We start from the raw sequence: 50,746 nt of genomic DNA on the forward strand, positions 1-50,746 counted from the left end.
AGACCGCCTTCAGCTCAGGCTCATCTCACTGTGGAATCACGCCCCCCGCTCAGGCTCATGTGTCGTTGGACAAGGCTAAGTGTTGACGCCGCAGTCGTTGCCGTTACAATACGCGTCTCACGACAACGTGATTCCCCGGTAGCTCAGCGGTAGAGCAAGTGGCTGTTAACCACTGGGTCGGCGGTTCGAATCCGTCCCGGGGAGCCAACAAGACAGGTCATGAACCGCTCCCCGTGAGCGGTTCATTACTTTCTGGGGGTCGTACTCCGCGACCACCTCGGCATCCTCCACCAGGATGCGATCCACGAAGCTGGCGAAGAACGCCCGCGTCTTCTTCGGATTCTCCGATTCCTTGATCGCGCCGATGAGCGCTCAGGCATTGGCAACCGGAGCGATAACGCTCCGATCGTCATTCGAGGGCGAGTTGGCACGGGTACTGACCGGCCACCACTGCCAGTTCCTGGTCGGATCTACCCGCTCCAGGGCGGCGATGTCCACTTCCCCGACGGAATCCAGCCAAAACGCAACCCAGTCGTCGGGCAACTCCAATGGTATTCGGTCGTGAATCGCCTCGAGACCACCGCAGGGATCCCGGGTAACCACCACGACCGTAGGCTCCTTCTCACCGTCTGCCCTGATCGGTGCGCGGCCGTAGAGCGCGGCCAGCGCCATTGGTCGACCATCGGTCCGGCAGACGTAGTACGGCTGCTTGCTGCCCGGCGCCCGCCGCTGCCATTCGTAATAGCCGTTGGCGGCCACGACGCCGCGGTGGCCGCGCATCATGGCCGGTTTCCACATGGCGCTCTCCATGAGGCGATCGAGCTTGGCGTTGATGACCTGCTTCCATCGCCCCTGGATACGGACGCCCGGTCCCCAGATGCGTTCCGAGACCTGGCGTTCGCCGCTGCGCTCGATGACAACCGGGATAGAGACGCCCGGCGGGGTGTTATAGCCACGGTCATTCGGCCAGGCGCGCGAAGGTCTCCATCCGTCGAGCTCCGGAAAACGGAGCACGACCGCGGCTGCGGGCTGGTTGAGGTCGAGGCGTCCGCACATGCACGAAGTATAGCGGTGCGACGACCACCTTGGCCGGCCGGTCACAACGGCCCCGGCTACCAGGTGGTGGCATTCGGGCCGTTTCGCGGCCATTTCTTGCACATGCCTCTCGTCGGATCGGGGTGGACTTCCGCCGAAGCGGATGAAAAGGTGACGCGAATTGCCTGTTGCTCTGGAGCAACAGATGTCATTCGATAACGCAGAACTAATCCTATGTTTTTGCGATCACTCTACATAGTCGCCCTCACCGCCTTGGGCACACTCCCGGCGATAGCTGGCGGCCCCACGGTCTCCGTGGCCATGGTCGACAAGGGGCTGTCCACGTTCTATGTGCCGGTCACCATCGAAGGCGCGGGAACCACGGAGTACCTGCTGGACACGGGTGCCAGCTACATGACGATCAATCAGCACATGCTGGGCAAGCTCCGCGATACAGGAAGCGTCGAGCATGTACGCGACCTCATCGGCACAATGGCCGATGGGCGGGAGCGTCGCGTCCCCATCTACCGAATTGGCCGAGTGGAGATCGGCGCGGGCTGCGTCCTTGAAGATGTGGAAGCGGCCGTACTCCCCGGGGGAACCCGAAACCTCCTCGGCCTGAGCGCGCTCCGTGACGCCGCCCCGCTTCGCATCCACATGGACCCGCCTCGCCTGGAGCTCGCGGGCTGCTCAGTAGACGCCAGCCCGACCCGCACCGCTCAGCTGCAATGACGCTTGCGGCGGCCGGACGCGCCGTATGGCACGTCCGGCAGTGCGCACACGATCACCGTGAGGCGCCGAACTCGTCAGCAACACGGCCGAGATATTCGCGGAAAGCCGCCCCCAGCTCCGCGTGCTTGAGCCCATAGTCGACGGTCGCCTGCAGATAGCCCAGCTTGTCCCCGCAATCGTAGCGCGTCCCCTGGAACTCGTAGGCGAAAACAGGCTCGTCGCGCATCAGGGCGGCGATGGCGTCGGTTAGCTGAATCTCACCCCCGGCACCGGGCCGGGTCTGCCGCAGCTTGTTGAAGATCGAAGGATTGAGGATATAACGCCCCACGACACCCAGCGTTGAGGGGGCTTCCTCGGGGCTCGGCTTCTCGACGATGCCATTGACCCGGCTTAGCCGGTCACGAACAGCCTCCGAGGCGACGATGCCGTAGCGGTCCGTATGCTCGCGCGGCACCCGCTGCACACCCAGCATGCTTGCCACCTCGCTGTCGTACTGCGCCACCATCTGCGCCAGGCATCCCTTGCCTTCGGGGTCGTCGATGAGGTCGTCCGCCAGAATCACCGCGAATGGTTCATCACCAACGATGGGTTCCGCGCACAGCACCGCGTGACCAAGGCCAAGGGCCTCGGACTGGCGCATGTACACCGCCGTAACGCCGTTGGGCAAAATCTCGCGCACCTGCTTGAGCTGCTCGTGCTTGCCTTTGGCCTTCAGCTCCGTCTCGAGCTCGTAGGCCTTGTCGAAATGATCCGGGATACTGCGCTTGTTCCGCCCGGTGACGAAAATCAGCGTCTCGATCCCCGCTTTCACAGCCTCTTCCGCCGCGTACTGGATCAAGGGTTTGTCCACCACCGGCAGCATCTCCTTGGGATTCGCTTTGGTCGCCGGCAGAAAACGCGTACCCAGGCCCGCTACGGGGAACACTGCCTTGCGAATGCGTCGCGTCATAGTCAGATCACCGTTCATCAAGGATTGGGAGCGTACTCGGTACCTGTCGACCGCCCTCGGCTTGGCGTGCACCCAGGCGTCGGCAGGGCCATAACCCGGTCATCAATATTGGCTTTAGCGCGTCACAGGGAAACTCGCAAATCCGGCGAACACTGTGAGCGTGGCAATACCGACGAAACGGATCGCATTCTGCGCGAGCGGGCCGTTACGAGAAAGGCCGCGCAGTGCGCGGCCCATATTCACCTCGGCTGACGGCCGCAGGTAGGCGTCATTCGAGGGTGATGTCGTCGCGCAGCGACTCCACGGTGGTCTCGCCGATACCGTCCACCTTCGTGAGGTCGGCAAGCTGCGAGAACGGACCATTCGCCTTGCGATACTTCACGATGGCCTCCGCCTTCACGGGACCGATACCGTCGAGCTGTTCGAGCGCCGTCGCATCGGCCTTATTGACGTTAACGGCGGCCGCGAAGGCCATGGGGGCAAAAGCGAGGCAAGCGGCGATTACCGCGGCGTGGAAACGCTTCATCACGCGTCCTCCATGATACGTTGAGTGCGACAACCGGCGATCCGATCGCCGGGCGATTGCCGGGGATGCAGTCCGTTACCCCGACACTCGACAGAATACCTGTTGCAGGGCGGCAACGCCAAGCAATGTATTACCCTGCGTCAACGATCTCTTCGGCGATCACTTCAAGAGCGCGAGCGGGATCCTTCGCCCGGGTGACCGGGCGCCCGAGGACCAGATCCGTTGCGCCCGCCTGCAAGGCGGCCGCCGGTGTCATGATCCGGCTTTGATCCCCGGCCGCAGTACCGGCGGGTCGAATACCCGGGGTAACAAGCCGAAAGCCGGCGCCTTGCGCAGCCCTCAATGTGGCCGCTTCCCGGGCAGAGCAAACGACACCGTCCAGCCCCGCGGCCGCGGTCAGCGATGCCAGGCGGTGAACCGCGTCGTCCACGGGACCCGCGATTCCCACCTCGGCCAGCGTCTCCTCGTCATGGCTGGTGAGCACGGTGACCCCGATCAACAGCGGGCGTGACGACGCGCCCTCCACCGCCTCTCTCGCCGCTGCCAGCATGCGGCTGCCTCCGAGCGCGTGGACGTTGACCATCCACACCCCGAGGTCGGCGGCTGCACGACACGCACCGGCCACCGTGTTGGGGATATCGTGGAACTTGAGGTCGAGAAAGACGTCCCAGCCGGCATCGACCCATCGACCGACCATGGACGGGCCTCCGCGGAGAAAGAGCTCCTTGCCGACTTTCAGCCGACACCCACCCGTGGGCAGGGTGGCGACCAGCGCCTCGGCCGCTGCAACGTCATCGAAATCCAGCGCCACCACGATCCGGCGGGCGGCGTCCGTGAACTCATCGGTCATGGTCATTCTCCCTGCAGCCCCTTGATGGGCTTGATACCCCCCCAGGTTCGGCAGCTCGGACACTGCCAGTGCAGCTGTCGGCCGGTGAAACCGCAGCGCTGGCAACGGTAGGCATTGCGGTCACCTATAAGCGCCTGGAAGAGGTGATGCAGTACGCGCAGATCCCGCTGCCGGCGCCGATCCGGATCCTGGTCATCGATGTTGAGCTCGATGAGCCGATTGAGACCGCGTACGGAGGGACGCCGGCGCAGCTGCGAGGCCATGAATTCGATCGCCGCCTGCCGCCCTTCAGACGCCGCGATAAGCTCGGAGAGCTTCATCGCCACAGAAGCCCCCTCGTATTCGTGCATCACGCGATAGAGAAAGCGCCGGAAGCGCGATAGCTGGTCGAGCTCCTGGTAGCAGCTCTCCAGAGGCGGCAACACTTCGGGCAGATAATCCAGGTCCTGGGTCCGCACGCGCCGATAAGCGCGAATGGCCGCCTTCGTGTTGCCCTGCTGACGCTCCCACGCGCCCCGCAGCATATTCGCGCGCACACAGGTGCTGTCATACGCCAGTGCCCGCTTGAGCAACTGCCGCACTTTCGCGTCGTCGCCGTCCCGGCGCATGGCCTCCTCTGCCATCTCGCAAACGAACTGGGCACACTGCGTGCCGAGATTCTCGCCGGTTAGCCGGGAGAGCCGCTCGGCCACGGCCACGGCGTACTCCCATTCGCGTTCCTGCTGGTAGATATCGAGGAGATGGCGTAACGCGGTCGCCGCATGGTCCTCCTGTTCGGCGACTTCGCCGAAAATCGCTTCGGCACGATCGAGCAGGCCGGCACTCATGTAATCCTTGGCCAGTTCGAGCATGGCATAGGCGTGCTGCCCCCGCTCGAGTGACGGACGGGCGATAAGGTTCTGATGGATGCGGATGGCGCGATCCACCTCGCCGCGACGGCGAAAGAGGTTGCCCAAGGCGAGGTGTGTCTCCACGGTGTCGGAGTCCACCTCGACCATCTGGGTGAAAACCTCGATGGCCTTGTCCGGCTGTTCGTTCAGCAGGTAGTTGAGCCCCCGGAAGTACTCCGGGGAGAACGCGGCCTGCGTTCCCGGAGCCACACCGCGACGCTCACGCCGGCCGATGAACCAGCCGGACAAGGCCGCCACCGGCAGTAGCAGCCAAAGCAGCTCGGGCATCGTCAGGGATTGTCGCGCAGAGGCAGCTTGCGAAGCTCGTCGAGCTCCTCGCGGGTCTGCCGGCGTTCGCGTCGCAGTCGCCTAAGCTCGCGGCGCTGGCGCAGAATCAGCGCTGTGGTGGAAAGAGCGCCGAGCACGGCGCCGCAGAGCAGCGTGATCGCGAGCCATAGCGACAGCGGCAGGGATGCGGTGGCGAAATAGTAGTTCAGGCTTACCGCATTCGCGTTGAGCATGGCGAAACTGAGGCCGAGGGCGATCACAGCGATGGCGAGCAGCAGGAATACAAGACGTCGCATGTGTCTGGAGATCCTTCCGTACAGATGAGACCCGCTCGGGCGCACTCATTCTGACGCATGGGATTCAACGAGTCACGGCCTGTAGCACCTGTCGTGGTGCACAGGCCCCCGCGGGAGGGGCTGGAAGGCGGGATGCCCGGTCGCGCGGACATCCCGAAAAACGTCGTGACTCGCCGACGTCAGTCGCCGATCGGCTGATGGCTGCCGTTGTTCACGCGCTCGCGCATCTGCTTGCCGGGCTTGAAGTGAGGGACGTACTTGCCCGGCAACGCCACCGGATCGCCCGTTTTCGGGTTACGACCGATCCGCGGCGGCCGATGATGAAGCGAGAAGCTGCCGAAGCCCCGGATTTCGATGCGCTCCCCGGAGGACAGCGCCTCGCTCATGTGCTCCAGCAATGTCTTTACCGCCAGCTCCACGTCCTTGTAAGGGAGGTGTTGCTGGTGGGAGGAGATCAGTTCGATCAATTCTGATTTGGTCATCGTACTACCAGCAAGATCATCCGCCGTGATTTGGCGAGGGCAACCCCGAATCAAAAAGGCCGGGGAGCGCCCGCGCAAACGGGCGCCTCCCCGGCCACACGGGCCGGATTACTCCTGGTCCTTGTTCTGCTGCATCTGCTCCTTGAGCAGATCGCCGAGCGCAGTCGTACCCGCGTTCGATGGGCGACCGAAGTCCTCCACCGCCTCGCGGTCCTCCTGCTGGTCCTTGGCGCGCACCGAGAGGTTGATCATCCGGTTGCGGCGATCGACGGCGGTAAACTTCGCCTCGACCTCGTCGCCCTCCTTGACCACCTGACGCGCATCCTCGACGCGGTCGCGGGAGATATCGGAGGCACGCAGGTAACCCTCGACCTCGTCCGCAAGCGTGATGGTCGCGCCCTTGGCGTCCACCTCGCGCACGGTGCCGCGCACGACGCTGCCCTTCGGGTGCTCGGCGACCCAGCTGGAGAGCGGATCCTGTTCGAGCTGCTTGATGCCCAGCGAGATGCGCTCGCGCTCCGGGTCCACCGACAGCACCACCGCCTCGACCTCTTCGCCCTTCTTGAAGTCGCGCACGGCTTCCTCGCCGGCGTCGTTCCAGGAGAGGTCGGAGAGGTGGACGAGGCCGTCGATGCCGCCTTCCAAGCCCACGAAGATGCCGAAATCGGTGATCGACTTGATGGCACCGGAGACGCGGTCACCCTTGTTGAAGTTGGCCGCGAACTCGTCCCACGGGTTGGGCTGGCACTGCTTCATGCCCAGCGAGATACGACGACGCTCCTCGTCGATGTCGAGGATCATCACCTCGACCTCGTCGCCGATCGCCACGACCTTCGCCGGGTTCACGTTCTTGTTGGTCCAGTCCATCTCGGAGACGTGGACCAGACCTTCGACACCTTCCTCGATCTCGACGAACGCACCGTAGTCCGTGATGTTGGTCACGCGGCCGTTGACGCGGGCACCCTCGGGGTAACGCCCCGCGATGTTCTCCCACGGATCCTCGCCGAGCTGCTTGAGGCCCAGGGAGACGCGGTTGCGCTCGCGATCGAACTTGAGAACCTTGACCTGGATCTCGTCGCCGACGTTGACCACCTCGGAGGGGTGCTTGACGCGGCGCCAGGCCATGTCGGTAATGTGCAGCAGGCCGTCGATGCCGCCGAGATCGACGAACGCACCGTAATCGGTGAGGTTCTTGACGATACCCGGCAGGGTCTGACCTTCCTGGAGCTTCTCCAGCAGGGCCTCGCGCTCGGCGCTGTACTCTTCCTCGACCACCGCGCGGCGGGAGACCACCACGTTGTTACGGCGCGGATCAAGCTTGATCACCTTGAACTCGAGGTCCTTGCCCTCGAGGTAGGTGGTGTCGCGCACGGGGCGAATGTCCACCAGCGAACCGGGCAGGAAGGCGCGCACGTGGCCCAAGTCCACAGTAAAGCCACCCTTGACCTTGCCGCTGATCTGACCGGTCACGGTCTCGTTGGCCTCGTAGGCCGCCTCGAGCTTCGTCCAGACACGGGCGCGCTTGGCCTTCTCACGGGAGAGACGGGTCTCACCAAAACCGTCCTCCACGGCGTCGAGTGCCACCTCGACCTCGCTGCCCACCTCGATCTCGACGTTTCCCTCGTCGTCGACGAATTGGGTCAGCGGAATAAGGGCCTCCGACTTCAGGCCCGCATTGACGATGACATCGTCACCGTCGATTGCGACCACGGTGCCATTGACGATGGCGCCAGGACGCATGTCGGTGTTCGACAAGCTCTGTTCGAACAGTTCTGCAAAGCTTTCGCTCATGGGTGAGTTGATCCCAGACCGTAACCAGTCAAGTTGTTGCCACTACATAACGAAAACGACCGCCGGCCCGCGGGCCGGAGGTCGTCTCACCTTGTCGAGCCTCCAGGGCCGTCGATATTCAAACGGCGGCACACCTGGCTCATGACAGCCTCGGTTACTTCATCCACCGAGAGCTCGGTGGTGTCGAGCTCCACGGCGTCGGCAGCCGGGGCGAGTGGAGCGACCGAGCGGGACGCGTCACGGCGGTCCCGGGCGGTAATCTCCTCTAAAAGATCGCTCAGGTTAGCACCGACCCCTTGCCTCATCAACTGTTTATAGCGCCTGCGGGCCCGCTCCTCAACCGAAGCGGTCAGGAATATCTTGACCGATGCGTCGGCGAACACAACCGTTCCCATATCGCGCCCGTCCGCCACGAGACCGGGCGACTGGCGGAAGTCGCGCTGTCGCTGCAATAGCGCCTCGCGCACTGCCGGATGAGCGGCGACACGCGAGGCCAGATCTCCGCAGGCCTCCGAGCGAATGGCCTTCGTCACGTCGGCCCCGTCGAGCTCGACCGCGCTCGCCTCGGCACCATCGGTGGTGAACCGCAAATGCATGCGGGCGGCGATTTCCAGCAGCCCCTCGACGTCGTCACTGTCCACACCAGCCTGCACCGCCGCGTGTGCCAGCACGCGGTAGATCGCACCGCTGTCGAGCAGATGCCAGCCGAGATGCCCGGCCACCCGAGCGGCCACGGTCCCCTTTCCGGTCCCGCCCGGCCCGTCGATGGTGACCACCGGTACGGTCTCACTCATGAACGCCTCCGCAAACCTGGAAATCGATGGGCGCGCACCGCCGCGGCTCTCATGCCTGCTGGACGTCGATCGCCAGGCCCACCCGGCGTGCCTCGTCGACAAAGCTCGGGTAGGAGGTGGCGACATTGGCACAGTCGTCGACGGACACCGGGGCATCGGCGATCAGCGAGGCAACGGCAAAGGCCATGGCGGTACGATGATCCCCGTGCGCCGCTACCTTGCCCCCGCGAAGCGAGGGGCCACCCTGGATGATCATTCCATCGGGCCGCTGTTCGAGCCTCACGCCCAGTGCCTCGAGACCGTCGGCCATCACGGCTATGCGGTCGCTTTCCTTGACGCGCAACTCCTCGGCGCCCTCGACGATCGTCTCGCCTTCGGCGCCAGCGGCGGCCACGAACAGCACCGGGAATTCATCGATGGCGAGCGGTACGAGCTCACGTGGCACGCGCACCCCATGCAACGGCGCATGACGCACCCGCAGGTCGGCCACTGGTTCACCGCCGACCTCGCGCTGGCCAAGGACTTCGATATCCGCGCCCATCAGACGCAGAATCTCTATGACACCAGTGCGCGTCGGGTTCATGCCCACATGCTCCAGAATCAGATCCGAGCCGGGAGCGATGCTCGCGCCAACGAGGAAGAACGCCGCCGAGGAGATGTCCGCGGGAACCTCGACCCGACCGCCCTGCAGGCGCCCGTTGCCGGAGAGACTCACCCGGTTGCCCTCGCGAGCCACCGGGTAGCCGAAACCGGCGAGCATGCGTTCGGTGTGATCCCGGCAGGGAGCGGGCTCGGTCACACACGTCTCGCCACTCGCATACAGCCCGGCGAGCAGAAGCGCGGACTTGATCTGGGCACTGGCCACCGGGAGTGCGTAATCGACCCCCCGTAGATCGTACCCGCCGCGCACGGTGAGCGGTGCAGTGCCTTCGGCAGAGGTCTCGATGCACGCCCCCATGGCAGCAAGCGGCTCGGTGATGCGGCGCATCGGCCGGCGGGTGAGCGACTCGTCCCCCACCAGGACACTGTCGAAGGCCTGCCCGGCCAGCAGGCCGCAGAGCAGGCGCATGGCGGTGCCGGCATTACCCATGTCGAGCGGTTCGGCAGGCGCGCTCAAGCCATGAAGGCCGGCCCCCTCTATACGCAACCGACCCTGCTCCGGTCCGTCGATGGCTACCCCCATCGCCCGGAACGCGGCGACGGTTGCGAGCACGTCCTTACCCTCGAGCAGGCCGGTGACCTCCGTGCATCCCTCGGCAAGGGCGCCGAACATGACAGCACGATGAGAGATGGACTTGTCACCGGGCACCCGCAAACGGCCGTGAAGCCCATTGCCACCACATGCCCGGAAAACCACGTGCCTCTGCGCTGCTTCCACGCTCACTGTCCGCCCTATTTCTCGAATACGTAAAGGTAATCGTCCCGCGTCCGCTTCGCCCGCCGGAAGACCGCTTCCAATGCCTCGGCATCCCCGGTATCGACCATCCGGGTGAGGTCATCGAGGTCGTCGCGATAGTGGCGCAACGTCTCCAGCAGTGCCTCGCGGTTGGCCACGCAGATATCGCGCCACATCACCGGATCGCTCGAGGCGATGCGGGTAAAGTCCCGGAATCCGCCGGCGGCATACTGGAACACTTCGTGGCTGGCATCCCAGCGGCCGAGGGTATCCACCAGCCCGTAAGCGAGCAGATGGGGCAAATGCGAGGTGGCAGCGAGCATGCGGTCGTGGCGCCCGGCCTCCATATCGATCACCTCGGCACCCGTCGCCTCCCACATCCACCGCACCTGGGCGTGAGCCCGGGGGGCCGTCTGCCCTGCCGGTGTGAGAATCACCCGCCGGCCGCGAAAGAGCGTGGCGAAGCCCGCCTCGACGCCGGCGCGCTCGGTTCCGGCGACGGGGTGCGCGGGAACGAGCCAGCGCGGGATCTCGCCGAAGACTGCCTCGGCGTCGGCCAGCACACAGGCCTTGGCGCTGCCCACGTCCGTGACCACACAGCCGTCGGGAACTCTGCCGCGCATGGCCTCGAAGACACTTCGCACCGCCCCCAGCGGAACGCCGAGCACTACCATGTCCGCGTCGGCCACGGCACGGCCCGGATCGGTGCTCCAGTCATCCGCCACCCCGAGCTCGACGGCGCGCCGTGGTGTGGCCTCGCTGCGCCCGACCGCCACCACCTCGCCGACAGCACCGGCGTCGCGCAGGGCTCGCACCAGGGAGCTGCCGATCAGCCCCATGCCGATCACTACGAGCCGGCCGATCCGCATCATCGCGTACGCTCGACGAGACCTGCCTGCCGCGCTTCAGCGAGGGCGTCGAGGAAACGGTCGTTCTCGGTGTCCGTACCGAGACTCAAGCGCAGGAAACGCGGCATCCCGTACCCCGCGATGGGACGCACTATGACGCCGGCGTGCAGGAGGCGTTCATGAACCTCATGCGCCTGCTCACCCACCTCGATAGCCAGGAAGTTACCGGCACTCGGCAGCACGTTGAGCCCCTGCTCAGTCAGTATCGCAGCCACACGATCACGCTCGACGCGGTTACTTGCCACGGAGCGATCAATATGTTCGCGGTCTCCCAGCGCCGCCACCGCCGCCGCTTGCGCCGCGGCATTGACATTGAACGGGTGCCGCGCACGGTTGAGAAGATCGGCGATCTCGGGGCTGGACATCGCGTAGCCGACGCGCAGGCCGGCCAGGCCGTAGATCTTGGAGAACGTGCGGGTTATCACCAGGTTCGGGTATCGTGTCAGCCAGGGCACGCACTGGACGTAACCCTCACGATCCAGGGCATAGTCCACGTACGCCTCGTCCAGGACGACGATCACCTCGCGGGGCACACCGGCGAGGAAGTCCTCGAGCTCGTTGCCGGTCAGCCAGGAACCCGTGGGATTGTTGGGGTTGGCGATGAACACCACCCGCGTCCGGCCGCTGATGCACGCCCCCATCGCCGTGAGGTCATGGCCATAGGGCCGGGGATGATCCGCTGGATTGGCGGCCGCGACGAGAGCGTCAGCGCCCACTGTCCGCGTCGCGATGGCGTAGACCGCGAAGGCATGACGGGCTATAACCGCCTCCCGGCCCGGCCCCAGGAATGCACGCGCGACCAGATCCAACACATCGTTGGAGCCATTACCGAAGGTCAGACACTCCGGCGGCAACTCGTGATGCGCGGCGAGCGCATGACGCAGCTCGTACGCACTCCCCTCGGGGTAGCGATGCAACCCGGAAGCCGCCTCACGCACGGCCGCGGCCGCCCGTGGGCTCGGTCCCAGCGGGTTCTCGTTGGAGGCGAGCTTGACGATATCCGTCACGCCATATTCCCGGGCGAGCTCGGCCTCGGGTTTGCCCGGCTGATACGGATGCAGATCACGCACGCCGGGAACGGCGAGATCGCAGAAAGAGAGACTATCGACGGCCATGGGCGTTCCGGATTCCGGGTTTCGAGTTCCAGGTTTCACGTTGCAGGTTCCAAGTTATCACCCTCCCGGACTGAACGCGCGCCGTGCCCAAACACAAAGCGGCCTCCATCTTTCCCGGGTGCCGGCCGCTTGGGCCCGCGACCTGAAACTTGCAACTTGAAACCCGCCGCTTTCTTCCCGCTCAGTGCGCAGCCCGGGGATACGAGCCGAGCACCTTGAGCAGGCTCGCGAGCTGCTGGATTTCGTCGAGAGCGCGCTTGAGCGTGGGGTCGTCCGCATGCCCGAGGATGTCGACGAAGAACACGTACTCCCACATCCCCTGGCGCGACGGACGCGACTCGATGCGGCTCATGTTCAGGCCGTAGCGCGCAAGCGGCGCCAGCAACCCTGCCAATCCGCCCGGCTGGTTGGAACGCGAAATCACGATGGACGTCTTGTCCTCGCCGGTGGCGGGCGGCGTGTTGTGACCGAGCACCAGGAAGCGCGTGGTGTTAACGGCGCCGTCCTGGATGTTGGGGTAGAGAACGTCGAGCTCGTAGCGCTCCGCGGCGGCATCCGAGGCCACGGCAGCCGCGCCCGGTTCTCCGGCGGCGAGACGGGCAGCTTCGGCGGTGCTCGACACCGGCACCCGCTCGATGCGCGGAAGATGGCTGTCCAACCACGCCCGGCACTGCGCGAGCCCCTGCTGGTGGGAGTAAACCCGCGTGATGCTCTCGAGGCGTTCCTCGCGGCTGACGAGGTTGTGACGCACCGGCAGTTCCACCTCGCCGACGATCTTGAGATGGGAGGTGAGGAAACGGTCGAGGGTGTGGGAAACCACACCCTCGGTGGAATTCTCCACCGGCACGACACCGTAGTCGGCATTCCCCGCTTCCACCTCGCGGAAGACCGCATCGATCCCCTCCTGGGACAATGCATTCATGCCGTGGCCGAAGTGCTTGAGCGCCGCCTCCTGCGTATACGTGCCCTCGGGGCCAAGGAAAGCGACGGCGAGTGGCTGCTGCAGCGCGAGGCACGAGGACATAATCTCGCGGAACAGCCGAACGATATCGCCATCCGGCAAAGGCCCCGGATTGGCGGCACGGATACGCTTGAGCACGGCCACTTCACGGGAGGGCCGGTAGAAATCCCCCGCCTCGCCGGTATCGCGTTTGATCCGGGCGACCTCGCCCGCGGCTTCGGCGCGAGCGTTGACCAGTCGCAGGATTTCGTCATCCAGCGTATCGATGCGCTGGCGCACTTCCTCGAGGCGGTTCTTCTCGTCGCTCATGCGGCGGCGCTCCCTATTCGATCACCCGCACGGAGAGCACGCCCTCGATCGCACGAATGCGGTCGACCACTTCGCGGGGAATCCGGCCGTTGATATCGACCACCGTATAGGCGAGCTCACCACGGGACTTGTTGTACATATCGTCGATGTTCAAGTCCGCGTCCGCCAGTGCCGTGGAGACCTGGCCAAGCATGTTGGGCACATTGCTGTTCGCCACGGTCAGGCGGTCGCCGGCGCCGTTGCGTGGCAGCACCATGCCGGGGAAATTCACCGAGTTCACGATGTTGCCCGTCTCGAGATAATCCCGCAGCTGATCGGCAGCCATCACCGCACAGTTGTCCTGGGCCTCGTGGGTCGAGGCGCCCAGATGCGGCAGCGTCACCACCCTGTCGTGCCCCTTGAGCGAATTACTCGGGAAATCGCAAACGTATCGGCGCAGCGAGCCGTTGTTGAGGGCCTCGACCACGGCTGCCTCGTCGACGATACCAGCGCGGGCGAAGTTGAGCAGTACCGCGCCTTCGTGGACCTGGCGCAAACGCTCGGCGTTGATGAGCCCGCGAGTGGCCTCCACCTGCGGCACGTGCAGCGTCACGAAATCGGACTCCGACATGACCTCTTCGACGCTGTGCGCCTGTTTCACGTTGGCTTCGAGCTTCCAGGCGCTGTGCACGGTGATCTGCGGATCATAGCCGATAACCTTCATGCCCAGCGCATGGGCGGCGTTGGCCACCAGCACACCGATCGCGCCCAGACCGATGACGCCCAGCGTGCGCCCGGGCAACTCGAAACCGACGTAGCGCTTCTTGCCCGCCTCCGCTTCGCGGTTCATCTCGGCGTCGTCGCCGGCGAGGCCATTAGCGAACGACCAGGCCTCGCAGATGTTGCGCGCGGCGAGGAACATGCCGGCGATCACCAGCTCCTTGACCGCGTTGGCATTGGCCCCGGGTGTGTTGAACACCGGGATGCCGCGGCGGCTGAGCTCGTCGACGGGGACATTGTTCACGCCCGCACCGGCGCGGGCCACGGCCTTCAGGGTTTCCGGCAGCTCCATGCCGTGCATCTTGTGCGAGCGCAGCATGATGCCGTCGGGATGGACCATCTCCGAGGAAATCTCATAGGTCTCCCGCGGCAGCCGATCCAGTCCCTTGGCCGAAATGTTGTTGAGCGTGAGAACCTTATACATTCGTTTGTCGCTCCTCTCGTTCCGAATGACGCAGGCGCCGGCTCAACCGTGGCGGCGCGCGAAGTCGTTCATGAAGTCAATGAGCGCATCCACACCCGCCTCGGGCATGGCGTTGTAGATGCTCGCCCGCATACCGCCGACGCTGCGGTGCCCTTTGAGCGTGGCAAGCCCGGCGTCTTTCGCCTCGCTGAGGAACGTGTCGTTCAGCGACTCGTCGGCGAGCACGAACGGCACGTTCATCCAGGACCGGCAGGCGGGATCCACGGGATTGCGGTAGAAGTCCGACCCATCGATGGCCGCGTAGAGCTTGTCGGCCTTGCGCTTGTTGATCTCGGCCATGCCCTCGAGACCGCCCTGGCGCTTGAGCCACTTGAACACCAGCCCCGCCATGTACCAGGCGAAAGTGGGCGGCGTATTGGCCATGGAGTCCGCCTCGGCCATCTTCTGGTAGTCGAAAACTGCCGGCGTCTCCGCCATCGCGCCACCGAGCAGGTCCTCGCGCACGATCACCAGGGTCACGCCTGCCGGACCGATGTTCTTCTGCGCGCCGGCATAAATCAGGCCGAACTTGGACACGTCGACGGGGCGCGAGAGCAGGGTCGAGGACATGTCCGCGACCAGCGGCACGTCACCGGTATCCGGCGTCCAGTGAAACTCCAGGCCGCTGATGGTCTCGTTGGGGGTGTAATGAAGATACGCGGCATCGCTGGAGCGCTGCCAGCTGTCGAACGCCGGGATGGTCATCGGGTCCTCGTTGCCGCCCTCGGCGACGACGTTGACCTCGCAGAACTTGCGAGCCTCGGCGATGGCCTTCTTGGACCAGTTGCCGGTGTTGACGTAATCCGCCGAGCCGCGGCCGCGGAGGAGATTCATGGGAACAGCCGCGAACTCACCCATGGCACCGCCCTGGAGAAAGAGCACCCGGTAATTATCCGGGATAGCGAGCAGTTCACGCAGGTCCGATTCCGCCTCGGAGGCGATCGCCACGAACTCCTTGCCGCGATGGCTCATCTCCATCACGGACATGCCCGAACCCTGCCAGTCCAGCAGCTCCTCACGGGCTTCCTGCAGTACTTCCTCCGGTAGCGCGCCCGGGCCGGCGCTGAAGTTGTACACTCGCGACATCATTCGCTCCTGCAAGCTTTCGAAGTGAAAACCGGTTAACGGCGGGTCATTCCTCCTCGCCGTTTTCGCCATCCAACGCCTCGATGCGCGCCACGCCCGCGAGACTCTCGTCCTCGGCGAGGCGGATCAACTTCACGCCCTGGGTATTGCGCCCCACGCACGAGATCTCCTCGACGCGTGTGCGCACCAGCGTGCCGGCGTTGGTGATGAGCATGATCTCGTCGCCGTCAACCACCTGGGCGGCACCGACCACACGGCCGTTACGCTCGGAGGTCTGAATCGAGATCACGCCCATGCCGCCGCGGCCGCGCCGTGGATAGTCGGCGACCGCGGTGCGCTTGCCATAACCGTTCTCGGTGGCGGTGAGGACGTCACCGTCACCGAGGATGATGAGCTGGATGACCGACTGCCCGGGTTCCAGGCGAATACCCCGCACACCGGTGGCCGTGCGCCCCATCGGGCGCACCTCGTCTTCACCGAAGCGGATGGCCTTGCCCGCGTCGGTGAGCAGCATGATCTCGCGCTCACCGTCGGTCACGCCCACGTTCACCAGGTAGTCGTCATCGGCCAGGTTCACGGCGATGATGCCGGTGGAGCGCGGACGGGAGAAATGCGACAGCGGCGTCTTCTTGACCGTGCCGGTACGCGTGGCCATGAACACGAAGTGCTCGTCGTCGAACTCGCGGATCGGGAGCACCGCGCTGATGCGTTCGTCCTCCTCGAGGGGCAGCAGGTTGACCACCGGCTTGCCGCGGGCGGTACGACTGCCATGAGGCAGCTCGTAGACCTTGAGCCAGTACACCTTGCCACGGCTGGAGAAGCACAGCAGGTGGTCGTGGGTATTGGCGACGAACAGCTGATCGACGAAGTCCTCGTCCTTCATGCGCGTCGCCGCCTTGCCCTTACCGCCACGGCGCTGTGCCTGGTAGCTGTCCAGGGGCTGGCTCTTGGCGTAGCCGCCGTGGGAGAGCGTCACCACGACGTCTTCCGGCGGTATGAGGTCTTCGGTGGTGAGGTCCACGTGATCGACGAGGATCTCGGTGCGGCGCTCGTCGGCATAGCGCTCGCGCACCTCCACGAGCTCCTTGCGGATCTCCTGCATCAACCGGTCACTGCTGGCGAGGATATCGAGCAGATCCTCGATGGTAGCCAGCAGATTGCGGTATTCCTCCAGGATCTTGTCCTGCTCGAGACCGGTGAGGCGATGCAGACGAAGATCGAGAATCGCCTGGGCCTGACGCTCGGACAGCCGGTACTGGCCGTCGATCAGACCGAGCGCCGGATCCAGCCCTTCCGGGCGGGAAGCGCTGGCGCCGGCGCGTTCGAGCATGTCGGTGACCATGCCCGGCGCCCAACGGCGCTCGAGCAGCGCCTGCTTGGCCTCGGCCGGCCCCGGCGAGGCCTTGATCAGCGCGATCACTTCATCGATGTTGGCAAGCGCGACCGCCAGGCCTTCCAGCACGTGGGCACGCTCCCGGGCCTTGCGCAGATCGTAGACCGTGCGCCGGGTGACCACTTCGCGGCGGTGGCGCAGGAAGGCGTCGAGCACGTCGCGCAGGTTGTGCTGCTTGGGCTGGCCCTGGTGCAACGCCACCATGTTGATGCCGAAGACGGTCTGCATCTGGGTGTGCTGATAGAGGTTGTTCAGCACCACCTCGGGCACCTCGCCGCGACGCAGCTCGATGACCATACGAATGCCCTGCTTGTCGGACTCGTCGCGCAGCTCGGTGATGCCCTCGATGCGCTTTTCCTTGACGAGCTCGGCGATCTTCTCGAGCAACCGCGCCTTGTTGACCTGGTAAGGCAGCTCCGTGACCACGATGCGTGGCTTGCCGTTCTTGGCATCTTCCTCGAACTCGCAACGTGCGCGCATCACCATGCGTCCGCGGCCGGTGCGATAGGCCTCGCGGATACCCGAGACACCATTGATGATGCCCGCCGTGGGCAGATCCGGGCCGGGGATGTACTCGATGAGATCTTCGACGGTGAGTGATTCGTCGTCGATCAGCGCGACGCAGGCGTCGACCACTTCGGCGAGGTTGTGCGGCGGCACGTTGGTGGCCATGCCCACAGCGATGCCCGACCCCCCGTTGACCAGGAAGTTGGGGATCTTCGTCGGCAACACCGTCGGCTCGGACTCGGAGCCGTCGTAGTTGTCGATGAAGTCGACGGTCTCCTTGTCGATGTCGGCGAGCAGCTCATGGGCGATGCGCGCCATGCGCACCTCGGTATACCGCATGGCCGCGGCATTATCGCCATCGATAGAGCCGAAGTTGCCCTGTCCGTCGACGAGCATGTAGCGCATGGAGAAGTCCTGCGCCATGCGCACGATGGTGTCGTAGACCGCCGAGTCACCGTGGGGATGATACTTACCGATGACGTCACCGACCACGCGCGCGGACTTCTTGTACGCCTTGTTCCAGTCGTTACCGAGCTCGCGCATCGCGTAGAGCACGCGGCGGTGAACAGGCTTCAGACCATCACGCACATCCGGCAGGGCGCGGCCCACGATCACGCTCATGGCGTAATCGAGGTACGACTGCCGCATCTCGTCTTCGAGGTTTACCGGCAGTATCTCCTTGGCAACGCTGGACATCGGGTGGTCTCACTCGGGTTGTTCGAAACGCGGATCCCGGCGCTCCGGATGAGGGCCGGAGGCCTCATGAAGCGCCGATCGATTCATCAGCCGCCGCGCGCGAGCCGATCTCGGTCAGCGGGCGAGGCGCGGTGGCGAATGATCAATCAGCGCTGCCTGTTCGGGAACATCGCATCCTAGCACAGATTGGGCGCCCCGCGGTGGGGCGCCCCGGGAGCCGGATCAGCCGCCGACCCGCCCCGCCGACTCCACCACGACGGTCTCGCGCGGCACGTCGGCCATGCCGTGGGAGCGGCCCGTCGGCAGTGCGGCGATGGCGTCGACCACGTCCATGCCGTCGACCACGCGGGCGAAGACGGCATAGCCGAAGCCGCGCTCGCCGTGATCGAGGAAATCGTTGTCGGCAAGGTTGATAAAGAATTGCGAGGTGGCGCTGTCCACCGCCTGGGTACGTGCCATGGACAGGGTTCCGCGCTCGTTCTCGAGGCCATTGTCCGCCTCGTTCTCGATGGCCTCGCGCGTGGGCTTGCGTGCCATGTCCTCGGTGAAGCCGCCACCCTGAATCACGAACCCGGGGACGACGCGGTGGAAGATGGTGCCGTCATAGAACCCGTCGTCCACATAGCCGAGGAAGTTCTCCACGGTAACCGGCGCTTTCTCCGGATAGAGCTCGATGCGGATGTCGCCCTTGCTCGTGTGGAAAACGATTTGCGGGTTGCCTGCAGCCGCAGCGCCGCCGGTGACCATGCCCGCCAGCGCCAGAGCCATAAGTGCCTTCTTCATGCTGTCTCCTTGTTGCTCGAACTCCCGTCCACATCGCCACCGGCGGCGTGTCCCAGCCGGCGCAAGCGCTCTCGGTTCGGGGCCTCTACCGCCCCGCGCTCCGTCACCAGCACGTCCACCAGCGCAGCCGGGGTAACGTCGAACACCGGATTCCAGGCCCCGGTGCCCTTCGCCGCGATGTGTTGCCCGCCAAACCCTAGCACCTCATCAGCGGACCGGTACTCGATGGGAATATCAGCGCCACTGGCTGTCGCAAAGTCCAGGGTGGAGCTCGGAATCGCGACCATGACGCGCACGCCGTGGGCGCGCGCCGCGAGCGCCAGGGCGTACGTGCCAATCTTGTTGGCGACATCGCCGTTCGCCGTCACCCGGTCAGCGCCGACGACCAGCCACTGTACGCCACCGCTTTGCATCAACGCGGCCGCGGCGCCGTCGGCTATGACATCCACGGGAATATCATCGGCGAGGAGCTCCCATGCCGTCAGCCGCGCGCCCTGCAGCCACGGTCGGGTTTCCGTGGCGAATACCCGCGCCACGCGACCCGCCGCCCAGCCTGCCCGGATGACGCCGAGGGCCGTACCGAAACCAGCCGTCGCAAGCGAGCCGGTATTGCAGTGCGTGAGCACCCCGCAGCCGTCGCCCAGGTACGCAGCGCCCACCTCACCCATGCGGCGATTGGCGGCGAGATCCTCGGCATGAATGGTACGCGCCTCTTCGAGCAGGCCGTCCACATCGGCGCCAGCGCCGGCCCGGTCACGCATGCGCGCCACCGCCCAGCCCAGATTCACCGCAGTCGGCCGCGCGGCCGCCAGCATCTCCAGCCCCTCGGCCAGAGTGCCGGCGCGCGCGGCAAGCACCGCACCATAGGCGGCGGCGATACCGATCGCCGGCGCACCGCGCACGACCATGGCGCCAATCGCCTCCGCCACCGCTTCGGCAGTCCGGCAACGCTTGTGAACCACTTCCACGGGGAGTCGGCGCTGGTCCAGAAGCACCAGCTCGCCGGCAGCGTCGTCCCACTGCACCGCGCGTACGCGGTCATGTCGCTCCAGGGTCAATGGCGGACCTCCAGTAGTCTCCCGGGTCGCAAGTGCGTCGCATCGCTGCCCCGGGAGACTGACCAACCTTACATGCCGGGTCCGATTGTCGCACACTGTCGCGCATTTGCCGGAGGCTTGATCGGAGGGCTGCATGGACACGGTGGATCTGATCATACACGCCGGCTGGGTCGTGCCCGTGGAGCCGCGGGGCGCCTGTCTGGCGGAGCACAGCGTGGTGGTGCACAACGGTCTCATCGAGGCGGTGCTGCCCACTGCCGAGGCACGCGCGCGCTACCGCGGCAGCGTCGAGCGCGAGCGCCCGGGCGAGGTGATCATGCCCGGCCTGATCAATGCGCACACGCACGCGGCCATGAGCCTGTTACGCGGCCTCGCCGACGACCTGCCGCTGATGACCTGGCTCAACGAGCACATCTGGCCCGCCGAGGCCCACCATGTCGGCCCGGAATACGTGCGCGACGGAACCCGGCTCGCGGTCGCTGAAATGCTCCGCGGCGGCACGACCTGCTTCAGCGACATGTACTTCTTCCCCGACGTCGCCGCACGCGTCGCCCGCCAGGCTGGCATGCGCGCCATGGTGGGGATGATTTTCATCGATTTCCCCACAGCCTGGGCCGCGGACGCCGACGAGTACATCGACAAGGGCCTGGCTGTACACGACCACTGGCGCGACGATCCGTTGATCACCACCGCCTTTGCGCCCCATGCGCCGTACACGGTAAGCGAGACCAATCTCGCACGATTGCGCACACTCGCCGACGAGCTGAGCGTGCCCGTGCACATTCACCTCCACGAGACCGCAGACGAGATCCAGCAGAGCCTGTCGTCGAGCGGCGAGCGCCCAATCGCACGCCTGGACGACCTGGGACTGCTGTCGCCGAACCTGATCGCCGTGCACATGACCCAGCTGGAACCCGCGGAGATCGATCGCGTGGCGGAAACCGGGGTGCACGTCGTGCACTGCCCCGAGTCCAACCTGAAGCTCGCCAGCGGCCTGGCCCCGATCAGCACGCTCGACACCGCCGGCGTGAACATCGCCATTGGCACGGACGGAGCCGCGAGCAACAACGACCTGGACATGTTCGGGGAGTTGCGCACCGCCGCCATGCTCGCCAAGGGTGTCGCCCGCGACCCCGCGGCCCTGCCAGCGTTCCGTGCGCTGGAGGCCGCCACGCTCGGCGGCGCCCGGGCACTGGGGCTGGACGCCCGTATTGGCAGCGTGGTGCCCGGCAAAGAGGCGGATCTCATCAGCGTGCGCCTGGACGCCCTGGAGAGCGAACCCATCTATCATCCGATTTCGCAGCTCGTCTACGCCACCGGCCGCCACCAGGTCTCCGACGCCTGGATAGCAGGCCGCCCCGTGCTCCAGGACGGCACACTCACCACGCTGGATACCGCGGAGATCACCGCCCGTGTCCGGGAGTGGCGTGGTAAGATTGCCGCAACATCCGCCTGACACCCGACCCATGCCGCAAGCGAGTGACAACGTCCATCCGCACGAGCTCGAGAAGTTCGAGCGCGTGGCCGCACGCTGGTGGGACCCGGAAGGCGAGTTCCGCCCCCTCCACGAAATGAACCCGCTGCGGCTCGAGTTCATCGAGCATGCTGCCGGCGGGCTGACGGGCCGCACTGTCGTAGACGTCGGCTGTGGTGGCGGCGTGCTCGCCGAGGGCATGGCCGCGCGCGGCGCTCACGTCACCGGTATCGACCTCGCCCCGCAGAGCCTGGAAGTGGCGCGCCTGCATGCACTGGAAAGTGGTGCCAGCGTGAGCTACCGGCAGTGCGCGGCGGAGACACTGGCCTCCGAGCAACCCGGCGGCTTCGACGTCGTCACCTGCCTGGAGATGCTAGAGCACGTGCCGGACCCGGCAGCCATCGTGCGGGCGTGTGGCGAACTCGTTCGCCCGGGTGGAACCGTCGTGTTCTCCACGCTCAACCGCCACCCCAAGGCCTGGGTGCTCGCCGTCGTCGCAGCCGAGTACATCGCCGGCCTGCTGCCACGCGGCACCCATGACTACCGTCAGTTCATCCGCCCTTCGGAGCTGGCACGGTGGGCGCGGGAGCCGGGGCTGACGCTCACCGAGCTCACCGGCGTCCACTACAACCCGCTCACGCGCAGCTTCAGTCGCAGCAAAGACGTGCGGGTCAACTACCTGGCCGCGTTCCGCGCGCAACCGTCAGGGCCTGTGGACCGATACCACCAATGACCGCACTCGCCCGCGCCGTACTCCTCGACCTCGACGGCACGCTCCTCGACACCGCCCCCGATCTGGTCGGTAGCCTCAACGACCTGCGCGCCGAGCTCGGCCTCTCCCCATTGCGGCCGGAACAACTCGCCACGGTGGTCTCCCACGGCAGCGGCCCGCTCGTGCGCCGCGGCTTCGACCTCGAACCCGAGGACGCACTGTACGAGCCGCTACGCCAGCGCCTGCTTGCCATCTATCGCGACCGCGTGCACCAGGAGACCCGCGCTTTCACGGGGATGGATACGTTGCTGGCAGCACTCGACGAGCGCCGGGTCCCGTGGGGCATCGTGACCAACAAGCCTGGCTGGCTCACGCGACCGCTGGTCGAGGAGCTCGGCTACGCCAACCGCAGCGCCTGCCTGGTCACCGGCGACGACCTCGCCAAGCGCAAGCCGAACCCTTACCCGGTCTTGCAGGCCTGCCGGGACATGGCTCTCACCCCGGCGGATTGTGTGTTCGTCGGTGACGCCCAGCGTGACGTGGAATCCGGGCGCCGCGCGGGCACACTCACCCTGGTCGCGCTGTTCGGCTACATCCACGCCGAGGATCGGGTGGCCCACTGGGGCGCGGACGGTCTCATCGGCCACCCATTGGACGTACTCAACTGGCTGGCGGCTCGTTAGTTAGGAACGCCCCCGGCCTCGCCGGGACGGCATCGCGCCTCCCTCGCCACGGGCATCGCCACGACTCGTCGCCGCACCCAGGCCGGGGTACTTCAGACAATGCAACGAAATACCGCTACACGGCACCACGCGTCGTCACTTGCGACAGGTTCGGCCGTAACCCTTACGGCACCCGCGGCCGACGGGTATACTCCGCGCCCGTTACCGTAAGCCACCGGACCCGTCATGCAGCCGCAGCAATACTGCCGGGACAAGGCGGCCCCCACCGGGTCGAGCCTCCACTACGCGCTGCTCTTCGCCCCTGACGAAGCCACCCGGGCCGACCTGCTCGCGGTCAATGCGCTGCACGCGGAGCTCACCGCCATTCCCGCCTCGGTCTCGGATCCGGGCGTCGCAGCCGCCAAGCTCGGCTGGTGGCGGGAGGAGATCGAACGGGCGCTGGACCACCAGGCACAACACCCGGTCACCCAGGCACTTGCCGCGGCGGATGCCCGCCGCGCACTCGACCGCGAAGACATCGGCGCCCTCCTCGACGGCGTTGCAATGGACCTGGAGTACGGCGCCTACCCGAGCTTCCGCGAGCTCAGTGTCTACTGCCACCGCGTAGGTGGCGCCACGGTGCGCCTCGCCGTGGCCGCCTGCGGCGGCGATGCGGATGAATGCGCTACCTATGCGCACGATCTGGGCATGGCGCTGGCACTCCTGCGCATAATTCGGCGCCTGCGCCCCCACCTGGACGCCGGCCGGCTGTATCTGCCGGAAGATGAGCTCGCCGCCGCCGGCCTCGACCGCGAGCACCTGCTCTCGGCACCGAACGATGCAACCACCCAGCGCTTTCTCGACGAGCAGGCCGCCCGCGTCGAGGAATTCCTCGCCAACGCACTGGTGCGTATTCCGGCCAGTGAACATCGCCGGTTACTGCCCATCACCGTGCACGCCGAGCTCTATCGCCACCTGCTGCGGCGCCTGCGTGCCGACGGCATGCCCGTGCTCACCCGGCGGCACCACCTGACACCCCTGCGCAAGCTCTACCGCGCCTGGCGCATAGCCCGCCGCGAGCGCGCAGCCGATCGCAGAAACGGAGCGCACGCATGAAACCATCCGCCGCCACACCGCTTCCCCCCGTTGACGCCGCGCCGGATCTCACCGGCCGGCGCGTCCTGATCACCGGCGCCGGCAACGGCCTCGGTCGCGCCATGTCGCTCGCCGCCGCCACCGCCGGCGCCACCGTTGTGCTGCTGGAACGGTCGGTGCCCGCCGCCGAGGCCGTTTACGACGAGATCGAGGCCGTCGGCGGACCTCAGCCGGCGATCTACCCGATGGACCTGGCCGGAGCCGGACCGGACGACTACGCGGAGCTCGCCGACCGACTGCGCGACGGCATTGGCGGCCTGGACGCGCTGGTGCTCAACGCCGCGGAGCTCGGCAAGCCGGCACCGCTGCAACACTATCTGCCCCAGGCATGGCTTCGTACACTGCACGTCAACGTCAACGCCCCGTTCCTGCTGTTGCAGACTTGCCTGCCACTGCTGCAGGCAACACCGTCACCGCGGGTGCTGTTCATCAGCGACGAGGCCGGTCGCGCCGGCGTGCCCTTCATGGGCGCCTACGGCGTATCCAAATGGGCACTCGAGGGATTGATGTTCACGCTCGCCGCGGAGCTCCCCGACGACAGCCCGTTGCGGCTGGCCAGCGTCGACCCTGGCCCCATGCACACCATGCTGCGCCGCCAGGCGTACGCGGCCGAGGATCCCGATGGCCTGCCGCTGCCGGAATCCGTCGCACGCCGTCTGCTACCGCTGCTCGCAGTCGAGGGCGACATTCCCCAGGCCGCCGTGTATGATTGCGCGGGCTGAGCCCTGGCTGACCCGGCGCAAACTTGAACGCCTTCACAGTCAGAGCCGCCCCACCGCGCGTATAGTGCGTGCTAATGTCATAGGCCTAAGGACCAGAGGGGAGAGACGCGCACATGGACGCCTCGCGCATTCTCGACGCCATCATCCGCTCGAACTATCGGATGGCGCTGCTCAACAGCAGCGAAAGCGATCGTCTGGTCGCCCTGTTCAAGCGCCTCACCCTGACCACCGGCCGCGCCATCTATCACTGGCGCCCGAACATGGGGCTGTCCCGCCTGGGGGTGGAACACATCCTCATCCCGCGCACCCGCACGCCCGGTGAAGTACTCTCCTATATCGGCGCGAGCCGCCACTTCGGCGTATACCTCCTGCAGGACTTCGGCGGCGCGCTCCAGCGCACCACCGTCCGCCGCGAGCTGCTTCGCATCGACGAAGCCAACGACGGCGTGGACCGCCTGGTGCTCTTCCTGGACACCCAGCTCACCATCCCCGATGAGCTGCGCGGACGGGTGGCCAACATCCGCCACAACGTCAAACCACGTCAGCGCCAAGCCACCGGCTAACCGCCCTTGCGACACGGTTTTGGCCCGTCAGCCAGAGGACACGGGCCAAGGACGACAACCAAGGGATGACATTACCGGCCGGCGTATCACCGGCGACGCCGCGGGCGGCCGCCCCTGCTACGCTTTTGCCTCTGCGCTGACGGCGTAGTCGGCGTTTCATCGAGCCCAACCAGACGGCAGAGCTCTCGGACCTCGCCGGGCTTCAGGGCAACGTGCCGCCCCTGGCGCAGGCCGGGAGGCAGTTGCACGGGGCCGAACTGCACCCGGATTAGGCGACTGACCTGAACACCCTGGGACTCCCACAGGCGCCGCACCTCGCGGCGACGCCCCTCACGCAGGCGCACCCGGTACCACTCATTGGCGGCATCATCCTCCGGTGACAGCGGTTCGATACTCTCGAAGGCAGCACGGCCGTCTTCGAGCGAGACGCCCTGCATCATGCGCTCGAGCATCTCGGGCGTCACCTCGCCGAACACGCGCACGGCGTAGTCCCGGGGCAATCGATGACGCGGGTGCATCAGACGGTTGGCCAGCTCGCCGTCGGTCGTGAACAGCAACAACCCCGAGGTGTTGACGTCCAGCCGTCCAACCGCAACCCAGCGACCACGCTTGAGGCGCGGCAGGCGGGCGAACACCGTCGGCCGCCCCTCGGGATCGGAACGTGTGGTGACCTCGCCTGCAGGCTTATGGTAGGCGATGACCTGGCGTTCCGGCACAGAGGCGGCGCGGCGCGCCAGCGGCCGTCCATCCACGGCGATGCGGGCATCACCGGTGACACGATCCCCCAGGGCGGCCACGCGGCCGTTGACGCGTACCCGTCCTGCCTCGATCCACGCCTCCATCTGCCTTCGGGAGCCGAGCCCGGCGCGGGCAAGGACCTTCTGCAGCTTCTCTGTTTCCGTGGCTGGCGCCGTTGTCATGACGTCTCTCCGCTGTCGGGCTCATCGGGCGGGCGCAGATCGAGCTCGGGGTGCTCGTCGCCATCGAGATCGCGCAGCTCCATCAACGTCGGCAGCTCCTCGAGGCTGTTGAGGTCGAAATAGTCGAGAAAAGCACGCGTCGTGCCGAACATCGCGGGGCGCCCGGGCAAGTCACGATAACCGAGAGTGCGAATCCAGTTCCGGTCCTGCAGCGTGCGCATGATCGAGCTCGAAACACTCACCCCGCGAATATCCTCTATCTCGCCCCGGGTGATGGGCTGACGGTAGGCGATGATCGCCAGGGTCTCGAGCAGCGCACGCGAATACCGCGCCGGCCGCTCCTCCCACAAGCGAGCGACCCACGGCCCCAGTGCCTCGCGAACCTGCACGCGGAAGCCGCTCGCGACCTCGCGCACCTCGATGCCGCGGCCCTCGTAATCCTGCGCCAGCGTCGCCAGCGCCTGGCGGATCTCTGCCGGCGTCGGCGCCCGCTCCTGGGGAAACAGACCGCGCAAACGCTCGACGGACAGCGGCTCGCCAGCCGCCAGCAACGCGCCCTCGAGAATGTGCTTCAGTGCCGGCTCAGTCACTGTCGCTCTCTTCCTCCGTGGCGGGCTGGCCCGTATCGTCGCTCCGCCCGCCGGTGGCGCGCACGTGAATCGGAGCGTATGGCTCGGTCTGCACGAGCTCCACCAGACCTTCCTTCAGCAGTTCCAGCACCGCCAGGAACGTCACCACGACACCGGCGCGACCCTCTTCGGGCGCAAACAAACCGGTGAACGCCACGAACCGATCGTCCGAGAGCGAGGCGAGCGTGTCGGCCATGCGCTGACGAACCGACAACGCCTCCTCCTGGATCTGGTGGTGGCTGTGCATGCGCACGCGCTCCATCACGCCGGCGAACGCGGCGAGGAGCTCGCGCAGGCTCACCTCCGGCGGCTGGCGCTCCGCACGATAATCCGGCGCCACGGCCATTGCCGGAAATATGTCGCGGGCGATGCGTGGCAGCTCGTCGAGGTCTTCGGCGGCCTGCTTGAAGCGTTCGTACTCCTGGAGCCGGCGCACGAGCTCCGCACGTGGATCGGCCTCTTCCTCCTCGACGGCGGGCGGCCGTGGCAGCAACATGCGCGATTTGATCTCGGCAAGGACCGCGGCCATCACCAGATACTCGGCGGCGAGCTCCAGACGCATCTCGCGCATGAGCTCCACGTACTGCATGTACTGCCGGGTGATCTCGGCGATAGGGATATCGAGGATATTCAGGTTCTGCCGCCGAATGAGATAGAGCAGCAGATCCAGCGGCCCCTCGAAGGCCTCCAGGAACACCTCCAGCGCATCCGGCGGAATGTAGAGATCCTGCGGCAGCTGCGTAACGGGCTCGCCGCGCACCCGGGCGAGCGCCTCCGCCGCCGTCTCCACGGTCTCCGAAGAGGAGGCCTGTGTCATCGTGCGCCCAGGCTAGCGGTAGTCCAGGCCAACGGCCGAACGTACCTCTTTCATGGTTTCACGAGCCACCGAACGCGCTCCGTCGCACCCCTCGTTGACGATATTGCGCACGGTCTCCGGATCGCTCTCGAGCTCCTGCGCGCGCTCGCGAATGGGCGCAAGCTCCGCCTGGATCGCGTCGATCACCGGCCGCTTGCACTCCAGGCAGCCGATACCCGCCGAGCGGCACCCTTCGAGCACCCATTCCTGCGTCCGCTGATCCGAGTACACCTTGTGGAAATCCCACACCGGGCACTTGGTAGGCTCGCCGGGATCGCTGCGGCGCACCCGCGCCGGGTCGGTGGGCATGGTCCGGACCTTGCGGTCCACCTCGTCCGGCTCCTCGCGCAGGAAGATGGTGTTGCCATAGGACTTGGACATCTTTCGTCCGTCCAGTCCGGGCATGCGCGGCGCCGGGGTCAGCAAGGCCTCCGGCTCCGGCAGAATGGTGCGGCCTCCACCCTCGAGATAGCCGAACAGCCGCTCGCGGTCGCCCAGCGTGATGTTCTGCTGATCGGCGAGCAGTGCCTGGGCCACCTCCAGCGCCTCGGCGTCCCCCTGCTCCTGATAACGCCGGCGCAACTCGCGGTAGAGCTTGGCGTTCTTCTTACCCATCTTGCGTACGGCCGCTTCGGCCTTCTCGGCGAAGTCCGGCTCGCGGCCGAAGATGTAGTTGAACCGCCGTGCCAGCTCCCGGGTGAGCTCCACGTGCGAGACCTGGTCCTCGCCCACAGGCACCGCGGTCGCCTTGTACATGAGGATATCGGCGCTCTGGAGCACCGGATAACCGAGAAAGCCGTAGGTGGCCAGATCCTTCTCGCGCAGGTTCTCGATCTGATCCTTGTACGTGGGGACGCGTTCGAGCCAGCCCAGCGGCGCGACCATGGACAACATCAGGTGCAGCTCGGCATGCTCGATCACCCGGGACTGGATGAACACCTGCGCCAGTGACGGGTTGACGCCGCAGGCGAGCCAGTCGATGACCAGGTGCCAGACGTTGTTCGCGATGATCTCGCGCTCGTCGTAAGCGGTGGTCAACGCATGCCAGTCGGCGACGAAGAAAAAGCACTCGTGCTCGTGCTGCAGCTGCACCCAGTTCTTGAGCACACCGTGGTAGTGCCCCAGGTGCAGCGGCCCCGTCGGGCGCATGCCCGATAGCACGCGCGCGCGCCGCGTATCGTGGCTAGTCAACGTCCCTCCTTGCGATACTCGCCTGCCAATGGGGTGACCATGATACCTGTCGCGGCCGCCCCACGCAGCGCCACTCGGCGACCGCCCCCGAACACGGCATGCGCCGCAACTGCCGACGGCCTCACCACCCTCAGGCCGCCTCGAACAGGGAAGGATCCCCCGACCCGCGACGCACGATCACCGGCGCACTGCCGGTGAGATCCACCACAGTGCTGGGCTGCATACCACCGGGGCCACCATCCACCACGGCATCCACCTGACTGCCGAGACGCTCGCGAATGAGCTCGGCATCGGTCATGGGCAGCTCCTCGCCGGGCAACATCAGCGACGTGGAGATCAGCGGCTCACCCACCTCGCCGAGAACGGCCTGGGCAACCCGATGGGCGGGCACGCGAATGCCGATGGTCTTGCGCTTGGGATGCTGCAGCCGTCGCGGCACCTCGCTGGTGGCGGGCAGCACGAAGGTGAAAGGGCCGGGTGTATGCGCCTTCAGCAGCCGGAAAGTGTTGTTCTCCACCCGCGCGTAGACCCCGATGTCGGAGAGGTCCCGGCAGACGAGTGTGAGATTGTGGCGGTCGTCCAGGTGCCGGATCCGGCGAATGCGGTCAATGGCGTCCTTCTCGCCCATCCGGCAGGCAAGCGCGTAGGTGGAATCCGTGGGGTAGACGATCACGCCGCCTGCCTGCAGAACCTCTGCGGTGCGACGCACCAGTCGAAGCTGTGGCGTCTCGGGATGGATTTGGAAGAATTGACTCATCGCCCCTCCTCACAGTCGGGCTACCGCGGCGCCGCTGGCGATGGCCACTGACGCACGGTCTTTCACATTGGCTGCCTCCGCAGTGTAATGGCGGGCACGGTCCAGCGTCAGTGATCATGTGTCCACGGGCGCGTCGAATGCCGGCATGAACCATGCGCGAAGCGATCGCGGCTGAGTGGCGGGACTCGAAGCTGTTGGCAGTCGGGGCTCGGAACCTGGAACTTGCGGCTCGAACTTGCCACGCATCCGGGCGCCTCGTAGAGTCGGCAGCATTTTCTCAGGAGCGAGCCATGTACTACGCGATCTGGAGCGAAGACGTCGAGGACAGCCTGCCACTGCGGCAACCGGTAAGAGCCGATCATCTGGCGCGCCTGGAAACCCTGCGCGAAGAAGGCCGCTTGCTGCTCGCCGGGCCGTTGCCGGCCATCGACAGCGAGGATCCGGGCCCGGCGGGTTTCACCGGAAGCCTGGTAATCGCGGAGTTCGAGTCCCTGGACGCGGCGCAGGCCTGGGCCGACGCCGACCCCTACGTGGCCGCCGGGGTCTACCGCTGCGTTACCGTGAAACCGTTCAAACGCGTGCTGCCATGAACGAGGATCGTCCCGCGATGATCGAGAGCCGGCTGCGGGCGGCAATGACCGTCGACGATCTGGAGATCGTCGACGACAGCCATCGTCACCGCGGCCATGCGGGAGCGCGCGCGGGCGGCGGCCATTTTCGCGTACGCGTGGTCAGCCCGGATTTCGCCGGAAAGGGAACCATTGCCCGGCACCGGATGGTCTACGCGGCCATGGGCGATGCGATGCGTGCCGATGTCATCCACGCCCTGAGCATTCGTGCCCTCACTCCGGCCGAGGCGAACGCCGACGCCGGCGAGGGTTGACCCCAACTGACATCCAATTGATTGGACAGGGAGAGAGCATGAAAAGGCATCTCATCGTCGGAGCGAGCCTGGCCCTGGCGGCCAGCCTGAGCGGCGCCCAGGCCGCCGACCCCGGTGAGCCGGTGGTCACCGTGAACAAGGAGGTTCTTACCGACACCGAATTCAGCCAGGCGCTCAGCGAACGCACCCAGGGGCGCGGCGGCCAGCTGCCGCCGGCGCAGAAGCGCCAGTTCCTCCAGCAGATGGTGGACTTGCAACTTCTCGCCCAAGCGGCGAAGGAGCGGGGGCTCACCGACGATCCCACCGTCGTCGCCCAGCTCGAGAACACCCGGCGCGCCATTCTCGCCCGTAGCCTGATCCAGAAGGTCGCCGAGGAAGGCATCTCCGACGACGCGGTTCAGGAGGCCTACGACGAGCAGTACGCCGATCAGAGCGGCGGCAAGGAGTTCAAGGCCCGCCATATCCTCGTGGAGGACGAGGATACTGCCAAGGACCTCATCACCCAGCTCGACGAAGGCGCGGACTTCGCCGCGCTCGCCAAGGAGCATTCCACCGGCCCCAGCGGCAAGAAGGGCGGCGATCTCGGCTGGTTCGGACTCGACCAGATGGTCCCGGCCTTCGGCGAGGCGCTGAAGTCCATGGACAAAGGCGCCTACAGCGGCGAGCCTGTGAAGACCCGCTTCGGCTGGCACGTCATCCAGCTCGACGACACCCGCAAGGCCGAGCCGCCGAAACTCGACGAGGTGCGCGGGGACATCGAGAGTCAGCTCACCCGCGAGAAAATCCAGGCGCTCGTCGACGACCTGCGCAACGAGGCGGACATCGACTACCAGGCCGACTGGGCCGAGGAACCGTCCTCCGAGGACGGCAACGGCGGTGAGGAAGGCTGACGCGCCCCTTGCCTAACCCGCCCAAACGACGACGGCGGCCCCTGCGGCCGCCGTCGTCGCATCCATGTGGCCACGCCGATCAGGCGTTCGCGGTCTCGTCCTCCAGACGTTTGAGATGCTCACGGGTGAGCTGCTGAAAACGCGGTGTGAGGCCGGCATCCGCATAGATAGGGTCGCCCTGCTCGTCTTCGGAGACGACCTCCGAGCCCTGCACATAGGGAAAGGCCACCTCGATCTCGTCGAGCGCCGTCGAGAGCAGGTCGGTGATGATCTGCTCCTGTGATCGTCCCGGGTACATTTCCGCCAGTGCCGCCAGCTTGGCGGCATCGTGCACCGGCAACCGCACGCAGTACTGTTGCGGCGTCCGACGCTCGCCAGCGGACTCCTGCCAGGTTTCGAGCAGATCACGCAGCCTCATATAGCTTCCCTCGCGACTCGCGCCAACGTTAACGTTCAAGCTTCCCCATCAACATGGCACCACGGCGGTGCGACTACAAGAGCGTCTATTCGCCGGCCACCGTCATGCCCTCCACCACCAGCGAGCCGGTGCGGATACTGCCACGGGTATCCACGTCCCGACCCACGGCAGTGATACTGCGGAACATCTCGGCGAGATTGCCGGCAATGGTGATTTCCTCCACCGGATAAGCGATTTCACCGCCCTCGATCCAGAAACCGGCCGCGCCGCGCGAATAGTCACCGGTCACGGTATTCACGCCCTGGCCCATGAGCTGAGTAACCAGCAGGCCCTCGCCGATGTCGGCGATCAGCTCATCGAGTCCGCGCTCACCCGGCTCCACGGTGAGGTTGTGCACGCCGCCGGCATTGGCCGTCGTCTGCATGCCGAGCTTGCGCGCGGAATAGCTGGACAGCACGTAGCCCTGGAGGATGCCGTCGGCCACCAGGTCGCGCTCGCGCGTGGCGACACCCTCGCCGTCGAAGGGCGCGCTCCCGAGCGCCCCGGGCAGATGGGGCTCCTCGCGGATCGCGAAACCTTCCGGAAAGACCCGTTCGCCGAGATGGTCCACCAGGAAGGAGGCACGACGGTAGAGGTTGCCTCCGGAAATCGCTCCCACGAAGTGCCCAACCAGCCCCCGCGCCATGGCCGGGTCGAAGATCACCGGCACCCGCCGGGTCGACAGCCGTCTGGCGCCCAGCCGCGCGGCTGTGCGACGCCCTGCCTCGCGGCCCACCTCAGCGGCGGCCTGCAGCCACTCCGGGGCACGCGCGGCCGTATACCAGAAATCCCGCTGCATGGCGTCGCCTTCGCTGCCGAGCACAACACAGCTCAGGCTGTGCTGGCTGGCGGGGAATCCGCCGACAAAGCCTTGGGTGTTGCCGTAGACTCGAACGCCTTCCCCCGTGGAGACCTCCGCGCCTTCGGAGTTGGTGAGCCGTGGATCCACCGCCAGAGCAGCGGCTTCCGTCTCGCGCGCCAGCTCGATGGCAGCGTCGGCAGACAACGCCCAGGGGTGATACAGGTCCAGCTCTGGCACATTCCGGGCCATGAGCTCGGCGTCGGCGAGCCCCGCACAGGGATCCTCGGACGTGTGCCTGGCAATCTCGCACGCTGCCTGCACCGTCTCCCCGATCGCCGCGTGCGTGTAGTCAGCGGAGCTGGCCTCGCCCTTTCGCTGACCGAAATACACGCTCACGGCGAGGCCCCGGTCGCGCATGTGCTCCAGGGTGTCCACCTCGCCCTGGCGGACTTTGGCGGACAGGCCCTGGCTTGCGGTCGCCGCCACTTCGGCCGCCGTGGCACCCTGGCGCCCCGCCTCGGCGAGCGCCTGCTCCACCAGGGCCGTGAGCTCCGCCACTGACGGCAGCCCGCGGCCGCTGCTCGTCTGCGTCATCTGCCGCTCCTTCATGCCTGCGTTCCCCCGACAGTGAGCGCGTCCACCTTCAGCGTGGGCTGGCCGACGCCGACAGGTACGCTCTGCCCATCCTTGCCACAGGTACCGATGCCGCCGTCCAGTGCCAGGTCGTTGCCCACCATGGACACACGCGTGAGCACGTCCGGGCCGTTGCCGATCAGCGTGGCGCCCTTGACCGGGCGTGTCACCTTGCCCCCCTCGATGAGGTAGGCCTCACTCGCGGAGAAGACGAACTTGCCGGAGGTGATATCCACCTGGCCGCCGCCGAAGTTGACCGCGTAGAGCCCGCGGTCCACTGACGCGATGATCTCCCCGGGATCGTGGGGGCCGGCGAGCATGTAGGTGTTGGTCATGCGCGGCATGGGCAGGTGCGCGTAGGACTCCCGCCGTCCGTTGCCCGTGGGCGCGGCCCCCATCAGTCGCGCGTTGAGGCTGTCCTGCATGTAGCCCTTGAGCACACCGCGCTCGATGAGCACGTTGTACTGGCTGGGATTGCCTTCATCGTCCACGTTGAGCGAACCGCGCCGCCCGGGCATCGTGCCGTCGTCCACCACCGTGCACAACGGTGAGGCGACGCGCTCGCCGATGCGCCCGGCAAACGCGGAGGTACCCTTGCGATTGAAGTCCCCTTCGAGCCCATGGCCCACCGCCTCGTGCAGCAGCACCCCGGGCCACCCTGGACCGAGCACCACCGGCATCGTTCCGGCTGGCGCCTCGACCGCGTCGAGCTTGAGCAGCGCCAGACGCACCGCCTCGTGTGCGTGGTGGAGAACCGAGTCGTCGTCCAGAAAAACCTCGTAGCCACTGCGGCCGCCGCCACCGGAACTGCCACTCTCCCGGCGGCCACCGTCCTCGGCCAGAACGGTGACGTTGAGCCGCACCATGGGCCGTACGTCCGCCGCCAGACGGCCATCGGCGCCCGCCACCAGCACCACGTCGTGCACGCCGACGAGGCTGACGATCACCTGCTCGACGCGTGGGTCCTGCCGGCGCGCTTCGGCGTCGAGGCGGCGCAGCAGGTCCACCTTCTCGTCAGCACTCAGCGTCGCCAGCGGGTTGACCGGCTCGTACAATGCCCGGCCGGAGGCGGCCTGCCACGCCTGCACGCGCCCGGTCTCACCGTGACGGGCTATGGCGCGGGCAGCATCGGACGCCTCGAGCAACGCCGGCATCACGATCTCGTCGGAGTAGGCGAAGCCGGTCTGTTCCCCGCTCATGGCGCGTACGCCCACGCCCTGGTCCAGATTCCGGCTACCGTCCTTGATGATCCCGTCCTCCAGCACCCAGGATTCGCTGCGGCGCTGCTGAAAGTAGAGATCCGCGGCGTCGACGCCCGGCGCCATCAACTGGCCGAAGACTCGGTCCAGGTCCCCTTCGGTCAGTCCCGCCGGCTCCAGCAGATGCTGCCGGGCCAGCCCCAGGTTACGCTCCATGACCTCGGTGCTCATCGTTCACCTCCGCTACCGTCCGGCCACCGGGCCGTCGGCTGGTGTGCCGGGACGCTGTCGTGGGCTTCGCACCCCGCGTCCACCGCCCCTTGGTAAATCTCCGGGCGCCGGTGCGCCAGTGCCGGAATCCGCTCCCGTGCGGTGGCCACCGCGTCCGCCTGCCAGTCGGCCGACACCGGCCCGGGGCCATCGCCTTCGGCCGACACCCGTCCCCAGGGGTCGACGATCAGGCTGTGTCCCCAGGTCCGCCGGCCGCCCGGATGCTCGCCCACCTGCCCGGGGGCGAGCATCCACACGCCGTTCTCGATGGCGCGGGCGCGTACCAGCGTCTCCCAGTGCGCGGCACCGGTGGTGGCCGTGAAGGCCGACGGCAGCGCCACCAGCTCGCAGCCGGCGTCCGCCAGCGCCCGAAAAAGCTCGGGAAACCGGACATCGTAACAGACCGCCAGCCCCAGCCGGCCGCAGGGCGTATCCACCCACGCCAGGGCTTCACCCGCCTCGAAAGTTCGCGACTCGCGGTAGCCCTCGCCGCCCCCGAGGCTCACGTCGAAGAGATGCAGCTTGTCGTAGCGCGCCCGGCGACGCCCCGAAGGGTCATGGACGAGACAGGCGGCGCGCACTTTCCCCGGTGCGCTGGCCCGCAGCGGTATGGTTCCGCCCACGAGCCACAGGCGGTGACGCAAAGCGGCCGCGGCCAGCCACTGTTGCAAGGGCCCCTCCCCGTCGGCCTCGGCCACCGCCATCTTGGCTTGCTCGTCGGCGCCGAGAAACGCGAAGTTCTCCGGCAGCACAGCCAACACGGCACCGGCGGCAGCCGCGCGCGCCAGCGCCTCGTCGGCGGCACCGAGGTTGGTGTCGACATCGTCGCCCGATGTCATTTCAACGACGGTGAAGCGGTGATGCGTCATCCTCATCCTCCGTCGCCGGGGACCGTTCCAGGCCAAGCGGCTCGACCCGTGGATCGTCGATGGAACCGGTCACGCGATAGCGATAACGCGACAGCCTATCGACGCCACCGCCGAACAGCCGCTCGGCGAGAAACACCAGAATCGCCGTCTGCGGACCGCCGGCGAGGCCGAGCAGCGGCAGTGTCGAGGAGATGTTCGGGGTCACCGTCACCGTCTGATCCAACCGTTCGGCCACCAGATCCACCGAGCCGGCCACATCGATACGCCCGGCCGGCCCTTCCAGGAAGAACGCCTCCGGTTGTAGGACCCCGTCACTGGCCTGCAGGTTCGCCACCAGATGGTCGAACACCAGCCCCTCATTGGTGACATCGGAGAAGTCCAGGAGCAGGCGTCGCGGCAACAACGCCACGCTCAGCAACCCGAGCAACCGCCCGGCGCCCGGCTCCACCGCGGGCAGCACGCCGTCGGTCACCGTCAGCATCACCTGTCCGTTCAAGCCTACCGGTGTGGGGGCCGTGAGGGCACCGGGCCAAGACAGCTCCGCGTTCAGCGTACCGTTGCCGCCGCGAAGCAGATCGGGGAACCCCAGCCGCGTCAGCGCCGCCCCCGCGTCCGGGCTCCGGGCCTCGACGTGCAGTTGGCTGCGACCGTCCTTACCGCGTGCACCCTCGGCACTCAGGGACAGCTCGGGGTTGCGGAGCTCGAGCTGCTCCAGGCGCGCCTGCGGCCCGTCGCCATGTGTTCGCAGCGACAGCCGGCCCAGCGCGCGACCATCCACTTGCACCGATTCCGCAGTCAGCGCCAGCGAAGGCAGGCGCTCGGCCGCGAAAACCCCAGGCTCATCGTCACCACTCTGACCGGCCGAATGCAGGTGCACGTGCTGAAGGTTCGCCTCAACGGGCCGATCCGCATCATCGCGCTCCGGCACCCGCAGCGTGCCGGCGATATCCGGCCCCTGCAGCGTAACCTGCCAGCCCCCGCCGTCGCGCCGGGCGCTGACCGCCGCTTCCCCCACGCTGTAGCCGCCGAGACCTATCCGGCCCACGTTCAGATCGACTTCACGTACCAGTGGCAGCCACGCCGGTTCCGCCCCTCGGCCGCCACCGTCCGGCGTGATCCACGCCCACGGCAACCGCTGGAGCTGGCCGCGGACCACAGTGCCCGGGCCCTGCAACAGATCCGGGGCGGCGACGCCCCCGAGCCCGACGGCGAGACGCCGTAGCGTGTCGCCGGCGACATCGACGCGCAGATCCGCCCGGTCGCCAAGCCTCGCCCGTACGGGCTCGACGAAACCGCTGCCGTCGACGGTCGCCTCGATACCCAGGGACAGCGCCTCGTCGCCGCTCTTGCCCCAGGCGTCGGGCAAATCCAGCGCCAGCCCCCGCAGATCCGAGTCCACATTGATCCGTACGGGGCCGGATCTGCCATGGGGGGGAAAACCTGGCGCATCCACCTGAACCAGCCACTGGGTCTCGCCATCCACCGCCGCGGTCTGTTCTCCGGCCTGCGGCAGAAGATCGTCGACGCCCGCGGAGAAATGGCCGTCGACGACGATACGCGCGCCATTGCTTCCCGCTTCCGTGCGCGCGCGGCTCACCCAAGGCTCACCTGCGAACCGGCCACGCAGATCCTCCCATGCGAACCCGCGCTCGCTGAAGGTCACGCGCCCGCCCACCGCTTGAGCACTGTAGGGATGGCCCTCCAGGGACACCCCGGCACTATCGAGCGTCACCGCCCCATCCACGCGGGTGTTCTCCGCGCGTTTCAGCGGAACCTCCAAAGCGAGGGACAACGGCGCGTCGTCGTCGATACGCAGGGCATCGAACAGCGGCGGCGCCTTGCCGCCCAGCGGGGATTCACGCAGGTAGCGCAGCATGTCGTTGGTGGGCCCACGGGCCCGGAGATCGACATTCAGCACCGGGTCGTGCTCGAGCTCTGCAATGCGCGCCTCGCCACCGGCCAACGTCACGCCGAAAATGTGACCGGCGTCGGCCTGGATATGCATGCTCTCATTCTCGAACTCGAGCCATCCGCTCGCGTCGCTGACCGCGGGCCAGTCAGGACGGTACGAGAACGGAACATCTTCGGCCCGGCCGCGAATGTGAAAGTGGCCTTCGCCACCACGGAAGGGGAAGCGCCTCGCCGGACCGTAGACGAGCGCCTCGGCATGCGGGGCATGGCCACCACCGATGGCCTGATCCAGCCAGCCCACGAGCTTGTCGGGCATCACACCGGCGGGGTAATAGCGGCTCGCGTGACGGCCATCGCCGTTGTCGAGCGCTGCGGCGATATCGAGGAAGGGGCCATCCGGCACGCCGAACCATGCCGCCGCGCGGCCACGCAGGCGGCCGTCCGGGGAAGCGACACGCACACTGGACGCGGCGACGCGCCACAGTCCGTCATCCCGGTGGCGCCATGTGCCCGAGGCGGTCAGCCGATCGTAGGGCAACGGCTCACGGAAAAGCCAAGGAAGGTCGAGCGCCGAATCCTTCGCCTCGAGGGTGAAATGCCCGCCCCGGTCACCGGCGGTGACGGTACCGCTGAGCCCGCCGAAACCGGGCCACTTGCCACGGGCGGCGATGGCGATATCCGCCAGTCGAGCCGTCGCGCGCCACTGCTCGCCAGCCACGGCGGCGCGCACCTGCCGCAGAGAGCCGCCGGCGCGCAAGGCCCCGAGCGGCTGCGCCCACTGGGCGGGCAAGGCGGGCACCGACAAGGCGAGCGCACGCAGCGGCGCGACATTGAGCGCGGGCGCCGCCAGCCGCCAGCCGCGCTCGTCACCGGCCACGGCAAGCGCGTCGATGCGCCCGACGCTATCGGCCGTGCGCCACTGCCAGCCCCGGACATCGAGCCGCCAACCCTCGCTCGCCGGACGCCATCGGGCGCGCCCGGACAGGGCGTTCGCCGTGACACCGTGCAGGGTCATGTTCTCGGCGCTTACCGACGCCCGCACGTCCCGCAGACGGCCATTGCTGTAGCGCGTCCACAACTCCACGTCCGCGTTGCCCGCCAGCCCCCGGGGGCGTACACGCTCGGGCAGCCAGCCCGCGAGCGCGCCCAGCCGCACACGCCGGGCATTCAGGTAGCTGCGCCCGGCACCCGCCCCGGTGCCGCCCCGGTAGCGGATGGTAACGTTGCCTTCGACGACGTCAGGCGCGCTGGCACGGGCGGCGATGGCGATTTCGCCGTCGTCATGCCGGGTGATATCCGCATCCACATCCGTCAGTGTCAGGCGTCGGCGATCCGGCCCGCCGGTCAGCCGCACCACCCCGTTACGTAGCGCAAACCGTTCGGGCAGGGCCTGCAGGGACAGGCCGGCGCCGGCATCGCCCGGCCCGGTCCACAGAACCCCGTCGCCGTGCCGGACCGTGAGTGCGGCACCTTCGGCAGTCAGGCGCCCGACGCGCACCGTTGCCGTACGCAACGACGCCCACGGCGCCACCGTGATGGTGACGCGGGGAAGGCTCAGGCGCGCATCGCCGGAGCCGATGACCACATCATGAAGATCGAGCTCCGGCCGCCACCCGCGCACGCGACCGTCGACAGCGCCGACACTCACGTCCGTGCCGAGACGCTCGGCGACCATCGCAGCCAGTGGCTCGCGGAAACGCTCGGCGTGGCTGACCGCCCAGCGCAGGCCGAGCCCTGCCACGGCCACGAACGCGAGGACGATGGCCGAGAGATACAGCGTGAGGCTGGCTACACGCTTACCCGACACAAGGCGACCTCCGGCGGAGCTACATCAGGACGACGTCGAACTGCTCCTGGGTATAGAGCGGTTCGGCCTGGAACTCGATGGGCTTGCCGATGAACTCTTCGAGCTCGGCAAAGCTGTCGCTCTCCTCGTCGAGCAGCAGATCCACCACCTCCTGCGCGGCCAGGACGAGCAACCGCTGAACGTCATACTGGCGGGCCTCACGCAGAATCTCGCGCGAAATCTCGTAGCAGACGGTCTCCGCTGTCTTGAGTGTACCGCGACCTTCACAGGTCGGGCAGGGCTCGCAGAGAACGTGCTCCAGGGATTCGCGGGTGCGCTTGCGGGTCATCTCCACCAGCCCCAGGGCGGAGACGCCGCTTATCTGGGTCTTGGCGTGGTCTCGCTCCAGCGCCTTCTCCAGCGCACGCAACACCTGACGTTTGTGCTCGGCCTCCTCCATGTCGATGAAGTCGATGATGATGATCCCGCCGAGGTTTCGCAGGCGAAGCTGGCGCGCGATGGCCTGGGCCGCCTCCAGGTTGGTCTTGAAGATCGTCTCCTCGAGCGTGCGGTGCCCGACGTAGCCGCCGGTATTCACGTCGATGGTGGTCATCGCCTCGGTCTGGTCGACGATCAGATAGCCACCGGATTTGAGATGCACGCGCCGGTCCAGGGCCTTCTGGATTTCGTCCTCGATGCCGTAGAGGTCGAAGATCGGGCGCTCGCCGGGATAGTACTCGATGCAGGGGGCGATCTGCGGCAGGAACTGGCGGGCGAAGCTCACCACCTTCTCGTAATTCTCGCGGGAATCCACGCGCACCTTCTCCACACCGTCGGCGATCAGGTCGCGTAGCGCGCGCAACACCAGCGGCAGGTCGCCGTGCACGAGCGTGCCCGGCTGCGCGGTGGCCGAGCGCAGACGGATGGACTGCCAGAGCTTGAGCAGCAGATCGCGGTCCCGCCACAACGCCTCCTCACTGGCGCCTTCAGCGGCCGTGCGCATGATGAAGCCGTTACCGCCGGCGTCCTCCTCCTCGAGAAAGGATTCGCCGATGGCGCGCAGCCGGGCGCGCTCACCGTCGTCCTCGATGCGCGTGGAAATGCCCACGGTCGGATTGTCCGGCAGCAGCACCATGTAGCGCGAGGGGACCGTGATATGCGTGGTCAGCCGTGCGCCCTTGGTGCCAATGGGGTCCTTGATCACCTGCACCAGCACCGACTGCTGTTCCTTGAGCAGCCGGGTGATCTCGGGAGCGCCCGGCTCCTCCTCCAGCGCCTCATCGGTGCGGGCGATATCAGAGGCGTGAAGGAAGGCGGTCCGGGCCAGGCCGGCGTCGATGAACGCCGCCTGCATCCCGGGCAGCACCCGGGAAACCTGGCCCTTGTAGATGTTGCCCACCAGCCCCCGCCGGCGGGCCCGCTCGATGTAGAGCTCCTGTAGCGAGCCGTTCTCCACCAGAGCCACCCGCGTCTCCCGCGGCGTGACGTTGATCAGGATCTCCTGGCTCACGAGTGCCGCCAGCCCGAGAGGTAGTCCACCCCGAACTCGCCGAGCAGATCGCCGGTCTCGAACAGCGGCAGCCCCATGACGCCGGAATAACTGCCGTCGAGATGCTCCACGAACACCCCGCCGCGCCCCTGGATGGCGTAGGCACCGGCCTTGCCCACCGGTTCGCCGCTGGCCCAGTAGGCCTCGCGCTCCTCCGGGGCGAGCGTGCGGAAAGTCACGTGGCTCACCGACAGCCGGGTCGCCTCGTTCTCGTCGCTCACCAGCGCGACGCCGGTGAGTACCCGATGGCACTGGCCGGACAGTCGCTCGAGCATATCCAGCGCTTCGCCTTCATCATCCGGCTTGCCGAGGACTTCCTCGTCGAGCACCACGACGGTATCCGCCCCCAGCACGGGACGATCACCCGGCGAATTGGCGAGCCCGGCACGGGCCTTCTCCAGTGCCAGGCGCAGGACGAAGACCTCGGGACTCTCGCCGGGCTCCAGTACCTCGTCGACGTCCTGGGAAACGATATCGTAACGCACCCCGAGCTGGTCGAGCAGCTCGCGCCGGCGCGGTGATTCGGATGCCAGATAGATCGCGGCGTTGGCCTGCGGCTCCATGCCCATCCTCTCCGGTTGTGGTTTGCTACCGCGGCGCATCGCGGGGCGCCGGGGCGGACCCGACGCGGCCACACGGCACACCCCTTTTAATCACGATGATAGGGATGATTCCTGATAACCGTCCAGGCGCGGTAAAGCTGCTCGGCGAGGATCACGCGCACGAGCATGTGGGGGAAGGTCAGCGGTGAAAGCGACCATACGAGCTCCGCGCGCTGGCGGCAGGCACGGGAGAGGCCGTCGGCGCCGCCCACGAGCAGGGCCACGTCGCGCCCGTCCATCATCCACCCGTCGAGCCGCTCGGCCAGCGCCCGGGTGGCAAGGCTGCGTCCACCCTCGTCCAGTGCGACCACCCGCGCCTCACCGGCGGCGGTGAGCAGGCGCTCACCCTCTTCCTCGCGGGCTCTGTCGACGTCGCCGGCACGCCGGGCGCGGCTAGCGGCGATCTCGACGAGCTCCATGGTCAGCTCCCGGGGCATTCGGCCCGCGAACTCCCGGTAGCCGTCCGCCACCCAGGCGGGCATACGCTGCCCCACCGCAATGATGCGAAGCTTGATGGCGGCAGAACCTCAGCGCGTCATTCGGCGGTATCCGCCTCGTCATCGTCGTCCACCGCCCAGATGTGCTCCAGGCGGTAGAAATCCCGCACCTCCGGCAGCATGACATGCACGACCGCGTCGCCGAGATCGACGAGGATCCAGCCTGAGCTGTCCTCACCCTCGACACCCAGGGGCTGGAGGTCGGCAGCCTTGGCGAATTCCACCACGCGATCGGCGATGCTGCGCAGGTGACGGCGGGAAGTGCCACTGGCGAAGACCATGAAGTCGGTGATGGCGGTGCGCCCGCGCACGTCGAGGACGGTTACCGCCTCGGCCTTCATGTCCTCCACCGCATCCACCACGAGCTGGCGGACGGCCTCCGGTTGCATCGGCTGTTCGGACATGGGTCTGTCGTCGTCCTCCTCTCCCCACGGGGAGCGTTGTCTGTGCAGCGCCGCCCGGCGCCGCGTCATACCTGCGGGTAGCCGTACCAGCCCCTTCCGGCCAGCTCCCGCCAGGCGCGCTCCGGCATGAGGCAGCGGGCGGACTCGCCCCGCGCCAGAAGCCGGCGTACGCCGGTGGCGGAGATATCCAGTTGCGTGACCGGGAGAAAATACACCTGTCCGGCCGGGCGTGCGCGCAGATCATAGGGATCCCGGGTGCGGCGCGCCTCCAGCCACTGCGCGAACGCACCGGAAACCCGCGTCGGATGACCGGGCCGTTCCATGACCACCAGGTGCGCGTAGTCGATGAGCGTCTCCCAACGGTGCCAGCGCGGCAGGCCGAGAAAGGCGTCGGTGCCGAGGGCAAAGCACAGCGGGCGATCGCCGAGCTCCTGGCGCAGGCTGCAAAGGGTGTCCACCGTGAACGAAGGGCCATCCCGGTGAAGCTCACGATCGTCCACACGCAGACCGGGCAGCTCGGCGACGGCCTCGCGCAACACGGCGAGCCGCTGGCCGGGACCGACCCGCGGCGGTGGTCGGTGTGGCGGCACGCGCCCCGGCACCAGGCGCACCTCGGCGAGACCGAGGTGTTGGAGCAGCTCGACCGCCGGACGCAGGTGGCCGAAATGGACGGGATCGAACGTCCCGCCCAGGATGCCGATGGGTGCCTGCCGGGGCATCATTCGCGAATATGGCCGTCGCCGAAGACCACGTACTTCTCCGTGGTGAGCCCTTCCAGACCGACGGGGCCACGGGCATGGAGCTTGTCGGTGCTGATGCCTATCTCGGCGCCGAGGCCGTACTCGAAGCCATCGGCGAAACGAGTGGAAGCATTGACCATCACCGAGGCCGAATCCACCTCGCGCAGGAAACGCTGCCCGTTGGTCCAGCTCTCGGTAACGATGGCATCCGTGTGGTGCGAGCCGTAGCGCTCGATGTGGTCGATGGCCTCATCCAGCCCGTCCACCACCCGCACGGCGAGTATCGGCGCAAGGTACTCCTCGGCCCAGTCGGCTTCCGTGGCAGCCTCAGCGTCGGGCAGCAGCGCCCGGGTACGGTCACAGCCCCGCAGCGTCACGCCCGCCTCGCGAAAACGTCCGGCAAGTAGCGGCAGCATGGACTCGGCCACGGCGGCGTCCACCAGCAGCGTCTCCATGGTGTTGCAGGTACCGTAGCGCTGGGTCTTGGCGTTGAACGCCACGCGCTCCGCCTTTTCCGGGTCCGCGTGGGCGTCCAGGTAGACGTGGCAGACGCCGTCAAGATGCTTGATCATGGGCACCGTCGCCTCACGCATGATCCGCTCGATGAGCCCCTTGCCGCCTCGGGGTACGAGCACGTCCACGTACTCGTCCATGGTGATGAGCGCCCCGACTGCGGCACGGTCGGTGGTACCCACCACCTGCACCGCCTCGCCGGGCAACCCCGCCGCTGCGAGCCCTTCGCGGATGCATGCGGCAATGGCCTGATTGGAGTGGATTGCCTCGGAGCCACCACGCAGAATCGTGGCGTTGCCCGATTTCAGGCACAGCGCGGCCGCGTCGGCGGTCACGTTGGGGCGGGACTCGTAGATAATCCCCACCACACCCAGCGGCACGCGCATACGCCCGACGCGGATCCCCGACGGCATGGCGTTGACCTCGCGCATCGCACCCACGGGGTCGGGCAGGCCCGCAATCTGACGCAGCCCCTGCGCCATGGCCTCGATGCGGGCGTCGGTGAGCTCCAGGCGGTCGAGCAGCGCGGCGTCCAGACCGTTGGCACGCCCCGCCTCCAGATCGCGGGCATTGGCTTGCTGCAGCGTCTCCCGCGCCGCGCCGATCGCATCGGCGATAGCGTGCAGCGCGGCATTGCGCACGCCAGCCTCGCTGCGCGCGAGCTCGCGGCCTGCCCGCCGGGCGGCCTCACCCAGCCCCCTTACATAGCCTGCAACGTCGGTAATCGTCTCGTCGGCGCGAGCACTCATGTCCGTCTACCACTCCCTGCACCGGCCGCACGGCCGGCCAATCTCGCCATGTCGATGGCCAATTGTAACAGCTCATCCCACGCGCGCCCGCGTGCCGCCCCCTTGATAACCCGGTCGACCCGGCCGGCCTCCACGAGCAGCCGCTGCCAGTGACCGGCGGGCACCCGGACGGCCGCCTGCCACAGCGCCGCCTGCTCCGACTTGCGGATCCGGTGGCGGCGGAATGCGGCGTCCGGACTCCCCCCCTCGGCATGGGCGGCCTGGAGCTCGACGAGCACGCGCAGCGTGCGTGCCAGCACGCCCAGGGTGAGCACGGGCTCTTCGTCTTCCTCGCGCAGGGCATCGCAGATCCGCCATACCCGGGCAACGTCACCGCCGGCGACCGCACGCGCCAGGTCGAAGGTGACGAAACGGGCGCTGTCGCCCACCGCATCGCGCACTTCGGCCTCGCTCACGCGGCCCTCGCCACAGATCAGGGCCAGCTTCTCGATCTCCTGCGCGGCCGCGAGCAGATTGCCCTCGGCGCGCTCGGCGAGCAGCCCCACCGCGTCGCGATCGGCCTCCAGCCCACGGGCCTTCAGCCGGCGGGCAAGCCATCCGGGGAGCTGCCCGGGCAGCACGGGCCAGGCATGCATGTGCACGCCGGCGCCCGCGAGAGCGCGCACCCAGGCGGTCTTGCGCTGGCGCGGATCGAGCCGACCGCATACCACCACCAGGACGGTGTCCTCCGGCGGACGCGAGGCATACTCCTGCAGGGCACTGCCGCCCTCGCGTCCGGGCTTGGCATCCGGTAGGCGCAGCTCCACGAGCCGGCGGGCGCTGAACAGCGACAGGCTCTGTGCAGCCTCCCGCAACCGCCCCCACTCGAAGCCGCTGTCCGCGTGAAGCACCTCGCGCTCATCGTAACCGTCGCGCCGGGCGGCCGCGCGGATCTCGGCGAGCGCCTCCTCGACGAGCAGGGGCTCCTCGCCAGTGAGCAGGTAAACAGGCGCCAGCCCCTTGCGGAGATGGCCGCTGAGCTGCTCGGGCCGAAGCTCGGCCATGCCTATGGCTCCGGGGGGGCCGCGTCCGGAGCAACCGCCGCCACGCGGGCCAGCATCAATCGCACGGCTTCGGCACGCAGCTCATCGGTAAGCCGCTCGCGCCGGGACTGCTCGGCGAGGGCGTCGTCGCCGCTGGCGCGATAGCTGCCCTCGGCGGTGGCCACCTCGCGGCTGCGGACCACCTTGCCGCCGGCATCGGCCAGCCGATAGCTCAGGGTATAGCCGAGCTCGTACTCGGTGGCATGGCCGCGGTCGTCCTCGGCCAGAACCCGGCGGCGGGTCCGCTCACCAAGCAGCACCAGCACCTGCTCGGCCCGCTCGGGGGCCACCGTCTCCGCGCCCAGGGTGGCGAGCTCACGGCGAACGGTCCGCACGAGCACGGCCGTGTCCGCGGGCGACTCGATCGCGAGCGCCCGGCCGTCCAGCGCGGCGCCCCCGGCGCCGCGCAACTGCCAGCCGCAGCCGCCGATCAGCCCGAGCGCCAGGGTGACGACAATCCACGACGCCGCGCGGCGCACTACTTCGCCACCACGTTCACGAGCCGCCCAGGCACCACGATCACCTTCTTCACCGACTTGCCTTCGGTGAACCGCTGAACGTGCTCGTCCGCCAGGGCCTGCGCCTCGATGGCATCGTTGGCGGCGTCGGCGGCCACCTGGATGCGGCTGCGCAGCTTGCCGTTGACCTGCACCACGAGCTCGATGGTGTCGCGCTCCAGCGCCGCCTCGTCCACCTCCGGCCACGCCGCATCCACGATGGCGTCGTCATGGCCCAGGGCGTGCCACAAGCGGTGGGCGATGTGCGGCACGATGGGCGCGAGAATGAGCACGATGGCCTCGATCGCTTCCTGCCGAACCGCCCGTGCCTGCTCGCCGTCCGCTTCGAAACGGCTCACCGCGTTGGCGAGCTCCATGGTCGCCGCAATGGCCGTGTTGAAAGTGAACCGGCGGCCGACGTCATCGCTCGCCTTGGCGATGGTTTCGTGCACCTTGCGCCGCAGCGCCTGCTCCGCCTCGCCAAGGGCCGTGGTATTCAGCGCCGGCGCCGGACCGGGGGCCACGTGATCGTGGACGAGGGTCCACAGCCGGCGCAGGAACCGGTAGGCGCCCTCCACGCCGGAATCCGACCACTCCAGGGACTGCTCCGGCGGCGCGGCGAACATGGTGAACAGCCGCACGGTATCCGCGCCGAAGCGGTCCACCAGTGACTGCGGGTCCACGGTGTTGCCCTTGGACTTGGACATCTTCGCCCCGTCCTTGAGCACCATGCCCTGGGTGAGCAGGTTGGCGAACGGCTCGTCGGAATGCACCAGTCCCTCGTCGCGCAGTAGCTTGTGGTAGAAGCGCGCGTAGAGCAGGTGCAGGATGGCGTGCTCGATACCGCCGATGTACTGGTCCACGGGCGTCCAGTGGTCGGCGCGCTCGTCGAGCATGGCCTCGTGATTGTCGGCACAGGCGAAACGCGCGTAATACCAGCTCGACTCCATGAAGGTGTCGAACGTGTCCGTCTCGCGCTCGGCCTCGCCACCACACTCCGGGCAGGTGGTGCGGTAGAACTCGGGCATCCGCTTCAACGGCGAGCCGCCGCCATCGATGGCGATGTCCTCGGGCAGGCGCACCGGCAGATCCTCGTCGGGCACCGGCACGTCGCCACAGCGCTCGCACCAGATCATGGGGATGGGCGCGCCCCAGTAGCGCTGGCGCGAGACGCCCCAGTCCCGCAGCCGGTAATTCACCTGGCGCTCGCCGGTGCCCTCGGCCTCGAAATGGGCGGCGAGGCGCTCGAAAGCCTCCTCGGAAGTCAGCCCGTCGTACTCGCCGGAGTTGATCAGCCGACCCTTGGCGGTGAACGCCCCGGTCTCCAGGTCTGCCTCGCCGTCGATGGGCTCGATGACCTGCCGGATAGGCAGGCCATAGGCACGGGCGAACTCCCAGTCACGCTGATCGTGCCCCGGAACCGCCATGACCGCACCAGAGCCGTACTCCATGAGCACGAAATTGGCCACGTAGATGGGGAGCTCGTCGCCGGTGAGCGGGTGAATGGCGCGCAGGCCGGTATCCATGCCGCGCTTCTCAAGGGTCGCCATGTCCGCCTCGGCGACCGACGTATGGCGGCACTCCTCGACGAAGGCGGCCAGCTCCGGATTGTTCTCGGCGGCAGCCGCGGCGAGCGGGTGCTCAGCCGCCAGACCCATGTACGTCACGCCGTAGAGCGTATCCGGGCGGGTGGTGAACACCCGCAACGGCTCGTCACGCCCGCGCACCGGGAACGCCAGCGCCACGCCCTCGGAGCGGCCGATCCAGTTGCGCTGCATGGTGCGCACCTGCTCCGGCCAGCCGGGCAGCTCGTCGATAGCGGTGAGGAGCTCCTCGGCGTAGTCGGTGATCTTGAGAAACCACTGCGGAATCGCGCGGCGCTCCACCGGCGCGCCGGAGCGCCAGCCCTTGCCGTCGATCACCTGCTCGTTGGCGAGCACGGTCTGGTCCACCGGGTCCCAGTTCACCGTGGCGGTCTTCTTGTAGACCAGGCCCTTCTTGTAGAGCCGGGTGAACAGCCACTGCTCCCAGCGGTAGTACTCCGGATCACAAGTGGCGAACTCCCGCGACCAGTCATAGCCGAAGCCGAGCTGCTGGAGCTGGCTCCTCATGTGCGCGATGTTCTGCCGGGTCCACTTCGCCGGAGGCACCTTGTTCTGCATCGCCGCATTCTCGGCCGGCAGGCCGAAGGCATCCCACCCCATCGGCTGAAGGACGTTGCGGCCGCGCATGCGTTGGTAACGCGCGATCACGTCGCCGATGGTGTAGTTCCGCACGTGCCCCATGTGCAGCTTGCCGCTGGGGTACGGGAACATGGACAGGCAGTAATACGTCTCGCGGTCGGGGCGCTCGACGGCCCTGAAAGTGTCGTTGCGCTCCCAGTACCGCTGTGCCTCGGCCTCGACGACCTGAGGTTGATATGTCTCTTCCATCGGGCTTGAACGGTCCAGTGTTAGGCGTGTATCGACATGGGTTGCCGGCGAAGACCGCAAGGATACCTTGACCCGGCGCAGCTTTGCATCCGGGCACGCAAGACCACACACGAGGGTTTGATAGTGCGCCCACCGGGCGCATATTGGCGGAGACACGCACACGGTCGACGACGATGAGGTTCGAGCATGAGCAAGGAACAACGTGATCGCGAAATCCAGGGTTATGAGCGGATGCTCGAACGCCTGCGCGATCGCCTGGAGAGCGCGGAACGCGAATTCACCCCTCGCGTTCGGGAAGCACTCGAACACGCCCGCGACCGAGCCGTGGAGCTCGGTGAGCTCACACGCGAGGAAGCCGACCGCGTGGCAACCTCGCTGCGCCGGGACCTGGAGGACGCCGCCGACTACACCGCCCGCCACGACACCGACCTCAATGCGTGGCTGCGCATGGACGTTCAGCTGGTGGAAAACTGGTTGTGGGACCAGTTCAGCTCCGTCGCCGACCGCACCCGACTCGAATGGCTCCAGTTCCAGCAATGGCTGGAACGCGCTGCCGAATACCACACCGGCGAAATCGCCGGCCCCGGCGCGCTCCACTGCACCGACTGCGGCGAAACCCTCACCTTCACCAAGGCGGGCCACATCCCGCCGTGCCCGAAATGCCGGGGAACCGTCTACCGGCGTACGCCGATGACGCAGTAACACGGGCGAGACGGCACGCATCGACACCAAGCCTACGACGCACGGCCCCGGCGCCTTCGAATCGCCCGGGGCCGTGCCCCACGCACACGAGCAATCCAGCCGGTTTATTCGCGCTCTTCAGCCAGCCGCCGTGCCTTGCGTAACTGCTCCAGGGCCATCGGGTAACGGTGAATCGAGAGAGCCTTCTCTAGCTGGACGATGGCATCCTCATACCGATCCTGCTCCAGCAGGAAAGCACCGTAGTTGCCATAAGCGTGAGCCCGTCGCGGGAACAACTCTATCTCCTCCTTGTGCAACCGTTCCTCAGCAGCCGCGTCACCCGTATCGTCTGCGACCTTCATCAGGGCCTGCAGCACCCAACGCGTCTGATAGTCATGGCGAGCCAATCCTTTGGCCTTACGAAGAAGCGTCCGTGCCCGGTCGTACTCCTTGTAGAAGCGATTCAATACGCCCATCAGATACCACGGCTGAAAGCTCTGACCGCCCAACCGGTACGCCTGGTTGAGTGTCTTCCAGGCCTCCCGGTACTCATACTCGAGCATCTGAATCCGAGCCCGCATCGCATGCGCCCTGGCGAGCTTCGGATCCAGGTACAGTGCGTAATTAACGAATGCCCCAGCCTGATATATGGACCACGTGGCGAAATTGCGGCACCTTCGTGATTCGTGTGGGTAGCCCGCCTCAGCGCTCATGCCACCTGCGCCCTAGATGTTGTGGTGTACGGGGAGGCCGGCAGACGGGTCAGCCGGGCGCCGATGAGATAGGTCATGGTGATGAGGTTGCGCGTGGTTCGGTAGCCGCGCGCCCGGGCCTTGGCCGCCTGGATGAGCCCGTTGGTGGCTTCGACGCCGGCGTTGTTGAGCCGGGAGTCGAAGGCGTTGAGGATGCCGGTCCAGTGCGCCTTGATCGTCAGCGCCAGGCGCTTGAACGGCTCGAGCCGGCAGCGCCGCGCCCAGCTATACCAGCGCTTGAGCTCGGCCTCGGCGATCTCGCGTGGTGGCGCCTGGGCGTAGAGCTCGCGCAGGGCGTGTTTGAGCCGCCAGGCGCGGGCGGTCTTGAGCTGGGTGCGCGAGAGGCTGTGGAAGTCCTGGAGCTGGCGATGAGTCCAGCGCCAGCCGTCTTTCAGCCACACCCAGCGGGTGTGCTTGAGGATCGGCTGCTCGCGCACCTCGGCACGGCGCACGGCGTCGACGGCGGCGTTGGCGAGCTGGATGACGTGGAAGCCATCGAAGGTCACCTCGGCGCCGGGCAGGTACTTGCTCACCCCGGCAATGTAGGCCTTCGACATGTCGATGCACGCCGCGCGCACCGCCCGGGGATCGCCGCCGTGGCCGCGCAGGTCCTCGGCAAAGCGCGCCACGGTGTGCTGATCCCGCCCGGGGCAGGCGTAGAGCACGCGGCGCAGCTCGAGGTCGTGGAAGACGCTGATGTAGTGCTGGCTGCGCCGCGCGGCGGTCTCATCGATTCCCACCGCCGCGACATCGCTGTAGTCCTTGTCAATCCCGGTTGAGGCTGTCCGGTTTTCCCCGGGCTAAAATGTCCGCTGCTCGGTGATGGTGTGTCTGGGGTGA

At 67.1% G+C, this 50,746-nt stretch carries 50 protein-coding genes and 1 tRNA gene; 12 read left to right on the forward strand and 39 right to left on the reverse strand.

Annotated features, from left to right (window positions below; translation table 11 throughout):
- The first annotated feature begins 132 nt into the window (after positions 1-132).
- Positions 133-207: transfer RNA gene (locus tag ACPEES_RS16855), tRNA-Asn, on the forward strand.
- A 165-nt stretch (positions 208-372) separates the two neighbouring features.
- On the opposite strand, the gene ACPEES_RS16860 is transcribed toward ACPEES_RS16855, so the two are convergent.
- Positions 373-1,056, reverse strand: coding sequence for an SOS response-associated peptidase (locus tag ACPEES_RS16860; RefSeq protein ID WP_435104741.1), 684 nt, complete (start codon positions 1,054-1,056; stop codon positions 373-375).
- A gap of 213 nt (positions 1,057-1,269) precedes the next feature.
- Here ACPEES_RS16860 and ACPEES_RS16865 point away from each other — a divergent pair, with 213 nt between their 5' ends.
- Positions 1,270-1,767, forward strand: coding sequence for a retroviral-like aspartic protease family protein (locus tag ACPEES_RS16865; protein ID WP_435104742.1), 498 nt, complete (start codon positions 1,270-1,272; stop codon positions 1,765-1,767).
- A gap of 52 nt (positions 1,768-1,819) precedes the next feature.
- Here the strand turns inward: ACPEES_RS16865 and galU are convergent, their stop codons facing one another.
- The 17 genes from galU to mtnA all read right to left on the reverse strand — a co-directional run bounded on the left by galU (position 1,820) and on the right by mtnA (position 20,067).
- Complete coding sequence (gene galU / locus ACPEES_RS16870; protein WP_435104743.1) at positions 1,820-2,716, reverse strand: UTP--glucose-1-phosphate uridylyltransferase GalU; 897 nt, start codon at positions 2,714-2,716, stop codon at positions 1,820-1,822.
- Between the two features lie 268 nt (positions 2,717-2,984).
- On the reverse strand, positions 2,985-3,242 hold the full coding sequence (locus ACPEES_RS16875; protein WP_435104744.1) for a ComEA family DNA-binding protein: 258 nt from the start codon (positions 3,240-3,242) through the stop codon (positions 2,985-2,987).
- Positions 3,243-3,372: 130 nt separating this feature from the next.
- Positions 3,373-4,092, reverse strand: a complete 720-nt coding sequence (gene pyrF / locus ACPEES_RS16880; protein ID WP_435104745.1) for an orotidine-5'-phosphate decarboxylase — start codon at positions 4,090-4,092, stop codon at positions 3,373-3,375.
- A 2-nt stretch (positions 4,093-4,094) separates the two neighbouring features.
- A complete protein-coding gene (lapB, locus tag ACPEES_RS16885; RefSeq protein WP_435104746.1) occupies positions 4,095-5,270 on the reverse strand; it encodes a lipopolysaccharide assembly protein LapB in 1,176 nt (391 codons plus the stop codon).
- A gap of 2 nt (positions 5,271-5,272) precedes the next feature.
- Complete coding sequence (locus ACPEES_RS16890) at positions 5,273-5,566, reverse strand: lipopolysaccharide assembly protein LapA domain-containing protein (RefSeq protein ID WP_435104747.1); 294 nt, start codon at positions 5,564-5,566, stop codon at positions 5,273-5,275.
- Between the two features lie 179 nt (positions 5,567-5,745).
- Complete coding sequence (locus tag ACPEES_RS16895; protein ID WP_435104748.1) at positions 5,746-6,048, reverse strand: integration host factor subunit beta; 303 nt, start codon at positions 6,046-6,048, stop codon at positions 5,746-5,748.
- A 108-nt stretch (positions 6,049-6,156) separates the two neighbouring features.
- Positions 6,157-7,839 (reverse strand): 30S ribosomal protein S1, encoded by a 1,683-nt coding sequence (gene rpsA, locus ACPEES_RS16900; protein ID WP_435104749.1) that lies wholly within the window; start codon positions 7,837-7,839, stop codon positions 6,157-6,159.
- A gap of 86 nt (positions 7,840-7,925) precedes the next feature.
- Positions 7,926-8,633: a (d)CMP kinase gene (cmk, locus tag ACPEES_RS16905; protein WP_435104750.1), complete on the reverse strand. Its 708-nt coding sequence runs from the start codon at positions 8,631-8,633 to the stop codon at positions 7,926-7,928.
- A gap of 49 nt (positions 8,634-8,682) precedes the next feature.
- Positions 8,683-10,011, reverse strand: a complete 1,329-nt coding sequence (gene aroA / locus ACPEES_RS16910) for a 3-phosphoshikimate 1-carboxyvinyltransferase (protein WP_435104751.1) — start codon at positions 10,009-10,011, stop codon at positions 8,683-8,685.
- A gap of 14 nt (positions 10,012-10,025) precedes the next feature.
- The gene (locus tag ACPEES_RS16915; protein ID WP_435104752.1) at positions 10,026-10,901 is read right to left on the reverse strand and encodes a prephenate dehydrogenase; all 876 of its coding nucleotides are present in this window, start codon (positions 10,899-10,901) and stop codon (positions 10,026-10,028) included.
- Complete coding sequence (gene hisC / locus ACPEES_RS16920; RefSeq protein WP_435104753.1) at positions 10,898-12,052, reverse strand: histidinol-phosphate transaminase; 1,155 nt, start codon at positions 12,050-12,052, stop codon at positions 10,898-10,900. The genes ACPEES_RS16915 and hisC overlap by 4 nt, the downstream gene beginning before the upstream one ends.
- 181 nt (positions 12,053-12,233) lie before the next feature.
- Positions 12,234-13,322, reverse strand: coding sequence for a prephenate dehydratase (gene pheA, locus ACPEES_RS16925; protein ID WP_435104754.1), 1,089 nt, complete (start codon positions 13,320-13,322; stop codon positions 12,234-12,236).
- A gap of 13 nt (positions 13,323-13,335) precedes the next feature.
- Complete coding sequence (locus ACPEES_RS16930) at positions 13,336-14,505, reverse strand: phosphoglycerate dehydrogenase (RefSeq protein ID WP_435104755.1); 1,170 nt, start codon at positions 14,503-14,505, stop codon at positions 13,336-13,338.
- 42 nt (positions 14,506-14,547) lie between these two features.
- The gene (serC, locus tag ACPEES_RS16935) at positions 14,548-15,630 is read right to left on the reverse strand and encodes a 3-phosphoserine/phosphohydroxythreonine transaminase (protein WP_435104756.1); all 1,083 of its coding nucleotides are present in this window, start codon (positions 15,628-15,630) and stop codon (positions 14,548-14,550) included.
- A gap of 46 nt (positions 15,631-15,676) precedes the next feature.
- A complete protein-coding gene (gyrA, locus tag ACPEES_RS16940) occupies positions 15,677-18,226 on the reverse strand; it encodes a DNA gyrase subunit A (protein WP_435104757.1) in 2,550 nt (849 codons plus the stop codon).
- Positions 18,227-18,448: 222 nt separating this feature from the next.
- Positions 18,449-19,009: a peptidylprolyl isomerase gene (locus ACPEES_RS16945; protein WP_435104758.1), complete on the reverse strand. Its 561-nt coding sequence runs from the start codon at positions 19,007-19,009 to the stop codon at positions 18,449-18,451.
- Complete coding sequence (mtnA, locus tag ACPEES_RS16950) at positions 19,006-20,067, reverse strand: S-methyl-5-thioribose-1-phosphate isomerase (protein ID WP_435104759.1); 1,062 nt, start codon at positions 20,065-20,067, stop codon at positions 19,006-19,008. The genes ACPEES_RS16945 and mtnA overlap by 4 nt, the downstream gene beginning before the upstream one ends.
- 133 nt (positions 20,068-20,200) lie before the next feature.
- Between mtnA and ACPEES_RS16955 the strand changes: the two genes are divergently transcribed.
- From ACPEES_RS16955 to ACPEES_RS16980, 6 genes are all read left to right on the forward strand, one after another.
- Positions 20,201-21,523: a TRZ/ATZ family hydrolase gene (locus ACPEES_RS16955; protein ID WP_435104760.1), complete on the forward strand. Its 1,323-nt coding sequence runs from the start codon at positions 20,201-20,203 to the stop codon at positions 21,521-21,523.
- A gap of 10 nt (positions 21,524-21,533) precedes the next feature.
- The gene (gene ubiG / locus ACPEES_RS16960) at positions 21,534-22,274 is read left to right on the forward strand and encodes a bifunctional 2-polyprenyl-6-hydroxyphenol methylase/3-demethylubiquinol 3-O-methyltransferase UbiG (protein WP_435104761.1); all 741 of its coding nucleotides are present in this window, start codon (positions 21,534-21,536) and stop codon (positions 22,272-22,274) included.
- Complete coding sequence (locus tag ACPEES_RS16965; protein ID WP_435104762.1) at positions 22,271-22,936, forward strand: HAD-IA family hydrolase; 666 nt, start codon at positions 22,271-22,273, stop codon at positions 22,934-22,936. The genes ubiG and ACPEES_RS16965 overlap by 4 nt, the downstream gene beginning before the upstream one ends.
- Positions 22,937-23,161: 225 nt before the next feature.
- Positions 23,162-24,031, forward strand: a complete 870-nt coding sequence (locus ACPEES_RS16970; RefSeq protein ID WP_435104763.1) for a squalene/phytoene synthase family protein — start codon at positions 23,162-23,164, stop codon at positions 24,029-24,031.
- On the forward strand, positions 24,028-24,792 hold the full coding sequence (locus ACPEES_RS16975; RefSeq protein ID WP_435104764.1) for an SDR family NAD(P)-dependent oxidoreductase: 765 nt from the start codon (positions 24,028-24,030) through the stop codon (positions 24,790-24,792). Before ACPEES_RS16970 ends, ACPEES_RS16975 begins: the two co-directional genes overlap by 4 nt.
- A gap of 113 nt (positions 24,793-24,905) precedes the next feature.
- Positions 24,906-25,355 carry a hypothetical protein gene (locus ACPEES_RS16980; protein WP_435104765.1) on the forward strand — a complete coding sequence of 150 codons (450 nt, stop codon included), beginning with the start codon at positions 24,906-24,908 and terminating at the stop codon, positions 25,353-25,355.
- Positions 25,356-25,441: 86 nt separating this feature from the next.
- Here ACPEES_RS16980 and rluB read toward each other — a convergent pair whose 3' ends face one another.
- From rluB to ACPEES_RS17005, 5 genes are all read right to left on the reverse strand, one after another.
- Positions 25,442-26,275: a 23S rRNA pseudouridine(2605) synthase RluB gene (gene rluB, locus ACPEES_RS16985; RefSeq protein ID WP_435104766.1), complete on the reverse strand. Its 834-nt coding sequence runs from the start codon at positions 26,273-26,275 to the stop codon at positions 25,442-25,444.
- Positions 26,272-26,865 (reverse strand): SMC-Scp complex subunit ScpB, encoded by a 594-nt coding sequence (gene scpB / locus ACPEES_RS16990; protein WP_435104767.1) that lies wholly within the window; start codon positions 26,863-26,865, stop codon positions 26,272-26,274. Before scpB ends, rluB begins: the two co-directional genes overlap by 4 nt.
- Positions 26,858-27,721, reverse strand: coding sequence for a segregation and condensation protein A (locus ACPEES_RS16995; RefSeq protein WP_435104768.1), 864 nt, complete (start codon positions 27,719-27,721; stop codon positions 26,858-26,860). The genes scpB and ACPEES_RS16995 overlap by 8 nt, the downstream gene beginning before the upstream one ends.
- 12 nt (positions 27,722-27,733) lie before the next feature.
- A complete protein-coding gene (locus ACPEES_RS17000) occupies positions 27,734-28,951 on the reverse strand; it encodes a tryptophan--tRNA ligase (RefSeq protein WP_435104769.1) in 1,218 nt (405 codons plus the stop codon).
- A gap of 130 nt (positions 28,952-29,081) precedes the next feature.
- A complete protein-coding gene (locus ACPEES_RS17005; protein ID WP_435104770.1) occupies positions 29,082-29,708 on the reverse strand; it encodes an L-threonylcarbamoyladenylate synthase in 627 nt (208 codons plus the stop codon).
- Between the two features lie 290 nt (positions 29,709-29,998).
- On the opposite strand from ACPEES_RS17005, the gene ACPEES_RS17010 reads away from it, so the two are divergent.
- From ACPEES_RS17010 to ACPEES_RS17020, 3 genes are read left to right on the forward strand one after another with little or no spacing between them, the layout of a single operon-like run.
- Positions 29,999-30,298, forward strand: coding sequence for a YciI family protein (locus ACPEES_RS17010; RefSeq protein ID WP_435104771.1), 300 nt, complete (start codon positions 29,999-30,001; stop codon positions 30,296-30,298).
- On the forward strand, positions 30,295-30,591 hold the full coding sequence (locus ACPEES_RS17015; RefSeq protein ID WP_435104772.1) for a BolA family protein: 297 nt from the start codon (positions 30,295-30,297) through the stop codon (positions 30,589-30,591). The genes ACPEES_RS17010 and ACPEES_RS17015 overlap by 4 nt, the downstream gene beginning before the upstream one ends.
- Positions 30,592-30,629: 38 nt before the next feature.
- Entirely contained in the window at positions 30,630-31,481 is an 852-nt protein-coding gene (locus ACPEES_RS17020; protein WP_435104773.1) for a peptidylprolyl isomerase, read from the forward strand.
- Between the two features lie 79 nt (positions 31,482-31,560).
- Here the strand turns inward: ACPEES_RS17020 and ACPEES_RS17025 are convergent, their stop codons facing one another.
- The 14 genes from ACPEES_RS17025 to leuS all read right to left on the reverse strand — a co-directional run bounded on the left by ACPEES_RS17025 (position 31,561) and on the right by leuS (position 48,473).
- Positions 31,561-31,899 (reverse strand): type 1 pili tip component, encoded by a 339-nt coding sequence (locus ACPEES_RS17025; RefSeq protein WP_435104774.1) that lies wholly within the window; start codon positions 31,897-31,899, stop codon positions 31,561-31,563.
- Between the two features lie 85 nt (positions 31,900-31,984).
- On the reverse strand, positions 31,985-33,334 hold the full coding sequence (gene pmbA, locus ACPEES_RS17030; protein WP_435104775.1) for a metalloprotease PmbA: 1,350 nt from the start codon (positions 33,332-33,334) through the stop codon (positions 31,985-31,987).
- An 11-nt stretch (positions 33,335-33,345) separates the two neighbouring features.
- Positions 33,346-34,803 carry a metalloprotease TldD gene (gene tldD / locus ACPEES_RS17035; protein ID WP_435104776.1) on the reverse strand — a complete coding sequence of 486 codons (1,458 nt, stop codon included), beginning with the start codon at positions 34,801-34,803 and terminating at the stop codon, positions 33,346-33,348.
- Positions 34,800-35,717 carry a carbon-nitrogen hydrolase family protein gene (locus ACPEES_RS17040; RefSeq protein ID WP_435104777.1) on the reverse strand — a complete coding sequence of 306 codons (918 nt, stop codon included), beginning with the start codon at positions 35,715-35,717 and terminating at the stop codon, positions 34,800-34,802. Before ACPEES_RS17040 ends, tldD begins: the two co-directional genes overlap by 4 nt.
- Positions 35,683-39,429 carry a YhdP family protein gene (locus tag ACPEES_RS17045; protein ID WP_435104778.1) on the reverse strand — a complete coding sequence of 1,249 codons (3,747 nt, stop codon included), beginning with the start codon at positions 39,427-39,429 and terminating at the stop codon, positions 35,683-35,685. The genes ACPEES_RS17040 and ACPEES_RS17045 overlap by 35 nt, the downstream gene beginning before the upstream one ends.
- A gap of 19 nt (positions 39,430-39,448) precedes the next feature.
- Positions 39,449-40,918 carry a ribonuclease G gene (gene rng / locus ACPEES_RS17050; protein ID WP_435104779.1) on the reverse strand — a complete coding sequence of 490 codons (1,470 nt, stop codon included), beginning with the start codon at positions 40,916-40,918 and terminating at the stop codon, positions 39,449-39,451.
- Entirely contained in the window at positions 40,915-41,520 is a 606-nt protein-coding gene (locus ACPEES_RS17055; RefSeq protein ID WP_435104780.1) for a Maf family protein, read from the reverse strand. The genes rng and ACPEES_RS17055 overlap by 4 nt, the downstream gene beginning before the upstream one ends.
- 86 nt (positions 41,521-41,606) lie before the next feature.
- Positions 41,607-42,074, reverse strand: coding sequence for a 23S rRNA (pseudouridine(1915)-N(3))-methyltransferase RlmH (rlmH, locus tag ACPEES_RS17060; protein WP_435104789.1), 468 nt, complete (start codon positions 42,072-42,074; stop codon positions 41,607-41,609).
- Positions 42,075-42,094: 20 nt separating this feature from the next.
- Entirely contained in the window at positions 42,095-42,460 is a 366-nt protein-coding gene (gene rsfS, locus ACPEES_RS17065; protein WP_435104781.1) for a ribosome silencing factor, read from the reverse strand.
- A gap of 65 nt (positions 42,461-42,525) precedes the next feature.
- Positions 42,526-43,182: a nicotinate-nucleotide adenylyltransferase gene (nadD, locus tag ACPEES_RS17070; RefSeq protein ID WP_435104782.1), complete on the reverse strand. Its 657-nt coding sequence runs from the start codon at positions 43,180-43,182 to the stop codon at positions 42,526-42,528.
- Positions 43,179-44,462, reverse strand: coding sequence for a glutamate-5-semialdehyde dehydrogenase (locus ACPEES_RS17075; protein ID WP_435104783.1), 1,284 nt, complete (start codon positions 44,460-44,462; stop codon positions 43,179-43,181). Before ACPEES_RS17075 ends, nadD begins: the two co-directional genes overlap by 4 nt.
- Complete coding sequence (gene holA / locus ACPEES_RS17080; protein ID WP_435104784.1) at positions 44,459-45,505, reverse strand: DNA polymerase III subunit delta; 1,047 nt, start codon at positions 45,503-45,505, stop codon at positions 44,459-44,461. Before holA ends, ACPEES_RS17075 begins: the two co-directional genes overlap by 4 nt.
- A 2-nt stretch (positions 45,506-45,507) precedes the next feature.
- Positions 45,508-46,023: an LPS assembly lipoprotein LptE gene (locus tag ACPEES_RS17085; RefSeq protein ID WP_435104785.1), complete on the reverse strand. Its 516-nt coding sequence runs from the start codon at positions 46,021-46,023 to the stop codon at positions 45,508-45,510.
- Complete coding sequence (gene leuS / locus ACPEES_RS17090; protein ID WP_435104786.1) at positions 46,023-48,473, reverse strand: leucine--tRNA ligase; 2,451 nt, start codon at positions 48,471-48,473, stop codon at positions 46,023-46,025. The genes ACPEES_RS17085 and leuS overlap by 1 nt, the downstream gene beginning before the upstream one ends.
- A gap of 186 nt (positions 48,474-48,659) precedes the next feature.
- Between leuS and ACPEES_RS17095 the strand changes: the two genes are divergently transcribed.
- Positions 48,660-49,175: a zinc ribbon-containing protein gene (locus ACPEES_RS17095; RefSeq protein WP_435104787.1), complete on the forward strand. Its 516-nt coding sequence runs from the start codon at positions 48,660-48,662 to the stop codon at positions 49,173-49,175.
- A gap of 104 nt (positions 49,176-49,279) precedes the next feature.
- Here ACPEES_RS17095 and ACPEES_RS17100 read toward each other — a convergent pair whose 3' ends face one another.
- Together ACPEES_RS17100 and ACPEES_RS17105 are read right to left on the reverse strand one after the other, a co-directional pair.
- Positions 49,280-49,735, reverse strand: coding sequence for a hypothetical protein (locus ACPEES_RS17100; RefSeq protein ID WP_435104788.1), 456 nt, complete (start codon positions 49,733-49,735; stop codon positions 49,280-49,282).
- A gap of 128 nt (positions 49,736-49,863) precedes the next feature.
- The gene (locus ACPEES_RS17105; protein WP_435104790.1) at positions 49,864-50,676 is read right to left on the reverse strand and encodes an ISL3 family transposase; all 813 of its coding nucleotides are present in this window, start codon (positions 50,674-50,676) and stop codon (positions 49,864-49,866) included.
- Positions 50,677-50,746: the final 70 nt, after the last annotated feature.

The organism is Arhodomonas sp. AD133, assembly GCF_051195215.1.
Taxonomy (GTDB): Bacteria; Pseudomonadota; Gammaproteobacteria; order Nitrococcales; family Nitrococcaceae; genus Arhodomonas.

Coding starts and splice junctions, on each gene's coding strand:
- ACPEES_RS16860 (WP_435104741.1), bottom strand. CDS start 1,056: ATGTGCGGACGCCTCGACCTCAACCAGCCCGCAGCCGCGGTCGTGCTC.
- ACPEES_RS16865 (WP_435104742.1), top strand. CDS start 1,270: ATGTTTTTGCGATCACTCTACATAGTCGCCCTCACCGCCTTGGGCACA.
- galU (WP_435104743.1), bottom strand. CDS start 2,716: ATGACGCGACGCATTCGCAAGGCAGTGTTCCCCGTAGCGGGCCTGGGT.
- ACPEES_RS16875 (WP_435104744.1), bottom strand. CDS start 3,242: ATGAAGCGTTTCCACGCCGCGGTAATCGCCGCTTGCCTCGCTTTTGCC.
- pyrF (WP_435104745.1), bottom strand. CDS start 4,092: ATGACCGATGAGTTCACGGACGCCGCCCGCCGGATCGTGGTGGCGCTG.
- lapB (WP_435104746.1), bottom strand. CDS start 5,270: ATGCCCGAGCTGCTTTGGCTGCTACTGCCGGTGGCGGCCTTGTCCGGC.
- ACPEES_RS16890 (WP_435104747.1), bottom strand. CDS start 5,566: ATGCGACGTCTTGTATTCCTGCTGCTCGCCATCGCTGTGATCGCCCTC.
- ACPEES_RS16895 (WP_435104748.1), bottom strand. CDS start 6,048: ATGACCAAATCAGAATTGATCGAACTGATCTCCTCCCACCAGCAACAC.
- rpsA (WP_435104749.1), bottom strand. CDS start 7,839: ATGAGCGAAAGCTTTGCAGAACTGTTCGAACAGAGCTTGTCGAACACC.
- cmk (WP_435104750.1), bottom strand. CDS start 8,633: ATGAGTGAGACCGTACCGGTGGTCACCATCGACGGGCCGGGCGGGACC.
- ACPEES_RS16915 (WP_435104752.1), bottom strand. CDS start 10,901: ATGATGCGGATCGGCCGGCTCGTAGTGATCGGCATGGGGCTGATCGGC.
- hisC (WP_435104753.1), bottom strand. CDS start 12,052: ATGGCCGTCGATAGTCTCTCTTTCTGCGATCTCGCCGTTCCCGGCGTG.
- pheA (WP_435104754.1), bottom strand. CDS start 13,322: ATGAGCGACGAGAAGAACCGCCTCGAGGAAGTGCGCCAGCGCATCGAT.
- ACPEES_RS16930 (WP_435104755.1), bottom strand. CDS start 14,505: ATGTATAAGGTTCTCACGCTCAACAACATTTCGGCCAAGGGACTGGAT.
- serC (WP_435104756.1), bottom strand. CDS start 15,630: ATGTCGCGAGTGTACAACTTCAGCGCCGGCCCGGGCGCGCTACCGGAG.
- gyrA (WP_435104757.1), bottom strand. CDS start 18,226: ATGTCCAGCGTTGCCAAGGAGATACTGCCGGTAAACCTCGAAGACGAG.
- ACPEES_RS16945 (WP_435104758.1), bottom strand. CDS start 19,009: ATGAAGAAGGCACTTATGGCTCTGGCGCTGGCGGGCATGGTCACCGGC.
- ACPEES_RS16955 (WP_435104760.1), top strand. CDS start 20,201: ATGGACACGGTGGATCTGATCATACACGCCGGCTGGGTCGTGCCCGTG.
- ubiG (WP_435104761.1), top strand. CDS start 21,534: ATGCCGCAAGCGAGTGACAACGTCCATCCGCACGAGCTCGAGAAGTTC.
- ACPEES_RS16965 (WP_435104762.1), top strand. CDS start 22,271: ATGACCGCACTCGCCCGCGCCGTACTCCTCGACCTCGACGGCACGCTC.
- ACPEES_RS16970 (WP_435104763.1), top strand. CDS start 23,162: ATGCAGCCGCAGCAATACTGCCGGGACAAGGCGGCCCCCACCGGGTCG.
- ACPEES_RS16975 (WP_435104764.1), top strand. CDS start 24,028: ATGAAACCATCCGCCGCCACACCGCTTCCCCCCGTTGACGCCGCGCCG.
- ACPEES_RS16980 (WP_435104765.1), top strand. CDS start 24,906: ATGGACGCCTCGCGCATTCTCGACGCCATCATCCGCTCGAACTATCGG.
- rluB (WP_435104766.1), bottom strand. CDS start 26,275: ATGACAACGGCGCCAGCCACGGAAACAGAGAAGCTGCAGAAGGTCCTT.
- ACPEES_RS16995 (WP_435104768.1), bottom strand. CDS start 27,721: ATGACACAGGCCTCCTCTTCGGAGACCGTGGAGACGGCGGCGGAGGCG.
- ACPEES_RS17005 (WP_435104770.1), bottom strand. CDS start 29,708: ATGAGTCAATTCTTCCAAATCCATCCCGAGACGCCACAGCTTCGACTG.
- ACPEES_RS17010 (WP_435104771.1), top strand. CDS start 29,999: ATGTACTACGCGATCTGGAGCGAAGACGTCGAGGACAGCCTGCCACTG.
- ACPEES_RS17015 (WP_435104772.1), top strand. CDS start 30,295: ATGAACGAGGATCGTCCCGCGATGATCGAGAGCCGGCTGCGGGCGGCA.
- ACPEES_RS17020 (WP_435104773.1), top strand. CDS start 30,630: ATGAAAAGGCATCTCATCGTCGGAGCGAGCCTGGCCCTGGCGGCCAGC.
- ACPEES_RS17025 (WP_435104774.1), bottom strand. CDS start 31,899: ATGAGGCTGCGTGATCTGCTCGAAACCTGGCAGGAGTCCGCTGGCGAG.
- pmbA (WP_435104775.1), bottom strand. CDS start 33,334: ATGACGCAGACGAGCAGCGGCCGCGGGCTGCCGTCAGTGGCGGAGCTC.
- tldD (WP_435104776.1), bottom strand. CDS start 34,803: ATGAGCACCGAGGTCATGGAGCGTAACCTGGGGCTGGCCCGGCAGCAT.
- ACPEES_RS17040 (WP_435104777.1), bottom strand. CDS start 35,717: ATGAGGATGACGCATCACCGCTTCACCGTCGTTGAAATGACATCGGGC.
- ACPEES_RS17055 (WP_435104780.1), bottom strand. CDS start 41,520: ATGGAGCCGCAGGCCAACGCCGCGATCTATCTGGCATCCGAATCACCG.
- rsfS (WP_435104781.1), bottom strand. CDS start 42,460: ATGTCCGAACAGCCGATGCAACCGGAGGCCGTCCGCCAGCTCGTGGTG.
- nadD (WP_435104782.1), bottom strand. CDS start 43,182: ATGATGCCCCGGCAGGCACCCATCGGCATCCTGGGCGGGACGTTCGAT.
- ACPEES_RS17075 (WP_435104783.1), bottom strand. CDS start 44,462: ATGAGTGCTCGCGCCGACGAGACGATTACCGACGTTGCAGGCTATGTA.
- holA (WP_435104784.1), bottom strand. CDS start 45,505: ATGGCCGAGCTTCGGCCCGAGCAGCTCAGCGGCCATCTCCGCAAGGGG.
- leuS (WP_435104786.1), bottom strand. CDS start 48,473: ATGGAAGAGACATATCAACCTCAGGTCGTCGAGGCCGAGGCACAGCGG.
- ACPEES_RS17095 (WP_435104787.1), top strand. CDS start 48,660: ATGAGCAAGGAACAACGTGATCGCGAAATCCAGGGTTATGAGCGGATG.
- ACPEES_RS17100 (WP_435104788.1), bottom strand. CDS start 49,735: ATGCGGGCTCGGATTCAGATGCTCGAGTATGAGTACCGGGAGGCCTGG.